Here is a 55,647-nt window from a genome sequence, read left to right as displayed (position 1 = left end):
TCACTATGGCTGAGCGAAGGCTTCACCCGTTCTCCGGGCAGAATAGCGTCGGGATGTTGCTGCCGCCAGGTTTTTAATATTCGATAGACGCTGGCCCTGCCAATGCCCAGTTGGTCGGCAACCGCTTCGCGGGTGAGTCCGACCAGCGTCAATTCAATCACCTGCTGCGCTTTCGCCTGAGCGGTGGGTTTTCTTCCTTTATATGCCCCTCTGGCTTTCGCGCGGGCAATGCCTTCCCGTTGCCGTTCCTGACGCAGGCGTGTCTCGAATTCGGCGAATACGCCCAACATATCAAGGAAAGCCTTGCCGGATGCCGAAGAGGTATCGATGGCCTGCTCGGTCGCCCTGAGCTTGATGTTTTGCCCTTCAAGCTCATGAACCAGATTCTGCAAGTCGCGCAGACTGCGTGACAGGCGATCGATACGGGTGATCACCAACGTATCTCCTTCTCGCAAGTAATTAAGGCAGTCATCGAGTGCCTGGCGGCCCTCTTTCCTGGCGCCGGTCATTTTCTCCGAGAAGATTTTACGGCAGCCGGCTGAAGTCAGCACCGCTATCTGATGTGTCAGATCCTGATCTGTCGTGGATACACGAGCATAACCGACGAGCGCCATACGATTTAATCTCACTAGACATTAGATAATGAAATTTTTGCGTATCAAATTTACTAAATCAAGTTATGTGATACTTATTTTGAACAAATCACCCTGGCTCTCACAAAGGTATACCAAAAAAACGATTGGTGGCATCGGGAGGTGAATTTCGATTTGCAGTTATTGTGAGCACGGGAAGGATGATTGCGAGCATAAAAAGATAAACGCGAGCACAGTGGCAGTTAATGTGAGCACGCGGGGATTTTCATTTGCAGTTAATGTGAGCAAAAAAAGCCGATAAACGCGAGCATGGGGGTTTTCAAACGCGAGCCGCTATATCTAACTCTGGCCGGTTTTTGCTTTGCAACCAAACTCCTCTACTCCTAGTAATGTCGCCGTATACGCCACTGAACAATCTCAGGGGTCTATATCCATTGGTGATAAAACTGCATACACCAAAACCTTTGAGGTTTCCTTAGCAAAATTATCTGCTGATACTGTCGATTTATTAAAGATTTGCCTAAAGGCTTACTCTCCAGACAAGAAAGAATATAAACTCGATACTGTTGATGAGGTTTTAACCTCTGGTTCCCTGAAAGAAGGTAAACAGGTAAAGGGAATTGCTGTGTTTACTTCTGAGAATGATGATGTTCTCAAAGCCGCCTTGCGTAAAGATTTCCGACGATTGTAAATAATCTGATAAAGCAGCCAGCGGGCTGCTTGATGAAATTTTATATTTCCAAAATTAGTGTATGCCGCGAAATTGTTCGATAAACCGTTGGGCGTGAAACAGGTCGAGTCCGTCAAGGTGGTGTAAATTCAGTTACGGCCTTCCGGTCAGGTAACAGGCCTGTTATGCGCTGACGGGCAGCGCGTCGTTTAGCTGCCTGGTCTATCTCTGCCATGCTGTGCTGCGGCAGGTAGCGGTTCTGCAGCAGCCATTCTTCGTTCTGCTCCGTCAGGACCGCACCCAGCAGCCGCATGATGATCTCTTCGTTGGGGAAGATGCCCACCACGTCGGCACGCCGCTTCACCTCTTTGTTCAGGCGCTCCAGTGTGTTGGTTGAATGGATTTTTACCCGGTGCGCTTTCGGGAAGCCGAAGTACGCTAACACGTCCGCCTCTGCTTCATCCATCATCTCCGTAACCGCCGGCGCGCTTTTTTCCAGTTGCCCTGCAACCTCACGCCAGGTGGCGTGGGCGCTTTTCTCGTCGGTCTGCACGAACACCTGTTGCAACGCCGCGCGGAAACCGACTGGTTCGACTTGTTGACGCGGCTCAGCACTTTGCGCATGAAGTGAACCCGGCAGCGCTGCCAACTGGCACAGAACCCCTGCTGTATCGCCGCCTTCAGCCCGCTGTGCGCGTCGGAGATGACCAACTTTAAGCCTTCCAGATCCCGCTCCTTCAGGCTCAGCAGGAAGGCCAGCCTGAACGCCTTGGCCTCCGACTCGCCGATACCCATCCCGATGATTTCCCGGCGTCCGTCCGAGTTGACCGCGCAGGCGATTATTACCGCCACGCTGACCACCAGGCCGCTCTGGCGTACCTTCACATAGGTCACATCCAGCCACAGATAGAGCCATTCGCCTTCCAGTGGTCGTTGCATGAACGCCTGCACACGCTCATCGATACCGCGGCAGATGGACGACACCTGGCTGCGGGAGATGCCGGTCATCCCATCGACTGGACCAGCGCGTCAACCTTGCGGGTAGAGACGCCGTTTATCCACGCTTCCTGGATAAACGCATTGAGCGCCTTCTCCGACAGTCTGTGGGCCTCGAGGAATGACGGAAAGTACGAGCCTTCCCGCAGCTTTGGGATACGCAGGTCGAGCGTGCCGGGTCGGGTGGTGTACTGGCGGTCACGGTAGCCGTTGCGGTAGGTCTCACGCTCGTCACTGCGCTCATGCGGCTCCGCGTTGATACGCTGAGTAGCATCGGATTCCATGATGCGGTTGAGCATGAACTCGGTGAGTTCACGTAAAAAATCCTCACCGCGAACGTAGCGACCCTGCGGTGCGAGCACGGCAGCGTTGCTGCCTCAACCGTCTTTAAGCCCCAGTCTAACATCAACACGGTGCCGCATCCCCCACCGTCGCGAATGGACCAAACTCGCCGTCGAGCGCATGCTCGCCTGCGGCACCTGCCTCATGGGCGTGCGCTGCTACTGCTGTGCCTCACCGGATTGCACCCATGCCCGCTTTTTCTGCCAGACCTGCGAGTCCAAGGCCTGCAGCAGCTGCGGCCTCAAAGGTACCGAGCAGTGGATTGCCGAGCAGCAGCACATCCTGCCCGACTGCGACTGGCAACATAAGAACAGCAGCATGACATAGCCGTGCTACTGTTCTTAGATGAAACCACTTTTAACAATTGTTTCTGGCAAATCCGAGCTGAGCGCCTAAACAAGCCCCAGCACTACCATCCTTCCATGTTCCAGCTTTATTATTGCAGAATAACTTAATTGCCTGACGATAGTCCTCACATTTACTATAGTTAGATGCGTACACATTAATTGGAGCGGCAAGTGATATTATTAAAGCACATAATATTTTTTTCATTTCAGTTCCTATTTAGTTGGGCTAAGATTAAATGAGTCTGTTACTTGTTCAATGTTTGCATTTTGTTACTCTAACATCTTTACTATCTATAAATTTTATTCCAATTCATACGGGTCGTGTAACAACAAGAAATTTTCCTTATCGCACATGAACCAACTCGTGCAATAGTTTTATAACTAAAACGAATGATACTTTAAATCAGCTGGAAATTAATTAATAAAGAATTCACATTTTTCAATACCGATCTAATTCTGAGCTACCCTTGATGGTTAGGAAACCCAATCGACCTTTCTTGAGTTTCCTAACCATGAACGGTAACGTTGCCGTTTAGGCTCCGGCTCCGGCGGTCATGCCGAAAACCGCTGTCCCGTGACGCCGGAAGAGACTACTAGTCGGCGAGGAGGAACGGGTTGTCAGCACCACGCCGGTACTTTTCTGTCCGCCGTTATCGGCGCATAACTACAGGGAGACCGGCAGGCGCGTCGATGTACTGTAGATTCCGACGTGTCCGATCGGCTATTCCGGCGATATCTGATTCCGATATTTTCCGATCACCCATTCCAGTGATGTCCGATCATCCCTTAGCTCATCTCCTGAGCTAGTTTTTAATCTATCTATTCTGTGGTGTCAATATCGATTGAATTCTGACCCACCCCCTTTGAATTACTCGAGCGTTGCTGCTTTAGTTTTCTTCTGAAGTTGTCCGCTTTTCAGCTTATCTTTCAGTCGATAGCTTTGGCCGCTGATTTGGGCGATATGAGCATGGTGAAGCAGCCGATCCAGCATCGCTGCCGTCAGCGTCTCGTCATCACCAAACGATACGGACCACTGCGTAAACGGCAGGTTGCTGATCAGGATCACGCAGCCTGACTCATACCGTTTAACGACTACCTGGAAGAACAGGTTCGCCTCCATTTGACCGAACAGCAGATATCCCACTTCGTGGATGATCAACAGCTTAGGTTTACCTACGACGCGGTTCAGGTAATCCTGACGGTGTGACGCCACCAGTTGCAGCATCATGTCGGCGGCTGTAATGAACCGGATGCTTGAACCCGCCATCGCGCCTTATAGCCAATGGTCGTCGGCAGATGCGTCATGCCGACGCCAGAAGGTCCGAGCAGCACAACATTCTCCTGACGTTCGATGAATGCCAGCTATCTGACGACAATTAATCTGGCCTGTTTGTAATCTGAGATCACAACCTATTCAATCATGGAGATGTTGTGACTTTTACCGACAAACAGGTCATTCTCTATATGAAAAATCGCAACAAAGGGGCGACTCAAGAAGACGCCGCTGCCAGAAGCGGTATCTCTGTCCGTTCAGCCCGCAGGCTCGACGAAGGCCAGCTCCAGCCCATTGGCCATCATCACAGGCGAACACGTAAAGATCCGCTTGAGCAGGTCTGGCAAACCGAGGTGCTGCCGCTGCTTAAACAGCAACCGGCTCTAACGCCGATCACTGTGCTTGAGCATTTGCAGAATTCCCACAGGCCAATACTCCAATTCGCCCCTGCGTACGTTGCAACGTCGCATCAGAACCTGGAGAAGTCAGTATGGTGCCGAGATGGAGGTCATGTTTATCCAGGAACATCAGCCAGGTGCGCGGGCCTTCGTCGATTTCATCGAGCTTGAAGGTATTAACGTTACCATCGCCGGTCAGCTGTTGTCCCATCGCTTGTTCCACTTCCGTCTGCCCTTGAGCCACTGGAGCTTTATGAGCGTTGTTCTCGGCGGTGAAAGCTACAGTGCGCTGGTTGAAGGGATGCAAAATGCCCTGCACCAACTGGCCGGTGTGCCCGTAGAGATCCGCACCGACAGCTTGTCGGCGGCCTGGTGTTCACTGTCAGAGGGGGATCGGACCCAACAGACGGCGCGCTATGCCGCCTTTTGCGAGCACTATGAGGTTGTCCGCCGGAGCCCCAGAAAATTCCGTCACCAGAACTAAAGCCCATATGATTTGCATGACATTGAATAAATTACAGATTATGTGACAAAATCAGCGTCAAAATAGTTGTTTCAATGATTATCACTCAACCGGTCGTATATGTGACAAGTGTAAAATGTTAATTGGTTATATGCGGGTATCAAAAGCAGATGGTTCTCAGGTGAATGATTTACAGCGTGATGCGCTCATCGCTGCCCATCTTTATGAAGACTGGGCATCGGGCAAGCGAGAAGATCGCGCTAGACTTATTACCTGGCTGAATGCCCTACGGCCAGATGACACCCTGATTGTATGGAAACTTGAGCGACTCGGTCGCGACCTTCGTCATCTCATTAATACGGTGCATGACCTTACCGGACGAGGGATAGGCCTGAAGGTACTGACCGGTCACGGAGCGACTATCGATACCACGACAGCTGCCGGCAAGCTTGTTTTTGGGATCTTTGCCGCACTGGCCGAGTTTGAGCGCGAACTGATTGCAGAGCGAACGACTGCAGGCCTGGCCTCAGCAAGAGCCCGCGGGAGAAACGGCGGACGGCCTTATAAAATGACGCCAATAAAATTAAGACTGGCACTGGCATCAACGGGGCGGCCAGAGACGAAAGTCAGTACGTTATGCCAGGAGCTGGGGATAACCTGGCAAACGCTGTACCGCCACATATCCCCAAATGGTCAACTGCGCGCTGACGGCATAAAGCTGCTCAACTGGGGATAATTTTGGCGGACGGAAAAATCTGGGGTTCCGGCGTAGGTGTGCCACGAATGCACCCGGTGGCAAATAAGGGGGCAATGCTGTGCGAGAGATGAGGGTCGGCTCCTCGGAGGCGGCGTCCAGACGCAGCCTTCAAACTACCCTGAGCTGCTGCCGTTAAGAGCGGTGGTGGTGAGCGTCAGGGAAAAGGCGCAGTCAGATGCGTCATGTATGTGTTGTGAAGATGAACGAGAGTGAACTGTAGATGCAGTGTCGAAAGGAACAAGATGATGTCAAAAACGCGCTTTCTAAGCGATGCGTGATAAGTCCAGCGGTTATCTGGTTACTGGCTGGTCGGCATCCGGCATATAGATAGACAGCATGAGCACAACACAGGCTCTGGCATGGAACTTGGGAACCTGTCGTCCTGATGCGAAGGGAGCGGCGTCGAGCAGAAACCCTGCAAGCGCCTAAGTACCAATGCGGGGCACAGGAGCAGATGGTTCCGTAGTAGTGATGAAGCGCCTGTAATGGGCGTGGAGCGAAGGGAGCCAGTCGTTGGGGCTGTATTACAGGTCAACCGCGCAAGCGGGAGGAGCCTGTGAGCCAGTCCAAACCGTTTGCGTTATCCAGACAGGCTGTTTGGAGCGCGTACAAGAAGGTAAAAGCTGCCGGAATCGATGGCCAGTCGATTGAGGAATTTGATAAGAACCTTGTGGGGAACCTATACAAAATCTGGAATCGAATAGCCTCGGGCAGTTATATGCCGTCAGCAGTTCGGCGTGTTGAGATACCAAAGGCAACGGGTGGAGCGAGACCGCTGGGGATACCTACGGTCGCGGATCGCATCGCGCAGATAGTGGTCAAAAACATGCTGGAGCCGATTCTGGAGCCACTATTCCACGATGACTCCTATGGCTACCGTCCGCACAAATCTGCGCACGATGCCCTGAAGCGAGCCCGGCAGTGATGCTGGCGCACTGACTTGGTGCTGGATGTAGATATCAAAGGGTTCTTCGATAACATCGATCATGAACTCCTGATGAAAGCGGTGCGCAAGCACACGGATTGTAAGTGGGTGTTGCTCTACATTGAGCGATGGCTGACCGCTTCGGTACACATGCCGGATGGGACGGTGCAGATAAGGGATAAAGGTACGCCGCAAGGGGCGTCATTAGACCGTTGTTGGCAAATCTGTTCCTGCACTATGCATTCGACATGTGGATAAAACGGGAATTTCCTGTCGTCCGATTTGAGCGATACGCTGATGATATTGTCATCCACTGCAAGAGCCATGCGCAGGCAATAATGTTGCGCGACAGGCTCAGAGCGCGCCTGGGTGAATGTAAGCTGGAAATGAGTCCGGGCAAGACGAAAGTCGTCTACTGCAAGGACAGGGAAAGAACGGGGGCATATCCTGAAATCAGCTTCGACTTTCTGGGCTATACATTCAGGCTAAGAAAGTCATTATCGAAAGAGGGAGAGCTGTCGGTGAATTTCCTGCCAGCTATAAGCGCCAGAGCTGCGAAGGCAATCCGGCAGACGGTACGGGGCTGGGATCTGAGTCACAAAACCCCGTTGTCTCTGGAGTAATGGCACGCTGGCTCAATCCCATGTTACGAGGCTGGATTAAGTACTATGGGCGCTTTTATCGGTCAGCGATGGACTGTATAGCCAGTCATATAGATCTGCACCTTGCGAAATGGGTCGCCCGCAAATATAAGCGGGTACACGGTAGCCTGGCTCAGGCATATGAATGGTTGAGAAGGATACAGAGCGCTAAGCCTTGCCTGTTTGCACACTGGGAAATTTGTACGCGGCGTGAACGGTCAACGACAAGAGCCGGATGACGGGAGACTGCCACGTCCGGTTCCGTGGGAGCGCAGGGGGAAAGTTCCCTTGCGCGACCCGATAACCCCTAAGATAATTAGCAGTAAACGTGATGGTGTTGCTGAAATTTGTCTGGTTATTGAAGATTTGGAAATTCAGGAAAATAAAGATAGCGATTAAACTTAACCCTCGTCAATATAACTATCGGGCCTTTTTTCTTGAATGCAGCTTTTAAGCTAAGAGTGCTATCGTGAAAATATATGTCGTTGCTTTAGTAATAACTTTAATACTAACCTCTTGTATGTCACCGCAGGAGCAGTTAGATCTTGACCGAAGAACGTGTCTTTCCTACGGATACGGAGATAGTTCAGAAACACTGGCAGGCTGTATTAAGAGTTTGCAAATGCAAAGAAAAAATATAACAATAAGCTTTTTATTAATAAGTCAAGATTTTTGGATAAAAATAGCTAAATAAACTTTAAGATAAAAAAGCTCGATAATATTCAAAATCTGCCAGGTGTTGCAAGTGAAAGTTACTCTGCTTTCGTTTTGCGGCTTATCATCTTACATATGTACCACCATACTGACATGTTTAAGAGATTCTTCTTAAGTAGTAAGGTTTAGGTGAGATAAATATTATATTTGATTTTTCTTTTTGCTCTCATTATATTGGTTGTGACATTTTTATAGTTGGCGGGTCCAAATTGAGAATTGAAAAAAAGAGAAAGTACCTTACTGAAGATGAAGTAAGGCAGGTAATAATGGCATCTAAAATTAGCAAGCATGCTGTGAGGAATGAGTGCTTGATTCAACTGTGCTTTCTTCATGGTTTTCGCGTTAGTGAGATAGTGAAGTTGAAATTATCGGATGTAAATCTCTGTCGTGGTATTATTCATGTTGAGCGATTGAAAGGCGGTCTGTCCACAACTCAACCCCTGCTTGAATGTGAAAAAAAAATCATTGAAATATGGCTTGGGATAAGGAAACAGCTCAACGGGAGTGACTCTAAATGGTTGTTTATATCACAAAAAGGTAAAGCACTGTCACGACAGCAGATATACAATATAATAAAGAGGTGTGGTATTCTCGCCGGTTTAAATTTTCCGCTTCATCCGCACATGTTGAGGCACTCATGTGGTTTTGCTCTTGCTAACACAGGGGCTGATACACGCCTTATACAAGATTATCTTGGACACAGGAATATACAACATACAGTCCTGTATACTGCCAGTAACTCAGGCCGTTTCTCTGGTGTTTGGGACATGAGTTTATATTTGAAATAATTTAAACTACAAATCTTTATCCGGTTTTTGAAAAAAAACTTGTTAAACTTGTCTGCCTAAAATGTCAATAAACTTCTGCATCATAATTGACGTGATGCTACTCGTCAGCTTTCGACTCGATAGCCAGCGCATCTAGGTGCGCTGACATACAAAGTGCAAATCACCAACTGTTTAATTTAAAATTCAAGTATGATAATACTAATTTCAATCATTTTAGTCTATCGACATTTTTTATCACTCTCTAGTTTTCATATTATAAATTTCGATTATGAATATCTATTATCTAGATTCATGCTGATATACTGCAGAACCTATAAATTTTGAAAAACGCTCACACCATATCTGAACTGGACTGCCCCCACGACGAGGCCTGTTCAAAGGCCTCCGGACTGACGCCGCCGAGGTGGCTATGACGCCGAGCCCTGTTGTAGAACACTTAAATGTAATCGAAGATATCTGCCCGAGCCAGATCCCGAGTTTTGTATATTCTCTTCCTGATGCGTTCTTTTTCAGTGAACTGAAGAACGATTCGGCCACCGCATTATTCCAACAGTTGCCACGCCGGCTCATACTGGGTGCTAGGTTATTGGCCCGACAAAACCGTTGCCAGTCGTCGCTGCCGTACTGGTTGCCCTAGTCTGAGTGCACGATGACCTCGCTGTCCGGTTTACGTCGCCAGACCGCTATCATCAGCGCATCCAGTGCCAGTTCGCGTGAGAGGGTCGGCTTCATCGACCACCCCACCACGTTACGGGCAAAGAGGTCGATAACCACCGCCAGATAAAACCATCCCTGCCAGGTCCGGAGTAGAGTAAGAGGCAAGGCGTAGTCGGACTATTTCCCTGCCTCTCCTCTCCGAACCGGACGTGCACCTTTCAGCGCATCCGGCTTTCCATTTAAACGCTGGCGAACGCCATTGCCACTTCAGTAAAACGCGATGTGTATGTGTTTTTGGCTTCCGTCCTCAGATAGGGATTACCTTCAGGCAGACGCCAGCGGAACAGCTTCTTGCCTTGCCCCACCAACCGTTACAGCGCTTCACCGCTGAGCTTGCCGTGGTTGGTTTTACCAAATAAAACCCACGTTTTGCTCTGACTCGGTTTTGGTGATTTACACCACCACCTCATCAGGGAAGCGATTCCTGTATGGTATTTGCGGGCCAGCCAGTGAGCCAGCTTCCAGAACGCGACACGGTCGATATAACGGAATACTTAGGCCTTAAAATCAACGAACTGATAGAACATGGCCCATCCTTTCAGTTTCCGGTTGAGCATTTCAACCATATCGACTTTGCTTTCACTGTAATTGCCTGATAACAGTGCCGTCAGCGAGGCTGCGAAGTTTCTAGCCTTCTCCTTCGGGATCGTCGAGACCACCCGCAGATCGCCGTAACGACTGCGTTTGCGGATGATCCGGTGGCCCAGAAAGATAAAACCGTCATTGATGTCAGCGCCAGTGATATAAGTCCCTAAAGGGGGGGCGGGCGATTTCCTGGACTCTCAGGAGAGAAACAATATTTACCGAAGCAGAACGGATCCGCGCAATTGGGCTTTACTTTAAATACGGCAAAAAACTGGCTCCCGTGGTTCGTGAGCTGGGATACCCCTCTAAAAGAAATCTGCGACGTTGGATCCGTTTATGGGAAGCGAGTGGCGGTACTACAGAAACCATACGCCGTAAGCCATGTTACTCAGATGTGCAAAAGCAGACTGCTGTTGAACATTATCTTAACCATGGTTGCTGCCTAGCATTTACCACCAGGGCTCTCGGTTATCCCTGCTGTGATGTACTGGCTCGCTGGGTTAACGAACTTCACCCCGACAGACGGCTTTCCTTCACCAGTACGATCAATCAGAATTTGCCCTTTGAACCAAAGTTGAAACGTCAGGCAGTTATGGCGCTCTGTACACGACGCGTATCTGCCGGTGAAATCGCCAGAAATATTGGTGTCAGTCGCACGGTATTGTATAAATGGAAAGATGAAATCATAGGCAACGGGGCTTACCAGGCCATGCGCAAACACAATGCATCCTCCCCTGAGGATGAGCGGGATGAGCTGCGGGAGGAAATTGCCCGACTTAATCAGGAAATACAGCGTCAGCAGATGGAGCTGGATATCCTGAAACAAGCGAAGGAAATCACAAAAAAAGACCCGGGCATCAGCGTCAGCACTCTGACAAACAGGGAAAAAACAAAGATCGTTGATGCCCTGAGAGAAACGTATCCTCTGGCAGAACTGCTGAGTGTCTTGGCACTGGCACGTAGCAGTTATTTTTATCACCGGGCGGCTCTGCGTTCGGGGGATAAATACGTGACTGTTCGCGCCACAATGGCAGAGATATTTAACGGCAATTACCGTTGTTATGGCTATCGTCGCCTGCATGCGATGCTCAAGCAGGAAGGTCTGCGGCTCTCTGAAAAGATGGTGCGCAGGCTGATGGTGGAAGAGCAGCTTGTTGTCAGTCGTTCCCGTCGCCGACGCTACAGCTCGTACTGCGGAGAAATAGGCCCCGCGCCCGACAATCTTCTCGCCAGAGATTTTAAAGCGACGCTGCCTAATCAAAAATGGCTGACGGATATCACGGAGTTCCAGCTTCCGGCCGGTAAAGTGTGGTTGTCGCCAGTGGTAGACTGCTTCGATGGCAAAGTTGTGAGCTGGTCGCTCAGTACACGCCCAGATGCAGAGCTGGCGAATACGATGCTGGAAAGTGCGATCGGCACTTTAAACGCAGGCGACCGTCCGGCCATCCACAGTGACAGAGGCGGGCATTACCGCTGGCCGGGATGGCTGGCGCGGGTGAATGCGGCAGGTCTTATCCGCTAGATGTCCCGCAAGCGATGTTCACCGGATAATGCGGCGTGCGAAGGGTTCTTCGGTCTGCTGAAAACTGAAATGTATTACGGTCGTGAGTGGTCAAACGTGACGTAGGAAAACTTTATGCAGCATGTGGATGCTTACATCCGATGGTATAACGATCGACGTATTAAACTGTCTCTGAGCGCAGTCAACCCGGAAGTGAATCGGCGACAACTTGGAATCACAGAGTAAATCAGTCCAGGAAATCGTCCGCACCCCAAACGGTCAAAGATCGTGGCGTTGACATTGATATGGGTGATTCTGTTCTTGTCCATGTTCAGCCTGAGGTTCAGACTGTCTTCAAGCACGCCCCGGCACTCCTCCCTGATGGCTTCTGCCTGTGCTTTGGTGCCTTTGAAGATAAGAACAAAATCATCGGCATAGCGGCAGTAAGCCACCGCGGGTTTCGATTGCCAGTTTTCTCTGACAGCAGAACTTCGGCCTCGCTGGATACTGTTATTCCAGTACCATCTATCCTTTCGGGCTTTACCGCACAGATAGCGTTTATGCAGATACTGATCGAACTCATTGAGCATGATATTCGACAGCAGCGGCGATATTACGCCTCCTTGCGGCACGCTTTCACTGGCCGCCCGAAAGAGACCGACATCAACATGCCCGGCCTTGATGGTTTTCCACAACAGGCTCATAAAGCGTGTGTTACTGATCCTGCGGCACACGGCCTTCATCAGCAGTCGATGATGTACGGTGTCGAAGTAACTGGACAGGTTGCCTTCGAACACCCATCGGCCCCGTGTTTCCCCACAATCGGTGAGCTGTAATTTCACCGTGCGGATCGCGTGGTGGACACTGCGTTCAGGCCGGAAGCCATAGGAGAGTGTATGAAAATCACTCCCCCATATCGGCTCCATCGCCATCAGCATAGCCCGCTGAAAAATACGATCCCGCAACGCGGGGATACCCAGTGGTCGCGGTTTGCCGTTGCTTTTAGGGATGTAAACCCGTCTGGCGTGCAAGGGCTGGTAGTGATCTGAGAGTAATTCATCTCTGAGGATTTGCAGCTCAGCAGCCAGTCTGGCCTGTAGCATTGTTTTGTTCACGCCATCAACGCCGGGGGTATGCGCCCCCTTTGATGACAGAGTGATCCGTGCCGCTTCAGCCAGCCATACAGGTTGTGTTATCAGGCGCAGCAGCCGTTCAATCCGTCGGGAGGGATCGGTGGCTGCCCATGTGGCAAGCTTGCGTTGCATTTCGCTGATTATCAAAGGTCTTCACCCCGTTAGGTCAGTTAATTCACGTCGCAAACACATTTAAATTGCTTCCCTTTGCCATGTAATGGACTTTCCCCATCGCGGACTACTACGGAAGCTCCGCCAGCCAGTGCGTCATCGGAGCCATACCTCCTTAACATCCGTCGCTGACCTTCCCCTGTTTACCTGCCTGGACACAGACATACTGAGAAGGCTGCCCGTCGCACTCTTTATCCTTGCTTGCCGCAAGTTGGCAAAGCCAGCAACGCGAGAGTGATAGGCGCTGCTGTCCCGGTGTTTCGCATACATACCAAAACACCTTCGACCGGTAGTGCTTACGTATCACTGCCAGTGACTCCTGCACGACCTGTCAGATCACGTAGGCCGTGGTGACATTTTCGACCCATAGAGGCGGATTAACGGGTTCATGTTCTTCAGCCTTTCAGTACTTAACCTTGAGGAGCATCTTGGCTTAGTGATCTCGCCTCAATCCCCGTTGTCAGCGGGTTACATCACCCTGCGGGACTGCCGCTCAGGTTCTCCACCGTTACACTCGGTGGGATTGTTGGGCTCCTGATCGTGAGTTACCGGTTCAATATTCCAGACAGACTCGTGGTTCATTTGAGCATCCATGCTCACCCTGAACTCCGGGCACACTATAAGTGATGTCGGTGACCCAGACCTGATTGGCCCGAACAACGGTAAACTGCCGCTGTACGCGATTAGGAGCTATCACTGAAGGTCGGCCGGCGATAAGGCGTGGCGCTTTATAGTCGCGTACAGCTTTGATCCGGTTCAGTTGCATAATACGACCCTCCCGGTTTTTACCGCAGGTTTCCCTATTTCGTTCAGATCGCCATGAACTCGCCGGTAACCGTATACGCCTCCACTCAGCGAATATGAGTCGCGGATAAGTATCAGCAGACGCTGGTTATCTTTATCACGCGCCGAGACCGGGTTGCGCAGCCACGCATAGAACCCGGCCCGGGCGACATTCAGTACCCGACACATCGTCATCAAATCCCATACAGTGCGGTGCTCATTGATAAAGCGGTATTTCAGTCGGGCTCCCTTGCAAAGTACCGCGCGGCCTTTTTCAGGATATCCCGTTCTTCTTCGGTACGTTTTAGCTGTGCCCGTAGTTTCAGGATCTCGCTTTTGGCTTCCAGTAAATCCCGGGCATGCTGTTCGCTGTTATCAGGCTTGATAGCCCGTAGCCACTTGTAGAGGCTGTGCGCAGAAACGCCCAGACGGTCGGATACTTCGGCAACGGAATAACCGCGTTCTGTTATCTGACGGACGGCTTCTTCCTTAAATTCAGGTGTAAATCGTGGTGTGCCCATATGCTCCCCCTATGCTCAAACTATAGGGCAGGATCGTCTACCGGGGTGGGGTTAGTCCAACTATAAGGCAGAATCGTCTACCGGAGTGGGGTCAGTCCAAACTATAGGGCAGGATCGTCTACCGGGGTGGGGTCAGTCCAGATATTAAACTTCAATTTAAACAACACATTATCTTGTTAACGTACGTTTTCGTTCCATTGGCCCTCAAACCCCTTAAAAGTTAGTGTCAAGAGAAATGTGCTTTCTTCCACACTCCATCGTTCTTTCGCATTCTCTGACAAAAAAGATAACGGCTATAACTCCATTCCTGATTATCGTGTGACTTAGCGCGTTGGCTGGCTATCAACCAGTATTCAGCAGCAACTCCCCATTCTTTAGCCAACTCCAGCTGAGCTGCTTTTTCAGACACATTGTTGAAACTCTCAGTATATTTCTTAGTTTCCGTTGAACACATTTCATGATCCCTTTGAGAATATGTTGTAACCACGCTTAGCTCACCCAATATGTTTGTAACAGAGGATGGTTTAAGTGAGCTGTTGTGTTTTTTCAAGGAGCAAGATTCTTATCTTGCTCCAGGTTAATTTTGCTAAGTGATTTTAGGCGTGTTTTCTAGATGATTTCGCGCCAAGGCGTCCCGTGAATCCACTGATAATGGCGCCAATTACCAACGCGATGAAAGTCCAGAAAGCAGATTTAGCCAGCGCAGATGCTGCTGCTGCTGCCTGTTCCAGGGCTTTTTGTTTAAATTCATCATATTGTTGTTTGGCGTCCTCGATTTTCTTTTGGACATCTTCGAATTTCTGATTCAGCAGGTTATCGGCTGATTCTTTTGCTTCGATGATATTATCTACGGCCTTGTTAATTTCATCTTGTGTCATATCAGAATTATCAGCCAAGGCTTTTGTTAATGTGTTGCGATCGACATCTTTAGTGATGGATTTGCCTCGTTCCTGCAATTTATCCATAACATTCTTAATGATGGCATCTGCGTCCTTGGGTTGAGTAGCCAATTGTTTAACCGCTGAGGCGATGTCTTCTTTGGCTCCATTAAGTTGCTGCTGCACAAACTCCGGCTGCAAGGAAGGAATTTTACTCTTGCGCAGTGCCTCCTTCACATTAGCTTGAAGTTTTTGAGGTTCGACATTGGTATCGATATCCAGACCCTCAAATATCTTACCCCCCAGATTACCCGCTTCCTGAATGCCGCTTCCTGCGATAGAGCCGGCTCCGGAGAGAATGCTGCCAGATGCAGAGGCCAGTGAGCCGATGGCGCTGCCGGTAGCTTTAACTGCGCTACCCACCAACATTGCGCCTAGTATGCTGGTAATAATCAACGATGTGGCCCAGACGAGGAAACCATGAATGAAGCCATCATTAGCGGCCAGTCGGCCTGCAACAAAAGCCCCAGCAGCCAGGCTGACGATAATGGACCCACCTGTCCAAAACAGCATGGTCATGCTCGCCCCATTATCGGCATCCTCACCGAGAGGGTCTACAATAGCCAGTCCAAGACTGGTGCCGAGAATCGACAACATCAATGAAATGGACATGACGGTTAATACACCGCCGACGATGCTGCCCCACGATACCTTTTTGGTGACCATTACGTCTTGAGTCAGTTCCATGTTTTGATACCTATGATACTTGAGTTATGAAAATAAAGGCCGCGATAACGGCCTTAGAAAAACGCGCAATTATTAAGAGGTAACAGACTTATTTTCTGCCCAGCAGGAAACCTAAAACGAGACCCGCCAGACCTGCGACAATTGCTGCCCCTGCAGGATTAGATTCAACTTGTTCCTTGACGGCGTCCGCAGCATCTTGCAGAGCCCCACTTCCCTGAGCTGCGTATTTTTTTGCAGCGCCTTTCGCCTGGTGTTCTGCAGAGCCCGTCAACTCCCCCAATTTCTCCTGAGCAGCACCAGAAAATTCTTTGGCCTTGTTTTCTGCTTTTTCGAACATGATATTTCCTTATTGTTGATGGTTGAACGTAACGTATTTTTATCTTCTAGATAACGTGTTTTTGATCAGTCTTGAAGCGCTCCAGATACCCAAGACTCGCCTGGGCCAGAAATAAAAGCGCGATGGTTTTTTTCTAATTGCTTTTACCATGACGATACCTGCGCCCAAGGCGATGAATGCTCTCATGCGAAAGAGCACATCCCAACCACGATCAAACTTTTCGGTGCCGGTCAGAAGTTGATCTGTACAATGTGATAAACTTGATCGCTGCGCATTGATACGCTCTATTAATCTGTTTTTCTTTGACACGCGTTCCTGGTACTTACTCATCGCTTGCTCCCAGTATTTGCAGGTCGTTCTTCAATTGCTCTCGGGTGTTATGCAGCAAGGATGCGCTGCGGATTTTTAGCAGAACCCACACCCCGGATACCACTGCAAGTAGGAACAGCGCAGCTGTTGTCCAGGCGAAAGCAATGAATCTCATTTCAGGACCGATCGACCAAAATAAAAGTACCAGACCACTAAGTATAGCGAACAAGGTGAATAACAAACAAAGACTGCTTAGTACGAAGAGTTTTACAATGTTTGCCTTTTCTTCTTCGAGTTCAACTATCGCCAGTTCCAGCCGCGTTTGGCAGATTGAAACAAGAGTCCTGATCGCTTTTTTAGCGGTGCTTATCACATTCTGCGTTGGCCCATTTCTGTAATGATGTTGCATAATGATATCCTTTTCATGACTTAATCTGAACACGACGTGAACGCATACCTCTTTTAAAGTATGGCGCAGCCAGGCAAAACTTTCTTTATACGATGTAAACCTGATATGACGCAAGTTTCTTATTGATCACGGAAAAATAAGTGTGATCATGACTACAGAAGGTTTAGTTTAAAAAATCTGAATGTAAATTTTCTTGCGCGCATTCCTTTCGCCTGAGAGAATGGATCTCATAACAATAATCTTATTTGATGGTAGCGATTTTTTACACGCGGCATATTCCCAGGAGTCATTCTTTTGAAAAAAAGAAAGTATTTAACACAAGATGAAATAGATCGGTTGCTTGAAGCTTCACGCAGGGGAAATTTTCCCAAGCGAGATGAGTGCTTTATTCAAATGTGCTTCATCCATGGTTTCAGAGTCAGTGAGCTCTGTCATTTAAAATTCTCTGATATCAATCTCACCGATAAAGTCGTACATGTAAACAGGTTAAAAAACGGCCTTAAGACAACACACCCTCTGCTTGTATCAGAGTTAAAACTTCTCAATGCCTGGCTTAATGAGCGCGCAACGTGGCGAGGCTGCGAATCCCCCTGGATTTTTCTCTCGCAAAAAGGAGGGCCACTTTCTCGCCAGCAAGTACACAAGATGTTAAAAAAATTCGGCATCTTGGCAAGTATCGCTGTTTCACTCAATCCTCATATGCTGAGACATTCTTGCGGTTACGCACTAGCGAATAGAGGAACAGACACTCGGCTGATCCAGGATTATCTGGGGCACAGAAATATTCAACATACGGTGTTGTACACGTCAAGTAATCATGTTCGGTTTGCAGAAGTTTGGCAAAATGGAGTGGGAATAAACAAGTCAATTTGAACCAAACTGTAAATAGTCTTATCCATAATTTGAGCCAAGTCAATTCTTCTTGCATTCTTTTTGTTCGCAGAACATCAACATATCTTAGTCCGCTTATCAGATATCTATAGCAGATTAATCTGAGAACACACTATCAAAGACGCTTAGTGATCATTCTGCCACGAGCGTCCCCCTCGACATACCCCTCATTCAGATAGTTAAATTAACTAATAAAATTGATTTTTAAAGTAAAAAAAACCAATAAACAACAGACCTATAGCCTAAAGAACCAAAAGAGACAAATTGGTTCATTTTGACCACTTTTTTTGTCATTTCGTGCTCGCGTTAACGCAAGCAGAATCCAGGCAAAAAGAATAAATCAACATGTGAATCAAATTGTTAAGCCAAATTCTGGCCTTTACCAAGACATGGAGTTTTGAACTTATGCATAAGATCCGTCTTATCAACACCTTGATTGCCGCCTCTCTGATGACTGTCGGCCTTGCTCACGCAGCAACTACTACCGTTAACGGTGGTACCGTTCACTTTAAAGGTGAAGTTGTTAACGCTGCTTGCGCCGTTGATGCTGAATCAGTAGATCGAATCGTCCGACTGGGGCAGGTTAAAACCTCAAAGCTCAGCGAAGCTGGAAAAACTAGTGACGCTGTAGGTTTCAATATTCAGCTGAACGATTGTGATACTACTGTTGCAACCAAAGCGGCCATTGCATTCTCTGGTGTAGCTGTCAATGCTGAGAATCCAACTGCTCTGGCTCTGGAAAGCTCATCTGCAGGCAGTGCTACCAACGTGGGTGTGCAGGTGCTGGACAGTGAAGGCAAAGCGCTGGCATTCGACGGCGAGACCTACAGTACTGCCGCTACCCTGATCAATGGTACTAACACTCTGCCATTCCAGGCGCGTTACATTGCCACTGGTGCTGCCACCCCTGGTACTGCCAACGCGAACGCCAACTTTAAAGTTCAGTACCAGTAACACCGGTCTGCAAGGATGCTTAATCAGGCCAGGAAGGCCTGTTTTCAGCTATCAAAGAGGGAATAAGCGATGCTCAAAACCAGACTGGGACTCTGCCTGCTTTTCATTGCTCCCCTGACTATCGCCGGCAACAAGTCGAACGTCACGCTTCCTGAAGGACAGATGCGCTTTCAGGGGGAGCTCATCGCTGAAGCCTGTACGGTTGAGGCGGGTGACAGGCAACTGGTTGTTCGCATGGGTCAGGTCAGCAGCAACCTCTTTAAAGACACAGAGGGTGATATTGATCCGGTGTCATTCAGTTTGCATCTCCAGGATTGTAATCCCAATGTCAGTGAACGCGTCGGTATCGTCTTTCATGGCGTAGCAGATGGCAAAAACCCTGATGTTCTGTCGGTTGGCGAAGGCGAGGGAATCGCCTCTGGTGTCGGTATTGCGTTGTTCGATGAACAGGGGCAACTCATACCCATTAATTCAGAACCTCAGTCTTGGAAACCGTTGACCAAAGGAACGGGTATCTTGCAATTTGTTGCCAAATACCGGGCAACCGGCAATACGGTTATCGGTGGTGCTGCTAATGCCCAGGCTTGGTTCTCTTTGACATACCAATAAAACATTCGTTTTCGCGTATGACACTTTTATCTCGGGAGAGATAAGCACGCGCAAAGGTTAAAACGGCGGTTATCCGCCCCAAGAGGTTAACGTGATTAAAATGAAAACGACCGGAAACGTCATGGGTTCACTGCTGGCTTTGGCAGTCGTATTTTGTACTCCGCGAGCCGAAGCGGGCGTGGCTCTTGGGGCAACACGCGTTATTTATCCGGCACAGCAGAAACAGGTCACCTTGGGTGTGAACAACAATAATGAGAAAGACACCTTTCTTATTCAATCCTGGGTCGAGAACGATGATGGTCAAAAAGAAGGCCGGTTCGTAATAACTCCGCCGTTGTTCCTCATGCAGGGAAAAAAAGAAAATACGCTGCGAATTATTGATGCTACCAATAACGCCTTGCCTAAAGACCGCGAAAGTCTTTTCTGGATCAACGTCAAAGCCATTCCTTCTCTGGACAAGGCAAGACAGCAAGAAAATACGCTTCAACTGGCGATAACGAGCCGAATCAAATTGTTGTATCGCCCACAAAATCTCAGTATGGCCCCTGATCAGGCCCCCGGAAAACTGACGTTTAAACGCGATGCGAACACACTGGTACTGAATAATCCAACACCCTATTTTCTGACCGTCACCGAATTGAATGCCGGCACACGTTCTTTAGCCAATGTCATGGTCCCGCCTATGGGGGCGGCAACGGTGAAACTGCCGGGCGATGCCGGCAGTGTAATTACATATCGCACGATTAATGATTACGGTGCGCTCACGTCTGTGATGAAAGGCACCTTGCAGTAACGGTCTGAGTCATTCACTAAAACAATGGATTCAACAACGCAGGTAACGCAGCACCGGCATTGACGACGGCGTGCGGTAGCGACAAGTCACCTGGTTTATGGAGCAGGCACGGATAAAATGAAAAAATACCACATCCGGGAACGGGCGCTAAACAAAGCAATGCTTACGCCGCTGGCATTGCTCTTGGTGGCCTCGACATTTTCCGCGCGCGCAGACAACTACTTCAACCCCCGGTTCCTGGCTGACGACCCGGCATCGGTTGCCGATCTCTCCAGTTTCGAAAAGGGGCTTGATGCGCCGCCGGGTACCTATCGTGTCGACATTTACATGAACGAGGGTTACGTGACGACGCGAGACATCACCTTTGATAAGAGTGATGACGGTAGCAAGCTGGAACCGTGTCTCACTCGCTCTCAGCTGGCTTCACTTGGCGTCAATACCTTGACTATTCCAGATATTGCCGTAATGAAGAGCACGGCCTGCGTGCCTTTCACACGGCTTATTGCGGATGCTGCAAGCTCATTCGATGTCGGTCGCCAGCGTCTTTCTATCAGCATTCCTCAGGCTTACATGGGAAATCAGGCGAGAGGGTACATAGCTCCCGAGCTTTGGGATAATGGTATTACGGCCGGTTTGCTCAATTACAACTATACCGGCAGTGAAGTGCGCAGTCACAATGGCGGCACCCGTAATTACTCCTATCTCAATTTGCAAACGGGTCTCAATCTGGGGGCATGGCGCCTGCGGGATAACTCAACCTGGAGTTACAGCAGCGGCACGGGATATAACGAAAATCGCTGGCAACATGTCAATACATGGCTTGAACGTGACATTGTATCCTGGCGCAGCCGGCTGACGATGGGTGATGGCTATACTGCCGGTGATATCTTTGAAGGTATCAACTTCCGCGGCCTTCAGGTTGCCACAGACGATAATATGCTACCCGACAGTCAACGCGGCTTTGCTCCCGTTATACATGGAATAGCACGTGGTACTGCACGCGTATCGGTCAAGCAGAACGGATATGAAATATATCAGACCACGGTACCCGCCGGCGCATTCACTATCGGTGATCTGTATGCGGCAGGAAACAGTGGCGATCTGCAGGTGACGGTGAAAGAGGCGGATGGCTCCGTTCAGGTCTTTACCGTTCCCTTCTCATCCGTTCCAATGTTGCAGCGTGAAGGGCAGGTGAAGTACGCGGTGACTGCAGGGCAGTTCCGCAGTGGTAATGAACAACAAGACAAGCCGAAGTTTTTCCAGGGAACGGCGCTTTGGGGATTACCCGATGGTTGGACGGTCTATGGCGGCACACGTGCCTCAAACGACTATCGTGCCTTTAACCTCGGGGTGGGGAAAAACCTGGGCTACCTCGGGGCGGTATCTTCAGATATTACGCAGGCGAATGCCACCTTGCCTGACGGCAGCAAGCATCAGGGACAATCTCTGCGTTTTCTCTATAACAAATCGCTCAATGAGTTAGGGACCAATTTCCAACTGGTCGGATACCGTTATTCTACCCGGGGCTTCTATTCTCTGGCCGACACCGCGTGGCGACGCATGAGCGGTTACTCCGTGATTAGTGAAGACGGGATCGTGAATATCAAACCAAAGCTGACGGATTATTACAATCTGAACTACAGCAAGCGCGGTCGTTTGCAGGCGACGGTGACGCAACAGGTTGGACGGACATCGACGATATACTTGACAGGCAGTCATCAAAGCTACTGGAATACCAGCCGTTCAGATGAACAGCTGCAGATTGGTTATAACAGCACCATTCAGGATATCAGCTGGAGCCTGAGTTATAGTCTGTCCAAAAATGCCTGGTCCGACGATAAAGACCAACTGCTTGCTTTCAACATTAATATTCCGTTCAGCCACTGGATGCGCTCGGATACCCGGTCAGTATTCCGAAATGCCAATGCCAGTTACAACACGTCGACAGACTTCAAGGGACGTACGACAAATACGGCCGGCCTTTACGGGACGCTGCTGGAAGATAACAACCTGAGTTATAGCGTGCAATCGGGCTATAACAGCGGTGGTAATGGTAACAGCGGCGCAACGGGTAACGCCGCGCTGAATTACCGCGGCGCTTACGGCAACGCCAACGTCGGTTATAGCCACAGCGGTGACTATAAGCAGGTTTACTATGGCGTCAGTGGTGGCGTACTTGCCCACGAAAATGGCATCACCTTCAGCCAGCCCCTAAATGACACCATGGTGCTTATCAAGGCGCCGGGGGCGAAACACGTTTCTGTCGAGAATCAAACAGGGGTACGTACAGATTGGCGCGGTTATGCCGTGCTCCCTTATGCGATGGACTACCGCGAGAATCGGATATCCTTGAACACGAATACATTGGCGAACAACGTCGAACTGGAAGAACCCGTATTAAGCGTCGTTCCTACACGCGGAGCCGTCGTGCGTGCGGACTTCAAGGCCAAAGTCGGGCTGAAGGTTCTTATGACATTGACAAACAACGGCAAGCCAGTCCCGTTCGGCTCTGTAGCCTCTTACGGAGATGGTCAGTCAGGCAGCATCGTGGCAGATGGCGGGCAAGTTTACCTTACCGGCCTTGCGCCAAAAGGTAACGTCAACGTGAAGTGGGGCAATAGCGAAAATGAGCGCTGCACGGCGACGTACAGTTTGCCGGCTGACAGTCAAAACCAGGCTTTGAGCTATGCCTCTGCCATTTGCCGGTGATAAGCAGGAGATGATGACGCAATGAGAAAATACCTTCCAATCCTGTGTTTGTTGCCGTTGGTTGCGGGATATGCCCATGCGGCTGACAGTACTATCACCATCACAGGTTATCTAAAAGACAATGCCTGCTCGGTCTCTGTTGACTCTCAGGATTTTACGGTGGATTTGTTGAGCAATGCGGCCAAGCAATTCAACCGGGTTGGGGCCGTCACGCCATCCATACCTTTCAAGATTGTCTTCGACAAGTGCGGCAGTTCCGCGACGGCAGTTCGCGTGGGGTATGTCGGAACCTCTGACAACGACAACACTACCCTGTTAAAGATTGATGCTGGAACAAACGCCGCAAGCGGTATTGGAGTGCAAATACTGGATCGCGACAAGACTCCGATTCCATTAAATGCGGCTCAGGACTCCCTGAAGTGGACGACATTGACGGCGGGCCAGCCCAATACGTTGGGCTTTTATGCACGCTTAATGGCAACGCGCGCTCCCGTGATGGCAGGAACAGTGACAGCGACGGCCAATTTCACCTTAGAGTTTCAGTAAGGAAGTCTGAAGATGATCATTATCAAGAACATTATGCTGGCGGGGGCGTTGCTTTTTACTACAACAGTTGCCACGCATGCAGCTGACGTGACCATTACGGTCAACGGACGCGTAGTGGCCAAGCCCTGCACCGTATCAACGCCATCGGCGACGGTAGACTTGGGCGACTTGTTTACATTTAATTATATACAGGCCGGCTCGGGCTCAGCCTGGCATCCGGTAACGCTGAGTTTGACCAATTGTCCAATAGGCACTTCGAGAGTCACGGCAACATTCACGGGGACAACGGACAGCACGGGATATTACAAAAACGAGGGTGGGGCAACCAATCTTCAATTGGAACTGCAGGACACCAGTGGCAATAACCTAAACAACGGAAAAACCAAGGCGGTTCAGGTAGATGATTCCACACAGTCAGCGAGTCTGCCATTACAGGTTCGTGCGTTATCAGTTAATGGCAACGCCAAGCAAGGCAGTATTCAGGCCGTAATTAATGTCACATACACTTACGCCTAAATTGAGGAGTCACGTCATGACACTGGTTTCAAAACTAAATAAAGTGTTGAAGAAAAAAGAAGTTGCTGCCCTCGTGGCTTCTGTATGCCTAATGGCATATTCATCTTGCGCTAATGCTTTTGCCTGCAAAGACTCGTCAGGTAGAGTCACCGCTAATCCGAACAATGCTATCTTGGACATATACGCAAACCTGACTCCAGCATTAACGCCTGGACAAGTTCTTGTTGTTGACTTTTCATCTTCGATTGCCTGTAAAAACGACTATCCTAACTCTCGTAATGATAATGTTTCACTGCTTTCCGGTTCTTCGTTCTCTGGTGTTCTGCAAAACTTTAATGGGAGCTTGGATTATTATGGCACTACTTATCCATTCCCTACATCGTCAGAAACTAAAAATCATAATTTTACCAATGGCGGGTTTGTGGGCTGGCAAACAAAGCTGTATCTAACTCCTGTGTCTGAAGCTAGTGGTGTTTTAATAAATGCTGGAGATAAAATTGCAACGCTAGTTATGAGGCAAGTGGGTACAGATAAATCAAACGGTGGTAATAGAAATGAGCATATGTTTACTTGGAATATACATGCCGCTAATACTGTTTTTTTACCAACTGGTGGCTGTGACGTATCATCGCGAAATGTAACTGTAACTTTACCGGATTACCCCGGCACGGCGGCTGTGCCGCTGTCTGTCTATTGCGGTAAAAATCAACAGTTGGCATATTATCTCACAGGTACAACGGCTGATACGGCAAGCACCATATTTACCAATACGTCATCATCCAATCCTGCAACCGGTGTGGGCGTACAGCTGTCTAACCGTAATGGCATTGTAGCTACCAATAAGAATGTCTCTCTCGGTACGGTCGGTACCAGTCCTGTCAGCCTGGGCCTGACGGCTTCCTATGCACGAACCACGGGGCAGGTTGTAGCAGGCAATGTACAGTCTATCATCGGAGTGACGTTCGTTTACGAGTAGTGCCATCTGTTCCACGGTCGGTGAGTTATCCAAATATGTGTTTACCGTTTCCATCATGCAGTGCCCGATTAATCCAATGGGCTTTGCGTGATGGTCATTAGTGCCTGTTATTACCTGGACATTACAATCTTGAAAAAATATAAAAAAAAGATAGACGTTGTAGTGATGGATCCGGTGATGCTTCATCGAGAAAGCATGGTTCACATTTTGCGAGAGAGCTTGGCCGACAGAGTCAACATAACTGATACTGTCTCCAGTATTTCCGAGATAATTCGCCTGATTGTGCTGAAAGGTCCTGCTAATATATATATAATGGAAGCTTATGGTTCGAAGGAGAATTATAAAACCTGGAGTGACTTTACACATTTCATGGCGACGAATTACCCGACCGTCACTTGCCTTGTTTGGACTTCAAAACCAACAATGTTTTTGAGAAAACTTAATGCTTACAAGATGAAGAAACCATGTTGGCAGATCCCTAAGAGAATAGACATCGATTCATTTTTACGCTTTTTTGAGCGAGTTTTAGATGGCGAGATTCCTTCGCACAGTACTCGCACTTGCATTGGTCCCCCGATGTCTAACCTCACGCTCAGTGAAATTGTTATGATTACAGAGATTATTGAGGGGGGCAGCATCAAGAGCCTGGCCAAAAAATATAATGTTGCATATAAAACAGTCAGCTCTCACAAGCGAAACGCCATGACTAAGATGCGTATATCATCGACCGCACAGCTACGCAGCCTTTTCATGGAGGGATACATTTTGCGGGGTGATAAGGCACGATGCCTTCTAATTGAAATAAACGACAATCAACCCTTTTTATTATAATATAAGAAAGGTAAGATGATGACAGGGTTATTTAGAATAACCCTATTAGAATTTGAACAAGTTACGATGCCTATGACGATAAAGAGGAAATGATGACGAAAAGCGAACGTCGATGGAGAGCATTCTCTATAGTTATACTGTTAGTAGCAATAGTCTTGATATACCTAATGATTCAGTACTCCTGATTAATTGCATTAAATGTTCACTGTATGCCAAGGATTAATTAATTGAACTAACGCAACCTAAATAACAGGCGAAAGTGTTCTTGCCTCAAGGGATCCTGTGACGGTGTCTCTCAGGCATCAATCTCGCTCTGGGTCTTTAAAAATATAGGCTAATTTACTGATGTATAAATGTACAGACTGAAATTGTTGAGTGGATTTTCATGGGGAAATTATTTTCAAAGATAATGTTTTCAGCCAGATGGATTATGGCGCCGGTCTACCTGGGGTTGGCTTCCGGATTGTTTATTGTGGCATATAAGTTTTTCCTGGAGTTTGTGGTGCTCTTTAGAGAGGCACCACATATCAACAATGAGCAGCTAATTCTCCATCTTTTATCAATGGTCGATTTTGTTCTGATAGGGGGGCTGCTTGTTATGGTTGTTTTCTCCGGCTATGAGAACTTCGTTTCCCGTCTTAACGTGGAGGGAGCAAACAGCGAGCTGTCATGGATAGGCAGGATGGACGTTGAGTCACTTAAGAACAAAGTCTTTGTCTCGGTGGTCTCCATATCAACCATACATTTGCTCAGTGTGTTCATGGAATCAAAGAGCATCGCCGATGATAAAATTCTCATGTATATAGGCTTGCACTTGTGCTTTGTCTTAACGGCGCTGCTGATGCAAGTACTCGAGAAAGTATCAAAAAAGAGCGATGGCGCTGACTGACCTTGCAAACGTTCAGTGACTGGAGGTTTGCAGAATAACCTCCCTGTTGATGCAAACGCCTAATCCACTGTGTTCAATGCGCAATCGGGAAAGGTTGATTTTTTGTATCAATACAAAAGATTTGAATGTTTCACCGAGGCCAACCGAGTTAATACTTTGTTGGTTTGTTATCAATAATCGACTGTATAAATATGTAATTCGTATTTTAGGGATGACCATAATGGTATATGGGCATCTCGATGCAAGAAAATTCTTGAATCTCGCGCTCGATTCGCCTGATATTGCAAATTTTTAACCTAGCACTGTAGCTTTGGTATAGGTAGCGGTGTCCAGTTGGATAACCTGGTTATTCAAGGGGGGGGGGCTGTAGGCTTTATCACTACAACTTTGCTATAGGCATTTTTTTGCTAAGGCATTATTATTGATGCAAATATGTTTGCGAAAGTAGATACTATGGGAGGAAGTCATAATGGACTATTACATGTTGGTCTTGGTGAAATTTCTTATCGGATTTCTTATCGTGATGACGCACTTTAATCTTTCAGGAAAAACTCAACTTTCTCAAATGACCCCCATTGATTTTATTGGAAACTTTGTTATTGGCGGGATCATTGGTGGTGTTATCTATAGTGATGCCATCCCATTGCATCAGTACATTATCGTGCTTATTATGGGGGTTATCTTGATATCATTGCTTAATTCTGTAAGCAAACGAATACAGTTTTTTAGAAAAATAACGATTGGTAAACCGATTACAATCATTAAAGATCATAGATTTTTGATGGAGAATATACGTAACAAAAGAAACAAAGTAGATATATTCAGCTTGTTATCGCACATACATGCACAGGGTATACACTCGTTGCTGGCAATCAAGCATGCTCAAATAGAACCGGGTGGCCAGATAACTCTCGCTCGTGATGAAGATAAGGTGCCATCGTGTATTGTTATGAAAGAAGGAGAGGTGCAGGAGGAGGCTCTTGAACAAATAGGAAAGACTCCTGAGTGGTTACTGCACAAGATGGTTACATGTCAGTTAGCAGTTGAAGATGTTTACTTGGCTGAGTATTGGGAAGGAAATATAAGCTTTATACTTATGGATGGTAAGGTAGTAAATAATATTTGATTTACACATTCCTCGAATGTATGTACCAAGCTAGATATTAGCTCTGTCCTGAATTAAAAAAACGATATCCCATTGTAAATTATAGTGATTTAAGGTTAAACTATTTACACTGTGGTGAAACCCCCTGTGCGGTGGGGCGTATCAGAAATTTAGGTTGTGGGTTTGGGCGGTTTGCGCGAATTGTGGTGCTGATACACAATTCTCTGGGAGGCACCCAGCACCGCAGTTTCTAAAATAAGAAAGGAAGTGTAAATAGTGGTTTGATTAATTTTTTTTGAATATCTTGAAAATATTTTGAATGACGCTTTTTAGAGCTAAATAAAAATTCATTGTCATTCTCTGTGATAAATTTTCGCATCATTTAAAATAAATTACCATTACTCGCCCTTGCTTTTTTATTTGAGTGCTCACATACTGTTTCTAAGGGGTGATGGAGGTTTTTAATTAACTTTAAGGTTGTATTTTTGCATTTAGTAAGGCTTTCTCTATCATCTCTGTATCTTTTTCAAAAAAAACTAAAAGTCGCTTTAATCCGGCTTTTCTTTCACATCTAATGGCTTAAAATGATTTGTGTGTGTCTGTAAGTGTGATTTTTTTTCTTAGGATTGATGGGGGGGCTAGGTTGCCATATAACCCGCTATCAACGCAAACTTTTGCTGATAGCAACTTCTAGTGCAGTTTCAGAGTTAACGGTAGTATCTTTGAACCCAAGAGCAGACCCGCCATTAATTAACTTGGCATTTTCTGTGAGTTGCCAGTTGTAAGTCGCTTATGCATAATCCTATGCGTTAGTTTGGCTACTTCCACCTGTATACATATCATGGCGTATACTAGGGCCTATTCGAAGCGTAAGCTGTGAACAGGTCTATTTAATCTGAATTTATATTGCCTTTGAAAGATTTTCTTGCAGAGGTTTGAATATTCATGATTGTAAATATGGAATTATCTGGAATAACGTATTTGCTAAAAAGTGCGCCAGTAGCGATAAGAAGAATGACTGATACTAGATCCTCGATAAGGAGAGATTGTATGAATGCACATTATTATTGTCGTGGCAACACTTCGCTTTTTGTTGCATTGGCTGATGATAAAACGGCTCTGAGTCTGGAGTCGCGGGGGCTGTGGCGGCGTGCCGCAACGCGCTGGCAGCAAGTACTTCTCCATGAGTCAGACGATCATGTGATAGAAGCGGTGCTGAAGCGCTTACGCTATTGCCTTGCACGGGCGCCAGCACAGGTCCGCCGTGTCAGTGGCGGTAACGCGTCGGCTGGCGCGGCGCTCGTGTCGAGAAATGGCATGTCCAGCGACTTGGATTTGTGGCGTATGGAATAATCAAACAGGAAGGAGTCTACGTCGAACACAATTTGGGTGACGCGACCGACTGTAATCACTGGATATCAATCGCCACGCTCCTAGGGATTTGCTTTTAGGTGATGTCCAGCCAGCGGATCAGGAATAGGTTTTCGGTATAGGGCGTGCCGGCGATACCGTCATGGCGAGCCAGCCCCAGTGCTGCCAGGGCGCAGAACGCCTGATGGCTGAGCGCTGAGGTGGTGTTTTCCGGGGAAACGGATGCGGTGTTACCTGTCAATGGCTACCCTGCCCGTCAACGCAAAAGATTAGTGGCGGATCTGCGCTAGGTTATCAGCGGTCAGACCGGTCATTTTCATAACCGAATCGCGATCGAGGCCATTGGCTAGCGTGATGCGGGCGATTTTCAGTGCAGCTTCGCGTTCACCTTCTTGGCGCCCTTTTTCCATGCCGCGATGGAAACCCAACTGGATACCTGTAGCGGCTCGCGTTTGAAAACACCCATGCTCGCGTTTATCAGCTTTTTTGCTCACATTAACTGCCACAACTGCCACAACTGCCACTGTGCTCGCGTTTTATCTTTTTATGCTCGCAATCATCCTTCACGTGCTCACAATAACTGCAAATCAAAATTCACCTCCCGACGCCACTAATTATTCTTTTTGAGTATACCACAACAAGAAAAAACCATGAGACGCTTTTTACGTCTCATTAGGATTGTTTTTAATCTGTCCTCGTGCTAACTTTTTTCCATCTAGAGGCAAATAAGACATTTCACGCAAATATAGCCGTTATGTATGGGTACGCCCGCGTTTCAACCAACGATCAGGACCTAGCCTTACAAACTCAAACCCTGCGCGATGCCGGCTGCGAAATTATTCGTGCAGAAAAAACCAGTGGTGCCAGCCGAAAGGGGCGTCCGAATTGCAACTGTTGCTGGACTTTCTGAAACCAGGAGATACCCTACCGTCACGCGGATTGACCGCCTCGCCGGCAGCACCCCAGGACATTGTTTTTGCCCTGAACCTGAAAGGCGTCACCCTCAAGTCGACGGAACAACATGTTGTCTACCTCGGAGCTGGAGTTGTATTGCGAGATTATTGTCGCCCTGAAACTGCGCACTAACAACAAATCCGGTCGCCACCTGTCGACGTCCAGAGCGATACAATTTCTCGAAGAGCACGGGGTCGAGGTTGGTCAGGGGCTGATCAAAGCGCCACCAGGATTGTTACGTCGCCAGACGGCAGACCGTTATATTTCCCGGTTTCGCCTCGACCAATCCCGTTTATTACGGGAACCGCCGGCAGTCAGGTTCCACGCGGAATACAGCAACGACTGCTGGCAGTTCGATATGTCTCCGTCCGATCTCAAACATATCGAGCGGCCAGAATGGGTTGATCCTGCCAAAGGCGTACCGACGCTGACGATATTCAGCGTCGTGGACGATCGCAGTGGCGTCACCTACCAGGAATATCGCTGCGGTTACGGTGAAGATGCCGAATCGGCATTGCGCTTTTTGTTCAATGCCATGGCACCAAAATCGCTTCCGGAACCTCATCTGCAGGGACGCCCGAAGATGCTGTATCTCGACAACGGCCCCGTGGCCAAAAGCCGGGTATTCAGTAACGTAATGCGGGAATTGCATATTGACTGGCAGACGCATACCCCCGCCGGCATGGACGGAACCCGTACCTCGGCTCGCGCCAAGGGCAAGGTTGAGCGCCCCTGCCGAACCGTCAAGGAAGCGCATGAAACCCTTTACCACTTCCATAAGCCGGAGACGGAGCACCAGGCCAACGAATGGCTCTGGCACTACCTGACGCAGTACAACAACCTGCCCCACCGCAACCAGAATCACTCCCGCATCCAGGACTGGGTGGCGAATTTACCGCCAGAAGGACTGCGGGATATGTGCACCTGGGAGCAGTACCGGCGCTTTGCCCGCGAACCGGAATCCCGCAAGGTCGGGGGTGATGCGCGCGTGACGGTCGACGGTACCGTCTATGAAGTCGAACCGGATATGGCCGGCGAAACCGTTATTCTGAAGTGGGGTCTGTTTAACGACGAAATGTTCGTGGAGTTCGACCATGAAACATGGGGACCCTATTTCCCCGTTTCGGGCCCAGTTCCCCTGCACCGGTATCGGACATTTCGTCGGGGGAAAACGGCCGAGCGGTCGGATCGGATCCATTCCCTGGCCGTCCAGCTGAATGTTCCCATCAGCGCGCTGTCCGGCAGTGATATTCAACTGGTCAACAATCCCAAATCCGGGGACGAATTAAAACATCAGCCGTTTGATATCACGGAGTCTGAATACGTATTTCCGACGGTAATCGCCGCCAAGCTGGCCATTGCCGACGATCTGGCAACGCCGCTGGCCAAACTTTCGGACGACAACCGGGCATTTATCGATGGCGTCCTGACGCAAACGCTGATCCGCCGCGAGGTCCTTGCCCGTATCAGAGAACACTTCCGCAACCGATTATCAGGAGCAGATCATGCGGGTTGAGGTAATGGAGCATTATGGGCTGAGTCAGCCCATTGTACAGGCCGGCTATTATGAAACCGCTCACCACAAGCAACTTATCAAGGATATCCGGGGTGCCATCGAAGAAGGTCGCCTGGTTGACGTTTGCGGCGTGGTGGGCAGCGGCAAAACCGTCACGCTTCGCCGACTGCAGCAACTCCTCAAAGAAGAAAAGAAAGTCATCGTGGCCAGGTCGCTGTCGGTAGAAAAGCAGAAGATTAAACTTGCCACGCTGATCAACGCGCTCTTTTACGATCTGACTCAGGACAAGGTGGTCCAAATCCCCAAACAGGGCGAGCGGCGTGAGCGGGAACTGCAAAAACTAGTAAAGAAGGGCAAACGCCCGGTTGCGCTGTTTGTCGATGAAGCGCACGACCTGAACGGTCATACGCTTATCGGACTCAAGAGACTGATGGAAACCGTGGAGGATGGTGGGGGCCGATTGTCAGTCGTGCTGGCCGGTCACCCCAAATTGCGTAACGATCTGCGCCGCCTGACCATGGAAGAAATTGGCTACCGTACCGATATCTTTACCCTGGACGGCATCACCGGCAGCCAGCGGGAATATATTCAATGGTTGCTCAGTGCTAGCGCAGAACGCGGCAAACCGGAAGATATTTTGACGACCGAAGCCATCGAACAGCTGGCTGAGAAACTGCGCACGCCATTGCAGATCCAGCTGCATCTGACGCTGGCCATGGAGGTCGGTTATCAGACCGGAGAGAAGCCGATAACGGCATCGCTGATTGAATCGGTACTCTCGCGGCAGCTGAACGACCTGGAGCCGATCCTGACGCGTCATGGGTACCGTCTGAAAGAGATGGTGGAACTGTTTGACGCTAGGCCGGCGGAGATCCGGGCTTTCTTCAATAATCAGCTCGACCCGGTTAGGTCGTCTGAGTTTCGCGATCGGCTGCTGGCTATCGGGCTGCCAATATAATCCTCAATCTATCAGGCAATTCTATCTCTTTCCTGTAAAGGGAAGAATGAGCAAGTGCGTTATACAATCAATTGATAAAAAGGATATATTATGAAAAAAACACTCATTGCACTATTCCTCGCAGGCTTGACCACATCCGCGTATGCGCAAGATGAACTAACCATCAGTAAACTGGCGGCAGATCAGGATACCAAGGCGGAGTTTCAGAAAATGGTGTCTAACCAGCACTTACCCAAATGGGTAACTCAGGGGGGGACAGACTCTCAGGGCCAGAAAGTCAACATCGCAGGCAATCAGTATCTGGTTCTGAATTCATGCAAACCGCATGATTGTGGTTCACAGCGGTTCGCCGTGCTTTACGGCACGGCAACGAAGAAAATGGCGGGTGTTTTCTCGTCGGTAGATGAGAAAACAGGTAATGAAAAACTACAGTGGTTAAACATACCTGATGATTTGTCGATTGATGGGAAGACAGTCCTGCTCGCTTCACTGACAGGCAGTCTTGATAATCACCCTGATAGTTTCAATTTCAAATAGATGGTGCACCTGGTGGGGAAATTTTCCCCACTATCATATTATCCCGATAATCCTACACCGAGGTAGATTTTGATTTGCAGTTATTGTGAGCACGGGAAAGATGATTGCGAGCATGAAAAGATAAACGCGAGCAAAGTGGCAGTTAATGTGAGCACGCGGGGATTTTCATTTGCAGTTAATGTGAGCAAAAAAATCCGATAAACGGGAGCATGGGGGGTTCAAATGCGAGCCGCTTCAGATATCAGTAACCAGTGCGGGCGGCTGATTTCCAACGCGATTGTGTATTACAACTCGGCGATCCTGTCGCGATTGCTGGAGCGGCTGGAAGCGGAAGGCAATGCCAGGGGCATTGAAGCTCTGGCCAGGGTATCACCGGTGGCCTGGCAGCACATTTTGCTGAACGGGCATTATACCTTCCAGAGCAGCGATGAGGTTATTGACCTGGATGAGCTGGTTGCCGGGCTGAAGCTGGGGTAACGAAAATTTCGGTGGTTCCGGCCCGGCGGATAACACCTGAATGTAATTTTTTGTACAGCGCTTGCTCTGGAATGCTGCGTTCAGTATGTTCCAACAACGCAGCGAATCTGAGGCTATGTCGCAATAAATTCCATAACCTAGGGAGAATATTTATGACCTATTTGCAGGCTTTATTTCAGACGCCGGGCACCCGCAGTTTTATTCCGCTAGGGATAATGCGCATCGCCCTCGGAATGTTCTTTTTCGCCTCCGGCTTTAACAAAGTCTTTGTGCCAGAAAACCAGGCCATGATGCTGGAAACCATTACCGATGCAGGCATCCCGTTCCCGGCATTTATGGCGTTTTTTGTTGCCGGCAGCGAAACTCTGTTCGGGCTGCTGCTGGCAGCGGGATTCCTGACGCGCCTGAGCTCGCTGGTGCTGATGATAATCAGTCTGGTAGCACTATTTACCGTCGGACTACACCATATTCCGGCAAACCTCAATTTGCTTACTTGGTACAGTTGGCTGTTTTACCTGCCCGAGTCTGCCTATATTGTGATTTGCCTGCTGCTGGTTGTGCAGGGGGGCGGCCCACTGAGCGTTGACCGTCCTATTGGCCAACGTCTTGCCCTGTGGGGGCATTCTCTCCGCCCCAAATGAATTGCTCCGTTTTTCTGGGACAGTTCATGGTTAGGAAACTCAATCGCATTTTTTTGAGCTAGCTAACCATGAACGGGCATCATACCTTCCAAAACCGCAATGAACTTATTGAATTAGATTCACTATTTGCCGGGCTGAAACCGGAAAAACGGAAAAAACTGGGGTTCCGGCGCAGAACCCCTTGTCTAACAACGTTGTCTGCCCTGCCCGTTTTGACGAATGGTTAAAGGGACTCTGCGATCTATCACCATTCAGTGTAACTGGCAATCCGGACAGTGATCAGCAACGCATTGCACAAAATGTAATACAGGTGTATTTCTTTTGTATTCATTATCCTGGCAACAAGCGATATAACACTGTAGCAGATATATTAGATTGCAATAACGTACGAGGTCTCTATAATATGGTTAAGGATGCAGCAGACTGGTTAACCCAGACATCCCGCTACCAACGCAAGTTGGTCAGGCCAAGTCCGGTAAAGGCGCTTCTGAATACCAGAGTTCTCTCTGGCGAAACCCACCTTAAGGTGGGTTTTGTTATTTCAGGGGTGTGGTAACGGCTTTCCGGCCAACAGCTTGCTGGCGATAACAAAGAAACCCACCTTTCCTCCCCCAGGTTTGGCATCAACCGCATAGGCGCTGGTCACGTGTATTCGGAGTTTCTTCCGTTCCCGGAACGCTTTGAAGGGGACGTGGTAATAGCAGCGCTCGCCCTCGTCATTCAATGCCTCGATCACCGCATAGCTGCCATAGCCGGCATGGATAATTCGCTGGCGATCCAACGACAGTATCATGTCTTTAAGGTAGCGTTGCGCCAGGCCGTAGCGGTTTTTGCAGAACGGACGTGACTCTTTAGGCGAGTGATACATCAGCGCCCGCTTCTCCTCTTCGCTCTGTTCCGGGTAATCTTTGCAAAAGCAGTGAAACGAGTAGGAGACGATGAATTTATAGACCTTGTCCGCCTTACCCTCGCAGCGGTGCGTATAGATCACTTCGTGGGCGTCAAGAAAGGAAAGGTCCCAGGTGTACCCTTCCGCATCGGTGAAAGGACGCCATTTTTCCACCTCATCAATTTTCACGTCTTAAACTCTCCCCACATGACTCTCCCGGATGATCCTGACACACGAAATAACGGATGGCCGTCATGCTAACACAGGTGGCACCGACGTTCTTGCTCGGGATAAAAGCCCGCTTATCATCGGCTTCAGTACATATAATGTAATACATTATCACATCATTATGAATTACCAGTGTAATACATTGGTATTCTATTTTTGCATCAGCAGGTGCGTATACTCGCGGTGATCCAGTGAGAACGTCACTCCCAGCTGCGGCGCCACGTCCAGTGCAAACACCTTCAGGTACACCTCCGTGCTTTCATAACGTTCATGGCCCATGTAGGTCTGCACCACTTTCGGCGGTACATGGTTGAAAAACAGGTGCATCGCAAAGCTGTGCCGGAGCGTCTTGGGATTAATGGCCGGCAGCGCAAATTCAATCCCCTCCTCCCTGGCGCGCGCGACGGCTTGCTGCAGCCACAGCCAGGCTGTTTTCCTGCTGACGTCAAACAAGGGGCGTCGCCGGCCGGGGCGGAATGTCGCCAGGAACCGGCGCAACTGATCGACGTAGCCTGCATCGAGCAGCGGCACTATCCGGGCTATCTTTTCATCTGCCGATGGCCGTCCCCTGCCCCGCTGGCGCTGTTTCAGCGTGCGCAGGCGGACACAGGGGCGAGGTCCCTCGAGCTGCAGATCTTCCGGCGTCAACGTCAGGGCTTCGGTAATGCGGGCGCCGGTGTTCCACAACGTGGCATACAACATGCGCTGACGCTCGTCAGGCAGATAATGCAGCAACACCGCCACCTCGGGCGCCAGCAGGTATTTAGGGAGGTAAGGTTGCAGCTGCGCCATGCGCCGCAGCGCGAGTGCGGTCTCGTACTGTGTCACGGCAACCGGCCGATCGGTGCTGGTCATCAACATGGTTTCCCCCCTCTGAATAATGTTTCTGTATGTCTTTTGTATTACATGTGTAATTCTGTTGAATTACATTATCCACCGGTGATCCCCTGCTGACTGGGTGATGGCCATCGGTGTGTTGGGCGCCGGCATGTGGTCTGTGCCTGGTCGGTTGCCGATGAGCGCATTCCCCTGGCGGCGTTTAAAAGTGAAATACAGATGTATTACATCAGTGCGCTGTGAAAAATCTGCAGGGTAATGCCCTTGCCCGTTATAAATTTTTCGCGTAGCGCAATCTTGCCGATGTCGTCTATTTTGACAGCCCCGGAGAGCGGACGCCACGGGAATAAATCGCCGATGCACCGATGTTTAGGTAACAAAATTCGAAATGAGCGAAAGTTGTTACCTCCCTATTTTAGACAAGATGGGGCGGGCGATAGCCAAAAAGTCCCCTATTTTATCGGCGCGTCAGGCGGGAACGGGGCTGGCGGCGATCGGCGGCCGCGGGCTCGCCGGCGAAACACTCTACCTGTTCGGTTACATGCGGGGAGAAAGTAAGAAGAAAATGACATTCAGGGGGGCGGGCTAACGTGGTCGTGATGCCGGCGGGCGGAAGTCCTAAAGTTTACGGCGCCGCAATTCGGCATCGATGGCCTTGAGCAGGCGTTGCCTTTTTATCTGATCACACTCTGGTTCAGGTGGCTTCTGACCACCAACAGGATCTGCTCACACGCTATCTCTAACTCTGGGTTTTTATCGCGATACATCGCGTACTCCTGCACTGCTTCAAAAATACGGCAAACTATCAGGCTATCCGTTTGGTCAAGCGAACTCAGCTCTTGGGTTCTCAGCCCTATGCCGTCTAGAATTTTCTCTACAGTGTTCACACTCCCAGCTCCTCTGTGTAATTCAAAATGATTACATGTGTATTACTAAGGTAATGCATTCCCGGGCTGAATAGGGCGCTCTGTCATGATACATGGCACAGCTAAGGACACCGATGCCCTGCTTAAAGTAGTCTTTATGTAATACATAAAGACTACTTTATCACTTCAGCGCGGGCTAAAACCCGCTTCAGCCAGCGACTTCTGCAGGAGGTTAACGGCATCCCTCATCTCATATGTCTCGTCTTCATCGACAGCACAAGCTTGAATTTCTGACCAGGTCAGGCGCTTGACGAACTGCGCCAGTTCCAGCGCCTGGCTTTGGGTTAACTCGGTGGTGACGGTCACGATAGCGCTGATCGTTCTCTCTCCTTAATGTAATTCACAAAGATTACTTGTGTAATTCATCTGTATTACAGGTGCTCTTTGATCATCTCCAGCATTTTATCCGGGCCAACTTCTTTGGCCAGGTACAGTGCGGCGCGTAACACCGTCGAGTCCGTGATGGTCTTGGTGGTCAGATCTTGGATCTCATCGACCAGCTCGCTGCACATGACTTTTTCTGCCGGCGTCATACGGATGGTCTTCGGGTTCTCGCTGGTCGTTCTGTTCCGGTTAACCTTTACGTTGGAAAGGCGTGTTTTAGTCTCGCCCTGGGCAGGTTCCGGTTTGACCATCGCGGGACGGGTGAGGGGGCCTTTAGCCATTTATGCAGCCTCTTTCGATAAGACGGTTTCGAGTTCACGCATCAGCGCGCGGTAATCGTTCAGGGCCAGTGAGCCCTTGTTATAAAAGTAGAGCGGTACGCAGGCTACCTGTGCCTGTGAAATGTTTTCATCGGCGCGGATGCGGGTTTTAAGGTAGTTATCCTTCGTCCGATCGTTGCTGGCCAGCTGATCGTGAAGGTAGGTATTCATTTTCTTCTTGGCGCCATTGTACTCGTTGCGGAATACGCTGAACTGGGTAAAGCGGGTCTCCCTGATCTCGTCCAGGTAGTCGAGAACCACATCCAACCCCGTCAGGGCGAAGCTGCCGCCATCGACCGGGATGAGCACGTGATCGGCCATAAAGGCTGCATTGGTGGTCGACAGGTTCAGACCGGGTGAGCAGTCGATAAGAATATAGTCGAACCTGTCCATCACGGGCTGCAGGTGCCGAGAAAGTATTTTTTCCCGGTGATGACGTGTCAGGCAATTTTCCATAACGCGTTCAAACGACGGATCTGAAGGAATAATAAACAGGTTATCGATCACCTCTTCGCCGCTGACGGCCGGAATGATGGCATCAAAAATATTGAAGCGCGGGTTGTTATACAGGTCGCAGATGGTATGGCCATATTGCGCATAGTATTTTTTGCCGTTGGCCATCACCTCGGTTGAGTTGGCTTGCTGATCCCCATCGATAAGCAGCACGCGACGGCCTGCCTGAGCAAAAGTCATGGCGAGGTTAGTGATCGTGGAGGTTTTTCCAGCTCCACCTTTGTTGTTCATGATGGCGATGATGCTGGCCACCGTGTTGCTCAGCGGCGTGAGGATGGACTGCACAGGAGTTTCTGTCATCGGAATCTTCCTCTCAATGAAATACTATTGTATTACGTTTTGACGCAGATGTAACTTCGTCACCTGTACGGATTATAGCAATACAAATGTAATACACAAGTATTTATTATGGATTACTAGTGTATTCTAATTTGCTTTGTGCCAGGTATGTGCTGTACGTAATGTCTCCTGGGCGTGCCCCGATGGGGACGGCTGTCGTGCTGCGCAGGGAGCCGGCCGGCCGTCTCCCCCCTGCGGGCTTCCATCCTCACGCAACCCCGCTTGCAGCCGGCGATGCCGGCGCCGCCCTCACTGTCCTGCAGCCAGGCTGCAGGACGCTGTTGACGCCCCGCCGGCCGCTGTCGCGCCGTCGTGTCGGGTTGATCCGTGTTCAACCTTCCAGGGTGCTTTAGCCGCAGTAAGTCTTCCCGCCGCAACTGATAACAGCACAGCGTCTCGCTTGAACACCAAGGGGTGTATGAACTCCGCCAAAAACTTTTTCCTCCCTTCGGTCAAAAAACTTTTTGTCTCCGCCCCTTGGTGCCGCTCTTCGCCGTGCTGAATCAGTTTATTGCGACGGCGAATACTCACAGCGGCATCAGTTATCACCCCACGGAGGATTTCAACATGGCTCAACAAAACGTCAAAGGCGCGACATCGAAGCCTACAGCAGCATCCGCACAGACCAACAGTGCTCTGACCGTTCCGCAGGTGTATGACCTGTTTTGCTATGTGAAGGCGGTGTGCGGTCGTTCAACCGGCACCATTGAACCGCCGGTCGTACCGGCAGGGGCGGAAGAGCTGTTCGCGGACTTTGGGGATTTCGACACCATTTCGGTGTGGATCGTCGGGGGCTGGCCGGTGGCTGCCAGCGATCAGATGACGATGACCCACTGGCGCATGAATTCAGGGCAATAAAAAAGCGGCATCGCTGCCGCTTTCTCACCGCCAGCGCGGAAACCCCATTTCTGACGTTGGCTCAACAGGCAATTATCAACGGAGATACACCATGTCTATGACTGAGTCTAAAGCACCAACCAAGGGCAAGACAACCCGTCCGGCCAAATCTACGGCCAAGAAAAACGCGCTCACGGAAAAAATCGAGGCGGCGCTGGCCAAGGCCGTACGCAAAACCGCCACGCTCGGCCAGCTGGTGCTGACCGACCTGAACGTGCGCAAGAAAAAGTCCTCGCAGACGTCGATCGAGGGGCTTGCCGCTTCCATCCGTTCAGCCGGTCTGCTGATGAATCTGGTCGTGTTCGAAATGGAGGATGGCCGCTACGGCGTCGCCGCCGGTGAGCGGCGCACGCTGGCGCTGCGCTGGTTGATGGAACAGGAGAACGACGCCGACAAGACCACCCCGGACGGCATCGTGACCGACGATTACCCGGTCGAGGTGCTGGTCGTCAGCCGGGCGATGGCGCGCGTGGTGTCGATGATGGAGAACAGCCAGCGCGAGCAGATGCACCCTGCCGATCAAGTCACGGCGTTCCGCGACCTGTCGGCAGACGGGCAAACCCCGGCACAGATCGGCGATCTGCTGGGGTTCAGCACGCGCCACGTTCAGCGATGCCTGCGTCTGGCGACGATGGCGCCGGTGCTGCTCGATGCGCTGGCCGACGACCAGATCACCCTCGACCAGCTGCAGGCGTTGTCGGCCACCGACGATCATCAACGTCAGTGTGACGTGTGGGAAAACGCGCACGGCTGGGCGGCTGCGCCGCAGCACCTGCGCGAGGCGGTGCTGAAAGGTGAAGTCTCGGCCAAAGACAACAGCCAGCTGGCGTTCGTCGGGCGCGAGATCTACGAGGCGGCGGGCGGCACCTTCAAATTCGACCTGTTTACCGACGAGGGCTTTTTGACCGAACCGGCGATGCTGGAGCGTCTTGCCCGTGAGAAATTGCACGCGCTGGCGCAGCAGGTGGCCGAGGACGAAGGCTGGAGCTGGGCGGAAGGGCGCATTTCGGCCATTAAAACGTGGGGGGAGGATGCGGAGATTTATCGCGAGCTGGCCGAACCGCAGCCGGAATTTACCGCTGACGAACAGGCCGAGATTGCCCGCCTGAAAGCGCGGTTTAGTGAGCTGGAAACGGCATTTGAGGCGGCGGATGCCGATACCGATACCCACGCGCTGAACATCGAAAGCGACGCAGCGGAAGCCAAAATCGAACTGCTTACCGCACAAGCCATCGTCCGGGCTTGGCCGCCGGCGATGCGCAGCAGCGGCGGGGTAGTGGCGTCCCTGCGTGACGGGGAGGTGGTTTACCAGCGCGGGATCGTGCTGCGGGCGAGCGAAGTAACCGACAAGTCCGGGGATGACAACGGCGAGGGCACGGCGACCACCGAAACGGCGGCACCGAAAACCAAGGAGAAAGGGCTGTCGGCGGCGCTGATCACCAGTTTGTCGGCGGAGCGCACGCTGGCGGTGATGGGGGCGCTGGTCGAGAACCCGACCGTGGCGCTGGCGCTGCAAACCCACACGCTGGCCGTGAAGGTGTTCGGTTCGCGTTACGCCGGATCGCTGCTCCAAACCAGCCTGACCCCAAAACGTGGGGAGCTGCTGAGCAAAGCCCCGACGGCGGAAGGGAGCCGTGCCGATCGCCAACTGGGCGAGCTGCACGCGCAGTGGGAGGCGAAATTGCCGCCGGAGTGGAATACCGATTTCACATGGTTGCTGACGTGGGAACAGGCCGAGGTCGTGGCGCTGCTGGCGTACTGCGTCGGCCTGTCGCTCGATGCCGTGCAGCTGTGGCCTGCCGGTAATGGAAAAGTCGGCGATGCCCTGACGCCGCTCGAGCACGCGCTGGACTTCACGCTGCGCGACTGGTGGCAACCGACCAAGGCCAATTACTTCGGGCGCATCAGCAAGGAGTTAATGAGCGATGCACTACTTGATGCCGGGAAGGTGGCGCAGGCGGCCTCGGTGCTCAAGATGAAGAAGGGCGACGCCGCGCAGCTGGCCGAGGATGAACTGACCGCCAGCGGCTGGGTGCCGGAGTGCCTGCTGCCGGTGGCCGATGACATCACCACTTTACAGGACGCTGACAACAGCGCCGCCGCCTAACCGACAGGGAGCTGCCGCCCATAGGGCGGCAGAAAACAGCGATGAAAAATGCATTCAATCTGGAAACACTGACGGCGATGAGCGCCGACGAACTGGAGCAGTACCGCGATCGGGGCAGAGAGTACCGGATGATGCTCAACTGCGCGGTGCTGGGGCAACTGGCGGTGCCGGAAGGCTGGCGCGTGGTGGCGGAAGAGGGCTGTGAGTTCTGCGGGCGCGTGCCGGTGGTGTGCCGGATAAGCCCGGCAGGGGATGAGGCGACGGCGCTCTATTTGTGCAGTGCGGGCGCGGAGGTGCCGAACTGGTCAATGACGCTGCCGTTTGACGGCGGTCAGTCGCTGGCGTGGCTGTACCTGGATGAGTATTACACCCCGGCCACGGTCAACCGGGTGCTGCATACCGTGGCGGGCTATTACCGGCTGGGGTTCTGGCGGCCGGAAAAGTTGGCGGCGGCGCTGCGGATGGGAGGGCATTGCCTGTGATCCCCCATCATCTCGCATTGGTGCCGTGGCACCCGTACCGGCAGGCCGTCTGGCAAGCCATCGCACAGGTCGAAGCCCGCCGTGAAGCTGGCAGGCGGTTATCCGCCTACCCGTATGCCACGGCGTTTTTCCGCCAGTTAACCGGGCGGCTCACAATTTCAGCCAGGGACATCCGCATGATAGACGTGACCTACCGGCCCGGCGATCGTCGCCGCGCCACGCGCAAGGAAGACTATGTTGACGCACTCGACACGCTGATTGCCAGCCGGGGGGAGCACTGTTATTCCCCGTTGCCGGGCGACACCCGTGACACGTTGTTCCCGGAAGTGAACCGCCGTCGCCGTCAGCGCTTCGAACACCGGCTGACGATGAAACACACCCGTCAGGCGCGCATCGATGCCACACTCCGGCGGCACAAGCGGCGGCGTTACCAGGTGCGGCTGGCGCAGGCGGAAATCGAGCTGGCGTTCATCACGCCGGGCGAGCTTGACCGCTGGGTGCGGCGTGCGCAGCAGCAGGGACTTGCCGAGGATGACCTGAGCGGGCTGGTGCTGGCGTGGACGGCGCGGTTTCCCTGTCTGGCCGAACTGGATAGTTACCTCTGGTCGGCCATGCCATTTTGGGAGGCGCGTCTTCAGGTCAGTCTGATCAGTGCTGAATTATCCGCTGAAGCGCATATCGATAACGCGGCGCGGCTGCCGAATCGCCTGGTAGGCCGCTAACCCCCGGACAACAGGCTGCAGTGGCTACGCCACTGCGGCTTGTTGCTCTCTCATTCCTGTGCCAGGCCTGTCTCTTCTTTCAGCAGGGGAGACGGTTCCTGTTGATAGAGTCGCGGTGACGGTCGGGCAGGGATGTGCTGCTTCTGAACGACTTGCCTGGCGAAACGATGCGGCGCCGGGCGTCCGGGCGCGCTGTCGTGCTGCGCATGGCGCCGGCAAGCCGTCGCCCCCCTGCGGGCGTCCATCGCTGACGCGAAAGGCACGCTTGCAGCCGGCGGTGCCGGCGCCGCTTCTCACTGTTCCTCGCCCTGGCGAGGAACGCTAAAGACGCCCCGGCTTGTCGCCTGCTGAACGCATTTCTGAGCAACAGGGCTACCTGAACGAGCTGCGCCATTTTAACGATCAGTGGAAACCGGAAAGAGCGCAGCGGCTGATGGAGCTGCTGATGGCCATCGCCGATAACGTGCTGGACTCGGTGACGAACTGGAAAGACGTGGGCGCTTTTGGTGATAAGCCCCGCGTTCCTTACATGATCGTGCGTTGCTGGCTGGACGCGATGGCGTTGGCGCCAGAGATGTGCGGCGAAATGGGCAGCAACGCCGTGGCGTATGTGCTCGAAAATTTGGAGGGGAAATTTGAGTTTGAATGCGCGATGGCCCGGATGGATCGCTCATAAATTTTACCGGCCGGGCGGCGGCGCAGCTGCCCGGTCTATCACTAGAAGGAGATAAGACTATGAAACAGAGCATCAACACCGCCGTCAACGGATCGCCTGATGATTGGGATGTAAAAGCCTGCCTGTTTGCTACTCAGGAGATCGGCCGCTTTTCCGTCAAATTTTCGGCACCCTGCATCGGGGGCACGGTGAACCTCAATTGCAGCCACATCACCAACGCCTGCAATCCGTTTGATGCCGTAATGCGATTTGCGCGCGAAACCCGCGCGCAGGGATGCACGGTGTACGCCGTGGAACAGCTCGAGCCTGTGCGCCCTGTTTGCCTGAGCACAACCGGGTATCGCTTTATGCAAAAAGGCTTCATCTGGCTGTGTCTCGATACCGGCGTTTTCGTCGACGTGTCAGACGATGGCCGGATGCGGCGCGGGGACGATGGCCGCCAGTTGCCTTACTACGGCACGTTGACCCGCATTTAACCGGTGGCAAGCCACCCTAACCGAGGAGAAAAACGATGTATCAGACCGAAATCAGCACCGAAAACCGCATGGCGTGGGATGCGAGCACCGAGGCCGCGTACTGGCAACGGCGCGAGCAGCAGGCACGCAACGACGTGGAAGAAATCACGCTGGCGGCGTTTATGGATGCCATCGCAGTGATGTACCCGAAAGACTGGGAGGGCGACGCACATAGCGAAACTTTCAAGCTGGCCGAAATGTACTGCGGGGACGTTGCCTACATTTTTGCAAAAGTCGGCGATCGCTATTTTAAGTTCCGCGACGTGGTGACGTTACCGCACAGCGTCATTTTGGCGCGGATCAATAAGGAGGTGTTAAGCCGGGAGACGCAAGCCCGTAAATGAAAAAAGCAGGCTTTCGCCTGCTCTCTCGTGCCGGTTAGCCCTCGACAAGTTGGCCGGCAGTCTACTGAAACCATACGGAGCAAAACGATGAAATCAACAGACCCAAGCATCATGACAGCAACCGACGAGTATGTAAAGCGCCTGCAGGCTGAGTGCGAGCAGGTGAAGCGCCAGCGGCGGATCGCGCGCGGCAATATAGCGTCGGCCGACGTCGATCCGGATCTGCGGTCGTTCGGGCGTCATATCGCCGGGTGTGTCCGCAAGGGCAAACCGGTACGGGTGCCGTCGATGCGGGGCAGTGAGTGGGGGCACGTTCTGCGTGCGCTGGAGTTAACGCGGGCAATGGCCTGATAACGCGAGCCGCCCCGTACCGGGGCGGCTATTCACTGACCCGGAGGCTAATTGATGTCACAACTCACTTTTGATGCCCTGTTTTCTGTGCCCGTCGATGCATTGCGCCCGGCGGAAAAGAACGTCAGGGCTGATGCGTTAGAACAGCCAAAATCCGCCGACCCTGTACCGGGACGGAAATGGCCAATCACCGGCGATGATCCGCGGAAGGCGTTTTTGAGTACGTTTCGTGAAACGGCGCGTTATCACCATCGCTACGAAGTGTTCAGCGATTTTGTGAAACTGACGGCCTATGCGCTGGAAAATCTGCTGTTAAAGTCGCCGGACATCGAGGCGGAGTATCTGGCCACCATCCAGCGCTATGAAAAAGCCGACCAGCAGCGCATGGTGCAGTTGTATTCATGGCTGATCATCGGGCTGGATCAGGTCATGGGGGACTTTCTCGGCTCGTTGTTTATGGAGCTGGAGCTGGGCAGCGGCAACATCGGCCAGTTTTTCACGCCGTTCCATCTCTCCGAGCTGATGGCGGGACTGGTGGCCGGTGATCGGCTGGCGGCGTTGGACAATGAGCCGTATATCACGCTGTCGGAACCGACCTGCGGCGCGGGCGGGATGGTGATCGCGTTTGCCAAAGTGATGCTGGCGCGCGGGTATAACCCGCAAACGCAGCTGCGCGCCGACTGCGTGGACATCGATCCGGTGGCGGCGCGGATGTGTTACATTCAGCTGTCGCTGTTGGGTATCCCGGCGCGCGTGGTGATCGGCAACAGCCTGACACTGACCTATCAGCGCGAGATGTATACGCCGTTTTGGTATCGCGTGACGTCCACGCGCTGGCCGATGTATCGCTAACAACCGAGGCGGGCAGGGCGATCCTGTCCGATAACGCATGACTGAAAACGACACGTTGCCGTTACCGGGCGAATTTACCGATCGGGGTGGTGAGCGCTGGGCGTTTGATGACGACGCCGTTTGCTACCTGGAAACGGTGGCTACGGTCAGCACCGCGCGGTAAAAGACGAACAGAATGAAAGGCGGGTGCCTGCGGCACCGGCCATTCTTTCCCTTCTCGTATGCTGTAACAAAGACCTGGTGGCGGTTTTTCTACCTCTCCCTCGCCGGCTGCCGGTATTTCTGCGGTGAATCGGTGATGCCTGGGCGTGCCCTTCGGGTCCGGCTGTCGTGCTGCGCAGGGAGCCGGCCCGCCGTCTCCCCCCTGGCGGGCTTCCATCCGTCACGCGATGGGCACGCTTGCAGCCGGCGATGCCGGCGCCGCTTTTCACTGTCCCTCGCCCAGGCGAGGAACGCTAAGGTCGCCGCGGCTTGTCGCCGTGTCGGCCGTGTTCCTCCTCGCTGCGTTTCCGGTGAGCTATCGGCCGGCCGTTCCCCGGCGGAGGGCTGTTCGTAGCACCGTCGCGTCGCCCCGCAAGGGGTGAAATGCACTTCACCGAAAACTTTTTACCTGGAAAAACTTTTCGTCTCGCCCCTTGCGTGTCTCCTTACGCCGTTGCTCCGTCGCCCTTTGCCGCCAGGGAACTCACCGAACGATGGAATAACCACCAGAGAGGAGCAAGAGCAGGATGAACACGCAAAACGTCAACACCGCCACCAAAGAATCTTCCAAACGATGGGCAGGAAAATACCCCGACGCGGAAAGCATCATGATCCGTCAACTGGCATTGATGGAGGAATTACACGGCGTGTATTTGTCCCCTGACGAACTGGCGCAATCGCTGTATGAAATCTTTAACACGATGACGGATCGGGTGCTGTTTAACGGCGTCGATAACTCGCCGTCCGATAAACCGAAAATTGCGTATGCCGTCGCGCAACATTGGATTAAGGCGCAGCGTCTGGCCGGTGCCTATTTTGGCGAGGCCGGAGTCACTGCCTGGGAGCATGCGCGTTATCGGCTTCACCTTCAGCTGGCTATCAATCACTCATACCGTTAATTCATCGCCGGTCTAAAAAAATTGGCCGGCATTACTCAAAGAGAAAGGAGAATATCATGCGTCTGACTTCCCGTTTTGGCCGTTATAACGCCATTCGTAAAGACCGTCCGTTAACCAACGAGGAATTAATGAACGTGGTGCCAAGCGTGTTTTCTGAAGATAAACACGATTCGCGCAGTGACCGATACACCTACATCCCCACCATTACGCTGCTGGATAAATTACGCGAGGAAGGTTTTCAGCCGTTTTATGCCTGCCAAACGCGCGTTCGGGATGAAAGCAAACGCGGCCATACCAAACACATGCTGCGGCTGCGCCGGGAAAATATGATTGTCTCCGGCAATAAGGAAGTCCCCGAAATCGTATTATTGAACAGCCACGACGGGAGCAGCAGTTACCAAATGATCCCCGGCATGTTCCGCTATGTCTGCGCCAACGGCATGGTATTTGGCCAGTCATTCGGTGATGTCAGAGTGCCGCATAAAGGCGACGTAGTCGGGCAGGTTATTGAGGGTGCGTATGAAGTGCTCGGCATATTTGACCGCGTCGATAATGACCTCGATACCATGAAATGCATTTCACTGACCGAGCGCGACCAGGAATTATTTGCGCGGTCGGCGTTAAGTTATCGCTACGAATACGAAGATAAATCCCCAATCACGCCGTCACAGGTTTTGCGTCCGCGTCGGCGAGAAGATTACGGCAATGATTTATGGACGACATTCCAGCGCGTTCAGGAAAACATGATTAAAGGCGGATTACCCGGTAAAAGCGCGACCGGGAAAAATACCCGGACTCGGGCGGTCAACGGTATCGATGGCGATATTAAATTGAACCGTGCGTTATGGCTGATTGCGGATGAATTCAAAAACCGAATGAAGTAACAGGGTGCCCCGGTAATGACGCCCATCAATACCGGGGCCGAACACTGCTACAGAACGAAAAGTTAATACTACGCGGACAGTATGAAATAACGGGGTGAAAGATGCAAACGGAAAATTTACGGGTATGCAGTACGGCACATTTTACATCGGAAGATAACGAGCTGTTAGCGACAATGGCAGGGCAGGCGGCTTTTAGTTCCTAGGTGGTTAACATCCCCTACGGTTATATTATGGTACTGACGGATTATCTGCGGCGGTTGCGGGTTTTAAAGTCGCAAGGAGCGTCAAAGGCGCTGAGGGGGTTTTTAATTCACCAGATAAAATATCATCGCATAGGCTACATCCATTTTGATTGTGATGCATCCATTCTTCCCGGCTACGAGGTTTTTGAGTGGTAGCGCGCTGATAAGAGCCGTCCCCATCGAGGGGGTGTCTCTTATTCTCCCCGCCCGCCCAGCGGGAAATACATTTCCCGCTCCCGCTGCCCCAAAGGGGCACCCTGGTTAGCACCCAAAAAACGGTAACGTTTTTTGGTGGTGTTCGTTAACTCTGCAGTCCGCTTACCCACATCTACACAATCGACGTTATTTCACCTTGCCCCGGTGAAATAACCGCTCCCGTTCGTTTCCCATTAAGGTGATGGGAAACTTCACTGGCTTTGTCTTATGTGCATATGTGGATAAACTACGGGTTCTGGACGAGGAGGGGTTGCTGCTTGTTGGCTTTTATCGCCCGGTAGGTTTTCTCGATTTTGCTTGCATACTTATAACGTCGTTGCGCCTGCTTAGGCGAATCTTTAAATCCTGCATTATAAGCCCCCACTGCCTGCCAGGTCGCTCCCCACTTCTTAAAGGCAATCGCGAGATAATAAGCACCGGTGTAGATGTTCATGCACGGATCTTGCTTCAGGTGACGTTCTGAAACCCCTATCGATGAGAGCGAGTTAAAGTGCTGGGAGTCAATTTGCATTAACCCCACGCCGTACCCTGTTGTAGGATTTGGGCCGATAGCCACGGGATTAAACCGTGACTCGTTCCATGAAATAGCACGCAGCAGATCCGGGTCGATGTGATAATCACGACCCGCCATGTCAAAACAATCAGCCATAGCGGCCGTTGAACTGAATAGCATTAACGCTGCGATGAGGTTCTTCATGGTACCCTTAAAATCCCTAGCCCTGGTGAAAATCTAGCCTTTTCGGGATCTCCAGTCAACAAATTCGCGCTCTTTGGAGTAACAGCACCACACCCCACGCAAAATTGTATTTTGCAGATTTTTCTATTTAAATTATGGTGATATAAATCATATTTGTTTATGTGGTTTTCATATTGGAAAAACTAGAGTCGTTAAGGACTCTCCTTAGAGTCGCCTATCGAGTTTATGTACAACTTTATATAGAGTTATTCATAAATTTCATATCGATATAAGGACTCGCCTCTAAAGGCGGGTTGTGTATTTTTGCTTTTCTAATTATATTAGACTCGCAATTAGAGTCGGATCTGATTCGTGCATGTCTATTCACAATACATACAGTTTAGCTGTAAGTTGATAATATCTCGGGGTGATATTTTTATGGCCAGAATTCAAGCGTATGTCAGCAAGGAAGCTGTTGAAAAGATTCACGCGATTGTTGAACAGCGCCGTCAAGAAGGGGCTGCTGAAACTGAAGTAAGTACATCTAGTGTTATTTCTATGCTTCTGGAACTCGGTCTCAGAGTCTATGAGGCACAGATGGAAAGAAAAGATGATCCCTTTAATCAAACGGAGTTTAACAGAGTCCTGCTTGAGAACGTTTTAAAAACTCAGTTGGCCATGGCAAAGGTTCTTGGTGTAAGTACATTAGCCCCATATATATCAGATAAACCGAAACTTAATAATTATCAAAAAATAATATCAGAAATAAAAGATACAATTGAAAAGGAATTAGGTAGATTTTTTATCAATACTGGAACCGAATGATTGTTTGTTATTGAATGTAGTTTTGATGTATATGGCCTACATGAAAACTTACCATGCAGGCCAGTTTTATCAATGTACCACGAGCTTTCTTTTAGCTCCATATATATATGTTTTGGCTAACCAAACTGTAAATAAAGTGAGTGGGGCGCAAATGATTAAACTGAAAAAAACCTTGAATTCATAGTTATTTAAAATGTATGTAATTTTTTCGTTCCATTCTAGCCTATCATGATAAAAAGCCAAGATCCATACAATAGAATAAACTAGCTGACCTATAATTGTTGATATAAAACATCTAAATAATAAGTAGCTCCCTCTTAAATGAGCTTTTAGATTGTTATAAATCATATTGTTGAAGTTGTCTGCTAACAGCACACATATTGAGTTTATCAAAAGTAGCCTTGGTAGGTTAGTATACACTGCGATAAAACTGGCGTGACTTACTGTTTCAACTCCTTTTAATTTTAAACTGAAAAATATAAAAGCCGATGCAATGGCTAGCGATACAGAGGCCGTGATAATAGCTAATTTCCCTTTTTTCCTTCCAAATATTTCATTAATTGAATCAAGAAAAACAAATGTAATAGGGAAGATTATTATTCCACCCGGTTGGATGTATGATAATATTGCTACTTTTGTTTGAGATAGAGGGATCGCTACAAATAAGCAAGTTATGAATAGTGTTAGTAGTATAGTAAATATAGACTCTCCTTTAGTAAGAAATACTGGAGCATCTGATATCCCATATGACGCTAGTATCTTGCTTTTGTCGTCTTCACTGAAGAAGTCTACTAGATTTTTATGTAGGATAGAGTCTACGTTATCGGAAAATACTGCCCCTCCATCTCTTATCTTGTAGGAAATCTTGTTGTTTGCTATCCCAACCAAAATAAACCTCACGTCCATATGTCATCCTCGTCTATTGATGTTAATTGAACGACTTTCCCTAGCACAGTGAAGTTGCAATTATTTATTTCTTTGTTAGTGTTATGAATCCACTCAGACTTAGCTACGTAATCAAATCGTGTAGATATTAAAGCCTTTCCTTCATGTGTAATTAAAAACAATCCTGAACCATCTCCATTCTTGTCAACGACAACATTTAGTTCTGCGTTGAAAATGTCTGTTTTCCTAACTCTGTATGCTTTTAAATTATTCTTTTTATTTTCGATTAAGCATGGAATGCTATATAACTCATCTTTTTTCTCTGAGTTAAAAGTTTCGTAAACAGGTAAAAGGGGATAAGTGACGATGTCATTACCATCGACTTCTACCTCCCCTTTTCCGGTTAAAAGCCATCTTTCGTTAATTCTCAGAGCAGTACATATAGCTGATAGGTTCTTTTTGGGTTGCGAAATATAACCAGATAGCAGTTTTGATATGTAACCATTGCTTACTCCGACAGCACGAGCCAGCTCAGCCGGAGTCATCCCCCTTGCTACCAGCGCTTCGTTTAATCTGTCTTGTATGGAATTAGCCATTATGATTCCCGGTGTTTATATAAAAGGAAATCATACACATACAAAAAGAACTAAAAATAACTTCACATGAGATGATTTGATGATAAAATCACAAAAAAGGAACTAAAAGGAAACTTTTGTCGGCAGCATATCTTATCATTCAAACACTCTGATTTGGTTTGTAACTGATTGATTTATATGAAGAAATCTAAAATAGACAACACTGTGATTGGAGTGACACTCTCACTTCAACTAGGGGAAGAGGTTAACGAACTGCTTACTCTTTCAGCTAAACGCTCTGGGAGAACCAAGCGTCAGGAGGCCCTTCTTCGTCTGACAGATCACTTACAGCAAGTACAAGACATAGCCGCGGCTGGAAAGATATTCAAATTTTAACTTGTTAAACCATAAAGAGAGGAGGTCTATCTAAGGAATACCAAAATCAATCAAATTGTGTGATTTCTAGAGATAATTTCACATTAACTAACTTATACATAAGGAAAATTTAAATGAATGCTTTATTAAGCGCTCAGGGGCCTTCTGTTGCCCAACGTCAGGGGTTTTCACTTCGTAAGCTGTTTTCTAGGCAGCGTGTCGTGAATTTCCTCAAGGTGATCCTGCCGTTTGCCGTACTGGCTTCGTTCTTCCCGGAAGTGGCTCTCGCCGCCGGCGGTAAGGATATGCTGCAATCCGGCGATGCCGATGTGAAGGCAACGGCAGGCTCTGGCTCCACCATGGTCAGATGGATCATCGTGGCTGAGGTTCTGGTCGGGGCCGTGATGTATATGGCCACAAAAAACCTCAAATATCTCTCCGGCTTCATCGTGATCTCTGTCCTGATCGCGGTGGGTATGAAAGTCGCCGGGTATTAATCGGGGGCGGTATGTCGGGAAACGATCTGAACAAATACCGTTTCCCGAAAACACTGAGAACACAAGATCGCTGGTTTGGGTTTTGTCTTGATGAATTAATCCCCGTGGCTATTACTGGCGGCTGGTTTATCTGGCAGCAGAAATATATCACGGGGATTATTTTGGCGGCACTGGTGTTCTGGGCCATTCACAAAGCCAAAAAGGGGAAGGGCAGTAGCTGGCTGCGTGACCTTGCATATTGGTATTTACCGACCTCGCTCGGCAAAGGCGTCTACAAGGTGGTCCCTGAATCGTGTTTTCGGAAATGGATAAAATAGGCAGGCGATAATGGAACACTCAGCACGTCTCAACTCAAATCGTATTATTGCCATCGGCTTTATTGTCATGGCGCTGTTGATTGCTGCGCTGACGGTGGCCGTCATTATCATGGCTATCAACAACTATCGCCTGCATAACGAAAAACAGGTGGTGGCAATTCCCATGTTGTTCAAGGCGCCGTTCGGCGTCTCTCAAAACAGCGCTGATGCATCGTATCTCGAGCAAATGGCGCTCTCCTTTGTCGCGTTACGTCTCAATGTGACCCCTGAGACGGTCAACGCCTCACATTCCACCCTACTCATGAAGGTAAAGCCGGCGGCGCAAAACGCCCTCAAGATTGTCCTGGCCGAGGAGGCCAACCGCATTATAGCCAGCAACGTCAATGCAGCTTTCTTCCAGACCAGCGTGAAAGTCTATCCCGCCCAGGGGCGTGTTGATATTCGCGGTGAGCTGCGTACCTGGATCGGTGACAGCGCCCCGGAAAAAGCCCTCAAGCACTACTCCCTTTATATCGATCGCAGCGAGGGTGTGACCTGGCTGGCCAAGTTCGTCGAGGTAAACGATGAAAACTAAACGTCGCTATGCGCTGATGGTTGTCGCTCTGACGGCCTGCTTCGGCGCCCAGGCCGGCACGGTGGATGCGCCGGTCACTATCCCACTGCAGAACGGCAGTCAGGCGCATGTTTCACTTAGCAACAGCGAACCCAACCTGTTCAACGTCCCCGGCGATCGCGTGACGTTCGTCAGCGGCGTGGATGAAAGCCTGGTGAATTATGAGCCGGCGTCCAACGGGGGGCTGGTGCTGAGTACGCTCAATAAAAAACCGTTCAGTTTTGTTATCGAAACCGAGCGGGGTATGAACTATTCCATTCGCGCCGTACCGCGTGCCGGTGTCGGCCGCACGTTCTCACTGGTGGGGGAGAGCCAGGGCGTTTCTGTTGCCGCCAAAGGCTGGGAAGAGGGGCAGCCCTACGAGTCCATGCTGGTCTCGCTCAACAAGTCATTGATGGAGGGCCGGTTGCCGTCCGGCTATGGGCAGATGCCGGTCACGCGGGAAGCGCTGTCCGCGCCTTACGGTTTGCGTGCGCAGGCGCAGCAGGTCTGGACAGGGCATCACCTGAAGGTGGTTCGCTTTGAGGTCAGCAATCCGGGCAGCGCCAGCCAGTGGGTCAACGAACACGACTTCTGGCAACGAGGTGTGCGGGCGGTGATGTTCGCTACGCCTACCCGGCAGATTATCGGGGGCGGTCGCATGAGCGTGTGGATCACCTTGTCCGAGGGAGGCCGCTGATGGCGAACATCAATGTGCTGGTCAAGCGCAAGCAATATCTCTGGCTGGGCGCGGTCGCGCTGGCGGTCTCCGCGGCCATCGGCGGCGGTTACTACTTCTCGCGGGATGCGGAGCTGGAGACACAGCAACTTGCCGAACCGGCTCCCGACCTGACCGGGGTGGTCGACAATACCTTTGACGATCGCGTGCAGCAGCATGCCATCACCCAGACGCAGGCCGCGCAGGCCGAGATCAACAAGCAATTTACCGCCCTGCGTCAGGAAATCGACCTGCTGAACAAATCGCGTCTGGAAGATCAGAAGCGCATGCAGGTGCTGGAAGACGAAAACAACAAGCTTAAACAGTTTGGCGGACCGGGGGCGCAAACAACACCAGGGAACCCGGCCCCCGGTTCCGCCGCCTCCTTACCACCGCTGGTTAACGGCGTGACGCCCGAAGGCGAACCGATGCCAACACAGTTCCCGCCGGCAGCGGGCGGCGCGGTTCCGCCGCCGACGGCATTCTATCCGGGCAAAGGCGTCACACCGCCACCGAACGTTGAGTACAAGCCTATCCCGGTGCCCGGCCGTCTCTATCGCAAGTCACTGGTGCCGCCGGAGACCAGCCCCAGGAAAAAGAAGTACCCCTACATTCCGACCGGCAGCTTCGCCAAATCCATCCTGATTGAGGGGGCGGATGCCAACGCCTCGGTGACCGGTAACACGGCCACGGTGCCGATGCAGGTACGGGTGACCGGCCGGATCGAGATGCCGAACAGCAAGACCTATGACGCGACCGGCTGTTTTATCAGCATGGAAGCTTACGGGGACGTTTCCAGCGAACGCGCCATCGTGCGCACCCGAAAAATCAGCTGCATCCGTGGTGACGACATTATTGATCAGGACATCGACGGCCACGTTTCCTTTATGGGCAAGAACGGTGTCAAGGGCGAGGTGGTGATGCGCAACGGCAAGATCCTCGGCTTTGCCTGGGGCGCCGGGTTCCTTGACGGGTTGGGCGAGGGTGCCGGCCGGGCGGCGCAGCCGACCGTTGGTCTCGGGGCAACGGCCAGCATGGGCGCCGGCGATATTGCCAAATCGGCCATCGGCGGGGGGGCCAGCAAAGCCGCTTCAACGCTCAGCGACTATTACATCAAGCGGGCTGAGCAGTATCACCCGGTGATTCCGATCGGCGCCGGTAACGAAGTCACGGTGGTGTTCCAGGAGGGCTTCCAGATGAAAACCATCGAGGAAGTGGCGGCGGAAAAAGAGAGCCGTCAGCAGGGGCAGACCGAAGGGAGCGACCAGCCTAAATCCGGGCAAAGCCTGAACGGGTTCAACACCGATCAGATGCTGAACCACCTCGGCAAGCTTGATCCGGCTCAGTTCGGTATCGGTAAAGGGAGTGGCCAGTGATGGACATTAAAGAGCAGAAGTCCACGTTGAAGGCGTTATTGCATCTGTCAGAAGTTTATTCGCGGTTTGGAAACATTCCACATTTCAGCGTCGTGGGCTGGTTGGGCGGATGCCGTGCGGCAGGGCATTTCTATTGCACCGACACCGTCTTCTGAGGATGAGGCCAAATCATGACTGAACGAAAAATGACGGGGCTATATGTCTTTTTATTGCTGGCCTGGTGGAGCGGCTGGCTTGCGCTCGATATGTGGCGCATTGAGCACCTGCTGACCGATGCCGACAAGTGGGCCGGTTTTCGGCGTGACATTCTCTGGTGTGCGGGGTCGGCGGCGCTCTCTTTATTTTTCTCAATGACGGGGCCCAACAAAAAATCCTCTGCTTACGCACTGTCGGTATGCCTGGCACTGATAGTGCCCATCTCGGTCGCAATCGTTGCCGGGAGTTCTTTCATTCACTGGGAATTTGATGTCCCGATGTTCTTGATGATGCATACGTGCGCCGGATGGGTAATGACCCTCGTTGTACCGTTAATGACTTTTTTCTCGGCCAGGTTTTAAGGAGACTTTATGAAAACGCACATCATGAAATCACTGCTTTTATTCCCCGCCTTGGGTGGCGTGCTGCTGCTGGCCGGTTGTGCCGGCGTCAGCAGCGAGTTCGGCTGTAACGCCACCACCTCTGACAGCTGCATGACGATGGAGCAGGCCAACGAGAAA

62 protein-coding genes and 14 pseudogenes (1 of these 76 only partly in view) are annotated in these 55,647 nt (G+C 50.8%); 51 read left to right on the top strand and 25 right to left on the bottom strand.

All coding sequences use genetic code 11. The features are described from left to right. Window positions 1–614: the 5' portion of a recombinase family protein gene (locus tag H7A77_RS18520; protein WP_182074491.1), read on the bottom strand. The gene continues 34 nt to the left of window position 1, outside the view; 614 of the gene's 648 nt are visible here — the first part of the coding sequence; its start codon is at window positions 612–614; its stop codon lies beyond the left edge, outside the window. A 288-nt stretch (window positions 615–902) separates the two neighbouring features. Between H7A77_RS18520 and H7A77_RS18515 the strand changes: the two are divergent. Beyond that, a pseudogene (locus tag H7A77_RS18515) lies at window positions 903–1,288 on the top strand (DUF4354 family protein). Between the two features lie 108 nt (window positions 1,289–1,396). On the opposite strand, the pseudogene H7A77_RS18510 reads toward H7A77_RS18515, so the two are convergent. After that, window positions 1,397–2,621: pseudogene (locus H7A77_RS18510) on the bottom strand (IS256 family transposase). Window positions 2,622–2,628: 7 nt separating this feature from the next. On the opposite strand from H7A77_RS18510, the gene H7A77_RS18505 reads away from it, so the two are divergent. Beyond that, window positions 2,629–2,928 carry a transposase zinc-binding domain-containing protein gene (locus tag H7A77_RS18505; RefSeq protein ID WP_254922263.1) on the top strand — a complete coding sequence of 100 codons (300 nt, stop codon included), beginning with the start codon at window positions 2,629–2,631 and terminating at the stop codon, window positions 2,926–2,928. A 30-nt stretch (window positions 2,929–2,958) separates the two neighbouring features. Here the strand turns inward: H7A77_RS18505 and H7A77_RS25775 are convergent, their stop codons facing one another. Both H7A77_RS25775 and H7A77_RS18495 read right to left on the bottom strand, forming a co-directional pair. Further along, window positions 2,959–3,153 (bottom strand): hypothetical protein, encoded by a 195-nt coding sequence (locus tag H7A77_RS25775; protein ID WP_141202234.1) that lies wholly within the window; start codon window positions 3,151–3,153, stop codon window positions 2,959–2,961. Window positions 3,154–3,816: 663 nt separating this feature from the next. Further along, window positions 3,817–4,310: pseudogene (locus tag H7A77_RS18495) on the bottom strand (ATP-binding protein); the annotation flags it as partial. A 69-nt stretch (window positions 4,311–4,379) separates the two neighbouring features. Between H7A77_RS18495 and H7A77_RS25630 the strand changes: the two are divergent. From H7A77_RS25630 to H7A77_RS18475, 6 genes and pseudogenes are all read left to right on the top strand, one after another. Further along, a pseudogene (locus tag H7A77_RS25630) lies at window positions 4,380–5,058 on the top strand (IS21 family transposase); the annotation flags it as partial. A gap of 160 nt (window positions 5,059–5,218) precedes the next feature. Continuing rightward, complete coding sequence (locus H7A77_RS18485) at window positions 5,219–5,818, top strand: recombinase family protein (RefSeq protein ID WP_094141652.1); 600 nt, start codon at window positions 5,219–5,221, stop codon at window positions 5,816–5,818. Between the two features lie 577 nt (window positions 5,819–6,395). Next, window positions 6,396–6,764 (top strand): reverse transcriptase domain-containing protein, encoded by a 369-nt coding sequence (locus H7A77_RS25770; protein ID WP_342098771.1) that lies wholly within the window; start codon window positions 6,396–6,398, stop codon window positions 6,762–6,764. Between the two features lie 212 nt (window positions 6,765–6,976). Beyond that, a complete protein-coding gene (locus H7A77_RS25765) occupies window positions 6,977–7,387 on the top strand; it encodes a reverse transcriptase domain-containing protein (RefSeq protein ID WP_342098770.1) in 411 nt (136 codons plus the stop codon). After that, the gene (locus H7A77_RS25760; protein ID WP_342098769.1) at window positions 7,387–7,644 is read left to right on the top strand and encodes a group II intron maturase-specific domain-containing protein; all 258 of its coding nucleotides are present in this window, start codon (window positions 7,387–7,389) and stop codon (window positions 7,642–7,644) included. Before H7A77_RS25765 ends, H7A77_RS25760 begins: the two co-directional genes overlap by 1 nt. A gap of 684 nt (window positions 7,645–8,328) precedes the next feature. Further along, window positions 8,329–8,907, top strand: coding sequence for a tyrosine-type DNA invertase (locus tag H7A77_RS18475; RefSeq protein WP_370528344.1), 579 nt, complete (start codon window positions 8,329–8,331; stop codon window positions 8,905–8,907). A 331-nt stretch (window positions 8,908–9,238) separates the two neighbouring features. Here the strand turns inward: H7A77_RS18475 and H7A77_RS18470 are convergent. Then, a pseudogene (locus tag H7A77_RS18470) lies at window positions 9,239–9,723 on the bottom strand (IS3 family transposase); the annotation flags it as partial. An 80-nt stretch (window positions 9,724–9,803) separates the two neighbouring features. Next, a pseudogene (locus H7A77_RS25625) lies at window positions 9,804–10,352 on the bottom strand (group II intron maturase-specific domain-containing protein); the annotation flags it as partial. Between the two features lie 68 nt (window positions 10,353–10,420). On the opposite strand from H7A77_RS25625, the pseudogene H7A77_RS18460 reads away from it, so the two are divergent. Beyond that, window positions 10,421–11,956 (top strand): annotated as a pseudogene (locus H7A77_RS18460) (IS3 family transposase). Here the strand turns inward: H7A77_RS18460 and H7A77_RS18455 are convergent. The 7 genes and pseudogenes from H7A77_RS18455 to H7A77_RS18425 all read right to left on the bottom strand — a co-directional run. Then, window positions 11,905–12,975: pseudogene (locus H7A77_RS18455) on the bottom strand (reverse transcriptase domain-containing protein); the annotation flags it as partial. The pseudogenes H7A77_RS18460 and H7A77_RS18455 sit on opposite strands and share 52 nt — an antisense overlap. A gap of 658 nt (window positions 12,976–13,633) precedes the next feature. After that, a pseudogene (locus H7A77_RS18450) lies at window positions 13,634–14,318 on the bottom strand (IS3 family transposase); the annotation flags it as partial. Between the two features lie 226 nt (window positions 14,319–14,544). Continuing rightward, entirely contained in the window at window positions 14,545–14,868 is a 324-nt protein-coding gene (locus H7A77_RS18445; RefSeq protein ID WP_141202229.1) for an ANR family transcriptional regulator, read from the bottom strand. Window positions 14,869–14,914: 46 nt separating this feature from the next. After that, complete coding sequence (locus H7A77_RS18440; RefSeq protein WP_094141524.1) at window positions 14,915–15,943, bottom strand: CAP-Gly protein; 1,029 nt, start codon at window positions 15,941–15,943, stop codon at window positions 14,915–14,917. 88 nt (window positions 15,944–16,031) lie between these two features. After that, window positions 16,032–16,280, bottom strand: coding sequence for a CsbD family protein (locus H7A77_RS18435; protein WP_089186755.1), 249 nt, complete (start codon window positions 16,278–16,280; stop codon window positions 16,032–16,034). Between the two features lie 39 nt (window positions 16,281–16,319). Next, window positions 16,320–16,610, bottom strand: a complete 291-nt coding sequence (locus tag H7A77_RS18430) for a YqjK-like family protein (protein WP_094141525.1) — start codon at window positions 16,608–16,610, stop codon at window positions 16,320–16,322. Further along, window positions 16,603–16,998, bottom strand: coding sequence for a phage holin family protein (locus H7A77_RS18425; protein ID WP_089186757.1), 396 nt, complete (start codon window positions 16,996–16,998; stop codon window positions 16,603–16,605). Before H7A77_RS18425 ends, H7A77_RS18430 begins: the two co-directional genes overlap by 8 nt. Window positions 16,999–17,292: 294 nt before the next feature. On the opposite strand from H7A77_RS18425, the gene H7A77_RS18420 reads away from it, so the two are divergent. The 11 genes from H7A77_RS18420 (at window position 17,293) to H7A77_RS18370 (ending at window position 27,838) form a co-directional block, all read left to right on the top strand. After that, a complete protein-coding gene (locus H7A77_RS18420) occupies window positions 17,293–17,871 on the top strand; it encodes a tyrosine-type DNA invertase (protein WP_094141526.1) in 579 nt (192 codons plus the stop codon). A 423-nt stretch (window positions 17,872–18,294) separates the two neighbouring features. Then, window positions 18,295–18,843, top strand: coding sequence for a type 1 fimbrial major subunit FimA (fimA, locus tag H7A77_RS18415; protein ID WP_094141527.1), 549 nt, complete (start codon window positions 18,295–18,297; stop codon window positions 18,841–18,843). 69 nt (window positions 18,844–18,912) lie between these two features. Continuing rightward, window positions 18,913–19,452: a fimbrial protein gene (locus tag H7A77_RS18410; RefSeq protein WP_094141528.1), complete on the top strand. Its 540-nt coding sequence runs from the start codon at window positions 18,913–18,915 to the stop codon at window positions 19,450–19,452. Between the two features lie 100 nt (window positions 19,453–19,552). Continuing rightward, a complete protein-coding gene (locus tag H7A77_RS18405; protein ID WP_094141529.1) occupies window positions 19,553–20,245 on the top strand; it encodes a fimbria/pilus periplasmic chaperone in 693 nt (230 codons plus the stop codon). A gap of 117 nt (window positions 20,246–20,362) precedes the next feature. Further along, window positions 20,363–22,954, top strand: a complete 2,592-nt coding sequence (locus H7A77_RS18400; protein ID WP_094141530.1) for a fimbrial biogenesis usher protein — start codon at window positions 20,363–20,365, stop codon at window positions 22,952–22,954. 21 nt (window positions 22,955–22,975) lie between these two features. Continuing rightward, a complete protein-coding gene (locus H7A77_RS18395) occupies window positions 22,976–23,500 on the top strand; it encodes a fimbrial protein (protein ID WP_060441106.1) in 525 nt (174 codons plus the stop codon). 33 nt (window positions 23,501–23,533) lie between these two features. After that, window positions 23,534–24,016, top strand: a complete 483-nt coding sequence (locus tag H7A77_RS18390; protein WP_254922257.1) for a fimbrial protein — start codon at window positions 23,534–23,536, stop codon at window positions 24,014–24,016. Window positions 24,017–24,032: 16 nt separating this feature from the next. Then, a complete protein-coding gene (locus tag H7A77_RS18385) occupies window positions 24,033–24,992 on the top strand; it encodes a fimbrial protein (RefSeq protein ID WP_094141532.1) in 960 nt (319 codons plus the stop codon). Between the two features lie 90 nt (window positions 24,993–25,082). Then, window positions 25,083–25,823 (top strand): LuxR C-terminal-related transcriptional regulator, encoded by a 741-nt coding sequence (locus H7A77_RS18380; protein ID WP_094141533.1) that lies wholly within the window; start codon window positions 25,083–25,085, stop codon window positions 25,821–25,823. Between the two features lie 385 nt (window positions 25,824–26,208). Next, entirely contained in the window at window positions 26,209–26,712 is a 504-nt protein-coding gene (locus tag H7A77_RS18375; protein WP_094141534.1) for a TIGR00645 family protein, read from the top strand. A 469-nt stretch (window positions 26,713–27,181) separates the two neighbouring features. Next, window positions 27,182–27,838 carry a DUF421 domain-containing protein gene (locus H7A77_RS18370; RefSeq protein ID WP_094141535.1) on the top strand — a complete coding sequence of 219 codons (657 nt, stop codon included), beginning with the start codon at window positions 27,182–27,184 and terminating at the stop codon, window positions 27,836–27,838. A 640-nt stretch (window positions 27,839–28,478) separates the two neighbouring features. Here H7A77_RS18370 and H7A77_RS25710 read toward each other — a convergent pair. Beyond that, entirely contained in the window at window positions 28,479–28,568 is a 90-nt protein-coding gene (locus H7A77_RS25710) for a hypothetical protein (RefSeq protein WP_304621533.1), read from the bottom strand. 299 nt (window positions 28,569–28,867) lie between these two features. Between H7A77_RS25710 and H7A77_RS18365 the strand changes: the two genes are divergently transcribed. Further along, window positions 28,868–29,170 (top strand): PerC family transcriptional regulator, encoded by a 303-nt coding sequence (locus tag H7A77_RS18365; RefSeq protein WP_094141536.1) that lies wholly within the window; start codon window positions 28,868–28,870, stop codon window positions 29,168–29,170. A gap of 94 nt (window positions 29,171–29,264) precedes the next feature. Here H7A77_RS18365 and H7A77_RS18360 read toward each other — a convergent pair whose 3' ends face one another. Together H7A77_RS18360 and H7A77_RS18355 are read right to left on the bottom strand one after the other, a co-directional pair. After that, window positions 29,265–29,429, bottom strand: a complete 165-nt coding sequence (locus H7A77_RS18360; protein WP_176445896.1) for a hypothetical protein — start codon at window positions 29,427–29,429, stop codon at window positions 29,265–29,267. Window positions 29,430–29,457: 28 nt separating this feature from the next. Further along, window positions 29,458–29,625 (bottom strand): annotated as a pseudogene (locus H7A77_RS18355) (ISNCY family transposase); the annotation flags it as partial. A 317-nt stretch (window positions 29,626–29,942) separates the two neighbouring features. Between H7A77_RS18355 and H7A77_RS18350 the strand changes: the two are divergent. The 6 genes and pseudogenes from H7A77_RS18350 to H7A77_RS18325 form a co-directional block, all read left to right on the top strand. Further along, a pseudogene (locus tag H7A77_RS18350) lies at window positions 29,943–30,214 on the top strand (recombinase family protein); the annotation flags it as partial. Further along, window positions 30,210–31,658 (top strand): annotated as a pseudogene (locus H7A77_RS18345) (DDE-type integrase/transposase/recombinase); the annotation flags it as partial. The pseudogenes H7A77_RS18350 and H7A77_RS18345, both read left to right, overlap by 5 nt. Further along, entirely contained in the window at window positions 31,648–32,616 is a 969-nt protein-coding gene (locus H7A77_RS18340) for an ExeA family protein (protein WP_094141539.1), read from the top strand. The pseudogene H7A77_RS18345 and the gene H7A77_RS18340, both read left to right, overlap by 11 nt. Window positions 32,617–32,706: 90 nt before the next feature. Then, window positions 32,707–33,153: an Ivy family C-type lysozyme inhibitor gene (ivy, locus tag H7A77_RS18335; RefSeq protein ID WP_094141540.1), complete on the top strand. Its 447-nt coding sequence runs from the start codon at window positions 32,707–32,709 to the stop codon at window positions 33,151–33,153. Between the two features lie 237 nt (window positions 33,154–33,390). Further along, window positions 33,391–33,630, top strand: a pseudogene (locus H7A77_RS18330) (Tn3 family transposase); the annotation flags it as partial. Between the two features lie 152 nt (window positions 33,631–33,782). Beyond that, on the top strand, window positions 33,783–34,271 hold the full coding sequence (locus tag H7A77_RS18325; RefSeq protein WP_094141491.1) for a DoxX family protein: 489 nt from the start codon (window positions 33,783–33,785) through the stop codon (window positions 34,269–34,271). Between the two features lie 541 nt (window positions 34,272–34,812). On the opposite strand, the gene H7A77_RS18320 is transcribed toward H7A77_RS18325, so the two are convergent. Next, window positions 34,813–35,349, bottom strand: coding sequence for a stationary phase growth adaptation protein (locus H7A77_RS18320; protein WP_094141490.1), 537 nt, complete (start codon window positions 35,347–35,349; stop codon window positions 34,813–34,815). Window positions 35,350–35,538: 189 nt separating this feature from the next. After that, window positions 35,539–36,249, bottom strand: coding sequence for a tyrosine-type recombinase/integrase (locus H7A77_RS18315; protein ID WP_164058201.1), 711 nt, complete (start codon window positions 36,247–36,249; stop codon window positions 35,539–35,541). 364 nt (window positions 36,250–36,613) lie between these two features. Between H7A77_RS18315 and H7A77_RS18310 the strand changes: the two genes are divergently transcribed. Continuing rightward, window positions 36,614–36,814, top strand: a complete 201-nt coding sequence (locus H7A77_RS18310; protein WP_141202226.1) for a hypothetical protein — start codon at window positions 36,614–36,616, stop codon at window positions 36,812–36,814. Between the two features lie 85 nt (window positions 36,815–36,899). Here H7A77_RS18310 and H7A77_RS18305 read toward each other — a convergent pair whose 3' ends face one another. The 4 genes from H7A77_RS18305 to H7A77_RS18290 form a co-directional block, all read right to left on the bottom strand. Continuing rightward, window positions 36,900–37,112 (bottom strand): hypothetical protein, encoded by a 213-nt coding sequence (locus tag H7A77_RS18305; RefSeq protein WP_094141488.1) that lies wholly within the window; start codon window positions 37,110–37,112, stop codon window positions 36,900–36,902. 165 nt (window positions 37,113–37,277) lie between these two features. Further along, window positions 37,278–37,457, bottom strand: coding sequence for a hypothetical protein (locus tag H7A77_RS18300; RefSeq protein WP_254922251.1), 180 nt, complete (start codon window positions 37,455–37,457; stop codon window positions 37,278–37,280). Window positions 37,458–37,522: 65 nt separating this feature from the next. Further along, window positions 37,523–37,816 carry a hypothetical protein gene (locus H7A77_RS18295; protein ID WP_080335483.1) on the bottom strand — a complete coding sequence of 98 codons (294 nt, stop codon included), beginning with the start codon at window positions 37,814–37,816 and terminating at the stop codon, window positions 37,523–37,525. Continuing rightward, window positions 37,817–38,668: a ParA family protein gene (locus tag H7A77_RS18290; RefSeq protein ID WP_094141486.1), complete on the bottom strand. Its 852-nt coding sequence runs from the start codon at window positions 38,666–38,668 to the stop codon at window positions 37,817–37,819. It lies immediately after the preceding gene. A 453-nt stretch (window positions 38,669–39,121) separates the two neighbouring features. Between H7A77_RS18290 and H7A77_RS18285 the strand changes: the two genes are divergently transcribed. From H7A77_RS18285 to H7A77_RS25755, 13 genes are all read left to right on the top strand, one after another. Next, window positions 39,122–39,565: a hypothetical protein gene (locus H7A77_RS18285; protein WP_255443883.1), complete on the top strand. Its 444-nt coding sequence runs from the start codon at window positions 39,122–39,124 to the stop codon at window positions 39,563–39,565. A 91-nt stretch (window positions 39,566–39,656) separates the two neighbouring features. Continuing rightward, complete coding sequence (locus tag H7A77_RS18280; RefSeq protein WP_254922249.1) at window positions 39,657–41,711, top strand: ParB/RepB/Spo0J family partition protein; 2,055 nt, start codon at window positions 39,657–39,659, stop codon at window positions 41,709–41,711. Between the two features lie 41 nt (window positions 41,712–41,752). Continuing rightward, complete coding sequence (gene psiB / locus H7A77_RS18275; RefSeq protein WP_094141485.1) at window positions 41,753–42,193, top strand: conjugation system SOS inhibitor PsiB; 441 nt, start codon at window positions 41,753–41,755, stop codon at window positions 42,191–42,193. Beyond that, window positions 42,190–42,915 carry a plasmid SOS inhibition protein A gene (locus H7A77_RS18270; protein ID WP_176445894.1) on the top strand — a complete coding sequence of 242 codons (726 nt, stop codon included), beginning with the start codon at window positions 42,190–42,192 and terminating at the stop codon, window positions 42,913–42,915. The genes psiB and H7A77_RS18270 overlap by 4 nt, the downstream gene beginning before the upstream one ends. Before the next feature lie 337 nt (window positions 42,916–43,252). Then, on the top strand, window positions 43,253–43,591 hold the full coding sequence (locus H7A77_RS18265) for a hypothetical protein (RefSeq protein ID WP_094141483.1): 339 nt from the start codon (window positions 43,253–43,255) through the stop codon (window positions 43,589–43,591). A 59-nt stretch (window positions 43,592–43,650) separates the two neighbouring features. Beyond that, window positions 43,651–44,067 carry a protein TraE gene (locus tag H7A77_RS18260; RefSeq protein WP_182074490.1) on the top strand — a complete coding sequence of 139 codons (417 nt, stop codon included), beginning with the start codon at window positions 43,651–43,653 and terminating at the stop codon, window positions 44,065–44,067. A 35-nt stretch (window positions 44,068–44,102) separates the two neighbouring features. Next, window positions 44,103–44,450 carry a hypothetical protein gene (locus H7A77_RS18255; RefSeq protein ID WP_094141481.1) on the top strand — a complete coding sequence of 116 codons (348 nt, stop codon included), beginning with the start codon at window positions 44,103–44,105 and terminating at the stop codon, window positions 44,448–44,450. An 87-nt stretch (window positions 44,451–44,537) separates the two neighbouring features. Continuing rightward, window positions 44,538–44,801, top strand: a complete 264-nt coding sequence (locus tag H7A77_RS18250) for a hypothetical protein (RefSeq protein ID WP_094141480.1) — start codon at window positions 44,538–44,540, stop codon at window positions 44,799–44,801. A 216-nt stretch (window positions 44,802–45,017) separates the two neighbouring features. After that, window positions 45,018–45,653, top strand: coding sequence for an N-6 DNA methylase (locus tag H7A77_RS18245; protein ID WP_255443882.1), 636 nt, complete (start codon window positions 45,018–45,020; stop codon window positions 45,651–45,653). A gap of 37 nt (window positions 45,654–45,690) precedes the next feature. After that, on the top strand, window positions 45,691–45,816 hold the full coding sequence (locus H7A77_RS25620; protein ID WP_254922247.1) for a hypothetical protein: 126 nt from the start codon (window positions 45,691–45,693) through the stop codon (window positions 45,814–45,816). Between the two features lie 565 nt (window positions 45,817–46,381). After that, window positions 46,382–46,753: a hypothetical protein gene (locus H7A77_RS18240; protein WP_094141478.1), complete on the top strand. Its 372-nt coding sequence runs from the start codon at window positions 46,382–46,384 to the stop codon at window positions 46,751–46,753. 56 nt (window positions 46,754–46,809) lie between these two features. After that, the gene (locus H7A77_RS18235) at window positions 46,810–47,637 is read left to right on the top strand and encodes a DUF932 domain-containing protein (RefSeq protein WP_094141477.1); all 828 of its coding nucleotides are present in this window, start codon (window positions 46,810–46,812) and stop codon (window positions 47,635–47,637) included. Between the two features lie 230 nt (window positions 47,638–47,867). After that, a complete protein-coding gene (locus H7A77_RS25755; protein ID WP_220457369.1) occupies window positions 47,868–48,035 on the top strand; it encodes a DUF5983 family protein in 168 nt (55 codons plus the stop codon). A 286-nt stretch (window positions 48,036–48,321) separates the two neighbouring features. Here the strand turns inward: H7A77_RS25755 and H7A77_RS18230 are convergent, their stop codons facing one another. After that, window positions 48,322–48,792 carry a transglycosylase SLT domain-containing protein gene (locus H7A77_RS18230; RefSeq protein WP_094141476.1) on the bottom strand — a complete coding sequence of 157 codons (471 nt, stop codon included), beginning with the start codon at window positions 48,790–48,792 and terminating at the stop codon, window positions 48,322–48,324. Between the two features lie 417 nt (window positions 48,793–49,209). Between H7A77_RS18230 and traM the strand changes: the two genes are divergently transcribed. Next, entirely contained in the window at window positions 49,210–49,596 is a 387-nt protein-coding gene (gene traM / locus H7A77_RS18225; RefSeq protein ID WP_094141496.1) for a conjugal transfer relaxosome DNA-binding protein TraM, read from the top strand. Window positions 49,597–49,665: 69 nt separating this feature from the next. Here the strand turns inward: traM and H7A77_RS18220 are convergent, their stop codons facing one another. Continuing rightward, on the bottom strand, window positions 49,666–50,502 hold the full coding sequence (locus H7A77_RS18220) for a queuosine precursor transporter (protein ID WP_182074488.1): 837 nt from the start codon (window positions 50,500–50,502) through the stop codon (window positions 49,666–49,668). After that, window positions 50,493–51,077, bottom strand: a complete 585-nt coding sequence (locus H7A77_RS18215) for a helix-turn-helix domain-containing protein (protein WP_094141474.1) — start codon at window positions 51,075–51,077, stop codon at window positions 50,493–50,495. Before H7A77_RS18215 ends, H7A77_RS18220 begins: the two co-directional genes overlap by 10 nt. A 177-nt stretch (window positions 51,078–51,254) precedes the next feature. Between H7A77_RS18215 and H7A77_RS18210 the strand changes: the two genes are divergently transcribed. From H7A77_RS18210 to H7A77_RS18170, 9 genes and pseudogenes are all read left to right on the top strand, one after another. Further along, the gene (locus tag H7A77_RS18210; RefSeq protein ID WP_094141473.1) at window positions 51,255–51,452 is read left to right on the top strand and encodes a TraY domain-containing protein; all 198 of its coding nucleotides are present in this window, start codon (window positions 51,255–51,257) and stop codon (window positions 51,450–51,452) included. A gap of 113 nt (window positions 51,453–51,565) precedes the next feature. Continuing rightward, window positions 51,566–51,928, top strand: a complete 363-nt coding sequence (gene traA / locus H7A77_RS18205; RefSeq protein ID WP_094141472.1) for a type IV conjugative transfer system pilin TraA — start codon at window positions 51,566–51,568, stop codon at window positions 51,926–51,928. Window positions 51,929–51,939: 11 nt separating this feature from the next. Beyond that, window positions 51,940–52,245: a type IV conjugative transfer system protein TraL gene (gene traL, locus H7A77_RS18200; RefSeq protein WP_042785939.1), complete on the top strand. Its 306-nt coding sequence runs from the start codon at window positions 51,940–51,942 to the stop codon at window positions 52,243–52,245. A gap of 10 nt (window positions 52,246–52,255) precedes the next feature. Continuing rightward, window positions 52,256–52,819 carry a type IV conjugative transfer system protein TraE gene (gene traE / locus H7A77_RS18195; protein WP_094141471.1) on the top strand — a complete coding sequence of 188 codons (564 nt, stop codon included), beginning with the start codon at window positions 52,256–52,258 and terminating at the stop codon, window positions 52,817–52,819. Beyond that, complete coding sequence (traK, locus tag H7A77_RS18190; protein ID WP_094141470.1) at window positions 52,809–53,537, top strand: type-F conjugative transfer system secretin TraK; 729 nt, start codon at window positions 52,809–52,811, stop codon at window positions 53,535–53,537. Before traE ends, traK begins: the two co-directional genes overlap by 11 nt. Further along, window positions 53,537–54,931: an F-type conjugal transfer pilus assembly protein TraB gene (gene traB, locus H7A77_RS18185; protein ID WP_094141469.1), complete on the top strand. Its 1,395-nt coding sequence runs from the start codon at window positions 53,537–53,539 to the stop codon at window positions 54,929–54,931. The genes traK and traB overlap by 1 nt, the downstream gene beginning before the upstream one ends. Then, window positions 54,931–55,086 (top strand): hypothetical protein, encoded by a 156-nt coding sequence (locus H7A77_RS18180; protein WP_176445893.1) that lies wholly within the window; start codon window positions 54,931–54,933, stop codon window positions 55,084–55,086. Before traB ends, H7A77_RS18180 begins: the two co-directional genes overlap by 1 nt. Before the next feature lie 15 nt (window positions 55,087–55,101). After that, window positions 55,102–55,488: a hypothetical protein gene (locus tag H7A77_RS18175; protein ID WP_141202225.1), complete on the top strand. Its 387-nt coding sequence runs from the start codon at window positions 55,102–55,104 to the stop codon at window positions 55,486–55,488. A 24-nt stretch (window positions 55,489–55,512) separates the two neighbouring features. Continuing rightward, a pseudogene (locus H7A77_RS18170) lies at window positions 55,513–55,647 on the top strand (TraV family lipoprotein); the annotation flags it as partial.

Source organism: Serratia sp. ME47 (genome assembly GCF_903970925.1).
GTDB lineage: Bacteria > Pseudomonadota > Gammaproteobacteria > Enterobacterales > Enterobacteriaceae > Serratia > Serratia ureilytica.
Note: the sequence above shows the minus strand (reverse complement) of the source record. Positions and strands in the feature narration are given on the sequence as shown.

Excerpts from the sequence above, each read along its gene's own strand:
- H7A77_RS25775 (WP_141202234.1), bottom strand. The coding sequence starts at position 3,153 with ATGAAAAAAATATTATGTGCTTTAATAATATCACTTGCCGCTCCAATT.
- H7A77_RS18485 (WP_094141652.1), top strand. The coding sequence starts at position 5,219 with ATGTTAATTGGTTATATGCGGGTATCAAAAGCAGATGGTTCTCAGGTG.
- H7A77_RS25760 (WP_342098769.1), top strand. The coding sequence starts at position 7,387 with ATGGCACGCTGGCTCAATCCCATGTTACGAGGCTGGATTAAGTACTAT.
- H7A77_RS18440 (WP_094141524.1), bottom strand. The coding sequence starts at position 15,943 with ATGGAACTGACTCAAGACGTAATGGTCACCAAAAAGGTATCGTGGGGC.
- H7A77_RS18435 (WP_089186755.1), bottom strand. The coding sequence starts at position 16,280 with ATGTTCGAAAAAGCAGAAAACAAGGCCAAAGAATTTTCTGGTGCTGCT.
- H7A77_RS18430 (WP_094141525.1), bottom strand. The coding sequence starts at position 16,610 with ATGAGTAAGTACCAGGAACGCGTGTCAAAGAAAAACAGATTAATAGAG.
- H7A77_RS18425 (WP_089186757.1), bottom strand. The coding sequence starts at position 16,998 with ATGCAACATCATTACAGAAATGGGCCAACGCAGAATGTGATAAGCACC.
- fimA (WP_094141527.1), top strand. The coding sequence starts at position 18,295 with ATGCATAAGATCCGTCTTATCAACACCTTGATTGCCGCCTCTCTGATG.
- H7A77_RS18410 (WP_094141528.1), top strand. The coding sequence starts at position 18,913 with ATGCTCAAAACCAGACTGGGACTCTGCCTGCTTTTCATTGCTCCCCTG.
- H7A77_RS18405 (WP_094141529.1), top strand. The coding sequence starts at position 19,553 with ATGAAAACGACCGGAAACGTCATGGGTTCACTGCTGGCTTTGGCAGTC.
- H7A77_RS18400 (WP_094141530.1), top strand. The coding sequence starts at position 20,363 with ATGAAAAAATACCACATCCGGGAACGGGCGCTAAACAAAGCAATGCTT.
- H7A77_RS18395 (WP_060441106.1), top strand. The coding sequence starts at position 22,976 with ATGAGAAAATACCTTCCAATCCTGTGTTTGTTGCCGTTGGTTGCGGGA.
- H7A77_RS18390 (WP_254922257.1), top strand. The coding sequence starts at position 23,534 with ATGCTGGCGGGGGCGTTGCTTTTTACTACAACAGTTGCCACGCATGCA.
- H7A77_RS18385 (WP_094141532.1), top strand. The coding sequence starts at position 24,033 with ATGACACTGGTTTCAAAACTAAATAAAGTGTTGAAGAAAAAAGAAGTT.
- H7A77_RS18380 (WP_094141533.1), top strand. The coding sequence starts at position 25,083 with ATGGTCATTAGTGCCTGTTATTACCTGGACATTACAATCTTGAAAAAA.
- H7A77_RS18375 (WP_094141534.1), top strand. The coding sequence starts at position 26,209 with ATGGGGAAATTATTTTCAAAGATAATGTTTTCAGCCAGATGGATTATG.
- H7A77_RS18370 (WP_094141535.1), top strand. The coding sequence starts at position 27,182 with ATGGACTATTACATGTTGGTCTTGGTGAAATTTCTTATCGGATTTCTT.
- H7A77_RS18365 (WP_094141536.1), top strand. The coding sequence starts at position 28,868 with ATGAATGCACATTATTATTGTCGTGGCAACACTTCGCTTTTTGTTGCA.
- H7A77_RS18340 (WP_094141539.1), top strand. The coding sequence starts at position 31,648 with ATGCGGGTTGAGGTAATGGAGCATTATGGGCTGAGTCAGCCCATTGTA.
- ivy (WP_094141540.1), top strand. The coding sequence starts at position 32,707 with ATGAAAAAAACACTCATTGCACTATTCCTCGCAGGCTTGACCACATCC.
- H7A77_RS18325 (WP_094141491.1), top strand. The coding sequence starts at position 33,783 with ATGACCTATTTGCAGGCTTTATTTCAGACGCCGGGCACCCGCAGTTTT.
- H7A77_RS18315 (WP_164058201.1), bottom strand. The coding sequence starts at position 36,249 with ATGTTGATGACCAGCACCGATCGGCCGGTTGCCGTGACACAGTACGAG.
- H7A77_RS18310 (WP_141202226.1), top strand. The coding sequence starts at position 36,614 with ATGAGCGAAAGTTGTTACCTCCCTATTTTAGACAAGATGGGGCGGGCG.
- H7A77_RS18295 (WP_080335483.1), bottom strand. The coding sequence starts at position 37,816 with ATGGCTAAAGGCCCCCTCACCCGTCCCGCGATGGTCAAACCGGAACCT.
- H7A77_RS18290 (WP_094141486.1), bottom strand. The coding sequence starts at position 38,668 with ATGACAGAAACTCCTGTGCAGTCCATCCTCACGCCGCTGAGCAACACG.
- H7A77_RS18280 (WP_254922249.1), top strand. The coding sequence starts at position 39,657 with ATGTCTATGACTGAGTCTAAAGCACCAACCAAGGGCAAGACAACCCGT.
- psiB (WP_094141485.1), top strand. The coding sequence starts at position 41,753 with ATGAAAAATGCATTCAATCTGGAAACACTGACGGCGATGAGCGCCGAC.
- H7A77_RS18260 (WP_182074490.1), top strand. The coding sequence starts at position 43,651 with ATGAAACAGAGCATCAACACCGCCGTCAACGGATCGCCTGATGATTGG.
- H7A77_RS18255 (WP_094141481.1), top strand. The coding sequence starts at position 44,103 with ATGTATCAGACCGAAATCAGCACCGAAAACCGCATGGCGTGGGATGCG.
- H7A77_RS18250 (WP_094141480.1), top strand. The coding sequence starts at position 44,538 with ATGAAATCAACAGACCCAAGCATCATGACAGCAACCGACGAGTATGTA.
- H7A77_RS25620 (WP_254922247.1), top strand. The coding sequence starts at position 45,691 with ATGACTGAAAACGACACGTTGCCGTTACCGGGCGAATTTACCGATCGG.
- H7A77_RS18240 (WP_094141478.1), top strand. The coding sequence starts at position 46,382 with ATGAACACGCAAAACGTCAACACCGCCACCAAAGAATCTTCCAAACGA.
- H7A77_RS18235 (WP_094141477.1), top strand. The coding sequence starts at position 46,810 with ATGCGTCTGACTTCCCGTTTTGGCCGTTATAACGCCATTCGTAAAGAC.
- H7A77_RS25755 (WP_220457369.1), top strand. The coding sequence starts at position 47,868 with ATGGTACTGACGGATTATCTGCGGCGGTTGCGGGTTTTAAAGTCGCAA.
- H7A77_RS18230 (WP_094141476.1), bottom strand. The coding sequence starts at position 48,792 with ATGAAGAACCTCATCGCAGCGTTAATGCTATTCAGTTCAACGGCCGCT.
- traM (WP_094141496.1), top strand. The coding sequence starts at position 49,210 with ATGGCCAGAATTCAAGCGTATGTCAGCAAGGAAGCTGTTGAAAAGATT.
- H7A77_RS18220 (WP_182074488.1), bottom strand. The coding sequence starts at position 50,502 with ATGGACGTGAGGTTTATTTTGGTTGGGATAGCAAACAACAAGATTTCC.
- H7A77_RS18215 (WP_094141474.1), bottom strand. The coding sequence starts at position 51,077 with ATGGCTAATTCCATACAAGACAGATTAAACGAAGCGCTGGTAGCAAGG.
- H7A77_RS18210 (WP_094141473.1), top strand. The coding sequence starts at position 51,255 with ATGAAGAAATCTAAAATAGACAACACTGTGATTGGAGTGACACTCTCA.
- traA (WP_094141472.1), top strand. The coding sequence starts at position 51,566 with ATGAATGCTTTATTAAGCGCTCAGGGGCCTTCTGTTGCCCAACGTCAG.
- traL (WP_042785939.1), top strand. The coding sequence starts at position 51,940 with ATGTCGGGAAACGATCTGAACAAATACCGTTTCCCGAAAACACTGAGA.
- traE (WP_094141471.1), top strand. The coding sequence starts at position 52,256 with ATGGAACACTCAGCACGTCTCAACTCAAATCGTATTATTGCCATCGGC.
- traK (WP_094141470.1), top strand. The coding sequence starts at position 52,809 with ATGAAAACTAAACGTCGCTATGCGCTGATGGTTGTCGCTCTGACGGCC.
- traB (WP_094141469.1), top strand. The coding sequence starts at position 53,537 with ATGGCGAACATCAATGTGCTGGTCAAGCGCAAGCAATATCTCTGGCTG.
- H7A77_RS18180 (WP_176445893.1), top strand. The coding sequence starts at position 54,931 with ATGGACATTAAAGAGCAGAAGTCCACGTTGAAGGCGTTATTGCATCTG.
- H7A77_RS18175 (WP_141202225.1), top strand. The coding sequence starts at position 55,102 with ATGACTGAACGAAAAATGACGGGGCTATATGTCTTTTTATTGCTGGCC.